The following is a 48,392-nucleotide window of genomic DNA, read 5'->3' as shown; positions in this document are numbered from 1 at the left end:
ACTTAATGTTTTTATTTAAAATACCCTCTGAAAAGAAAGGAAACGACAGGTGCTGAAAGCGAGCTTTTTGGCCTCTGTCGTTTCCTTTCTCTGTTTTTGTCCGTGGAATGAACAATGGAAGTCAACAAAAAGCAGCTGGCTGACATTTTCGGTGCGAGTATCCGTACCATTCAGAACTGGCAGGAACAGGGAATGCCCGTTCTGCGAGGCGGTGGCAAGGGTAATGAGGTGCTTTATGACTCTGCCGCCGTCATAAAATGGTATGCCGAAAGGGATGCTGAAATTGAGAACGAAAAGCTGCGCCGGGAGGTTGAAGAACTGCGGCAGGCCAGCGAGGCAGATCTCCAGCCAGGAACTATTGAGTACGAACGCCATCGACTTACGCGTGCGCAGGCCGACGCACAGGAACTGAAGAATGCCAGAGACTCCGCTGAAGTGGTGGAAACCGCATTCTGTACTTTCGTGCTGTCGCGGATCGCAGGTGAAATTGCCAGTATTCTCGACGGGCTCCCCCTGTCGGTGCAGCGGCGTTTTCCGGAACTGGAAAACCGACATGTTGATTTCCTGAAACGGGATATCATCAAAGCCATGAACAAAGCAGCCGCGCTGGATGAACTGATACCGGGGTTGCTGAGTGAATATATCGAACAGTCAGGTTAACAGGCTGCGGCATTTTGTCCGCGCCGGGCTTCGCTCACTGTTCAGGCCGGAGCCACAGACCGCCGTTGAATGGGCGGATGCTAATTACTATCTCCCGAAAGAATCCGCATACCAGGAAGGGCGCTGGGAAACACTGCCCTTTCAGCGGGCCATCATGAATGCGATGGGCAGCGACTACATCCGTGAGGTGAATGTGGTGAAGTCTGCCCGTGTCGGTTATTCCAAAATGCTGCTGGGTGTTTATGCCTACTTTATAGAGCATAAGCAGCGCAACACCCTTATCTGGTTGCCGACGGATGGTGATGCCGAGAACTTTATGAAAACCCACGTTGAGCCGACTATTCGTGATATTCCGTCGCTGCTGGCGCTGGCCCCGTGGTATGGCAAAAAGCACCGGGATAACACGCTCACCATGAAGCGTTTCACTAATGGGCGTGGCTTCTGGTGCCTGGGCGGTAAAGCGGCAAAAAACTACCGTGAAAAGTCGGTGGATGTGGCGGGTTATGATGAACTTGCTGCTTTTGATGATGATATTGAACAGGAAGGCTCTCCGACGTTCCTGGGTGACAAGCGTATTGAAGGCTCGGTCTGGCCAAAGTCCATCCGTGGCTCCACGCCAAAAGTGAGAGGCACCTGTCAGATTGAGCGTGCAGCCAGTGAATCCCCGCATTTTATGCGTTTTCATGTTGCCTGCCCGCATTGCGGGGAGGAGCAGTATCTTAAATTTGGCGACAAAGAGACGCCGTTTGGCCTCAAATGGACGCCGGATGACCCCTCCAGCGTGTTTTATCTCTGCGAGCATAATGCCTGCGTCATCCGCCAGCAGGAGCTGGACTTTACTGATGCCCGTTATATCTGCGAAAAGACCGGGATCTGGACCCGTGATGGCATTCTCTGGTTTTCGTCATCCGGTGAAGAGATTGAGCCACCTGACAGTGTGACCTTTCACATCTGGACAGCGTACAGCCCGTTCACCACCTGGGTGCAGATTGTCAAAGACTGGATGAAAACGAAAGGGGATACGGGAAAACGTAAAACCTTCGTAAACACCACGCTCGGTGAGACGTGGGAGGCGAAAATTGGCGAACGTCCGGATGCTGAAGTGATGGCAGAGCGGAAAGAGCATTATTCAGCGCCCGTTCCTGACCGTGTGGCTTACCTGACCGCCGGTATCGACTCCCAGCTGGACCGCTACGAAATGCGCGTATGGGGATGGGGGCCGGGTGAGGAAAGCTGGCTGATTGACCGGCAGATTATTATGGGCCGCCACGACGATGAACAGACGCTGCTGCGTGTGGATGAGGCCATCAATAAAACCTATACCCGCCGGAATGGTGCAGAAATGTCGATATCCCGTATCTGCTGGGATACTGGCGGGATTGACCCGACCATTGTGTATGAACGCTCGAAAAAACATGGGCTGTTCCGGGTGATCCCCATTAAAGGGGCATCCGTCTACGGAAAGCCGGTGGCCAGCATGCCACGTAAGCGAAACAAAAACGGGGTTTACCTTACCGAAATCGGTACGGATACCGCGAAAGAGCAGATTTATAACCGCTTCACACTGACGCCGGAAGGGGATGAACCGCTTCCCGGTGCCGTTCACTTCCCGAATAACCCGGATATTTTTGATCTGACCGAAGCGCAGCAGCTGACTGCTGAAGAGCAGGTCGAAAAATGGGTGGATGGCAGGAAAAAAATACTGTGGGACAGCAAAAAGCGACGCAATGAGGCACTCGACTGCTTCGTTTATGCGCTGGCGGCGCTGCGCATCAGTATTTCCCGCTGGCAGCTGGATCTCAGTGCGCTGCTGGCGAGCCTGCAGGAAGAGGATGGTGCAGCAACCAACAAGAAAACACTGGCAGATTACGCCCGTGCCTTATCCGGAGAGGATGAATGACGCGACAGGAAGAACTTGCCGCTGCCCGTGCGGCACTGCATGACCTGATGACAGGTAAACGGGTGGCAACAGTACAGAAAGACGGACGAAGGGTGGAGTTTACGGCCACTTCCGTGTCTGACCTGAAAAAATATATTGCAGAGCTGGAAGTGCAGACCGGCATGACACAGCGACGCAGGGGACCTGCAGGATTTTATGTATGAAAACGCCCACCATTCCCACCCTTCTGGGGCCGGACGGCATGACATCGCTGCGCGAATATGCCGGTTATCACGGCGGTGGCAGCGGATTTGGAGGGCAGTTGCGGTCGTGGAACCCACCGAGTGAAAGTGTGGATGCAGCCCTGTTGCCCAACTTTACCCGTGGCAATGCCCGCGCAGACGATCTGGTACGCAATAACGGCTATGCCGCCAACGCCATCCAGCTGCATCAGGATCATATCGTCGGGTCTTTTTTCCGGCTCAGTCATCGCCCAAGCTGGCGCTATCTGGGCATCGGGGAGGAAGAAGCCCGTGCCTTTTCCCGCGAGGTTGAAGCGGCATGGAAAGAGTTTGCCGAGGATGACTGCTGCTGCATTGACGTTGAGCGAAAACGCACGTTTACCATGATGATTCGGGAAGGTGTGGCCATGCACGCCTTTAACGGTGAACTGTTCGTTCAGGCCACCTGGGATACCAGTTCGTCGCGGCTTTTCCGGACACAGTTCCGGATGGTCAGCCCGAAGCGCATCAGCAACCCGAACAATACCGGCGACAGCCGGAACTGCCGTGCCGGTGTGCAGATTAATGACAGCGGTGCGGCGCTGGGATATTACGTCAGCGAGGACGGGTATCCTGGCTGGATGCCGCAGAAATGGACATGGATACCCCGTGAGTTACCCGGCGGGCGCGCCTCGTTCATTCACGTTTTTGAACCCGTGGAGGACGGGCAGACTCGCGGTGCAAATGTGTTTTACAGCGTGATGGAGCAGATGAAGATGCTCGACACGCTGCAGAACACGCAGCTGCAGAGCGCCATTGTGAAGGCGATGTATGCCGCCACCATTGAGAGTGAGCTGGATACGCAGTCAGCGATGGATTTTATTCTGGGCGCGAACAGTCAGGAGCAGCGGGAAAGGCTGACCGGCTGGATTGGTGAAATTGCCGCGTATTACGCCGCAGCGCCGGTCCGGCTGGGAGGCGCAAAAGTACCGCACCTGATGCCGGGTGACTCACTGAACCTGCAGACGGCTCAGGATACGGATAACGGCTACTCCGTGTTTGAGCAGTCACTGCTGCGGTATATCGCTGCCGGGCTGGGTGTCTCGTATGAGCAGCTTTCCCGGAATTACGCCCAGATGAGCTACTCCACGGCACGGGCCAGTGCGAACGAGTCGTGGGCGTACTTTATGGGGCGGCGAAAATTCGTCGCATCCCGTCAGGCGAGCCAGATGTTTCTGTGCTGGCTGGAAGAGGCCATCGTTCGCCGCGTGGTGACGTTACCTTCAAAAGCGCGCTTCAGTTTTCAGGAAGCCCGCAGTGCCTGGGGGAACTGCGACTGGATAGGCTCCGGTCGTATGGCCATCGATGGTCTGAAAGAAGTTCAGGAAGCGGTGATGCTGATAGAAGCCGGACTGAGTACCTACGAGAAAGAGTGCGCAAAACGCGGTGACGACTATCAGGAAATTTTTGCCCAGCAGGTCCGTGAAACGATGGAGCGCCGTGCAGCCGGTCTTAAACCGCCCGCCTGGGCGGCTGCAGCATTTGAATCCGGGCTGCGACAATCAACAGAGGAGGAGAAGAGTGACAGCAGAGCTGCGTAATCTCCCGCATATTGCCAGCATGGCCTTTAATGAGCCGCTGATGCTTGAACCCGCCTATGCGCGGGTTTTCTTTTGTGCGCTTGCAGGCCAGCTTGGGATCAGCAGCCTGACGGATGCGGTGTCCGGCGACAGCCTGACTGCCCAGGAGGCACTCGCGACGCTGGCATTATCCGGTGATGATGACGGACCACGACAGGCCCGCAGTTATCAGGTCATGAACGGCATCGCCGTGCTGCCGGTGTCCGGCACGCTGGTCAGCCGGACGCGGGCGCTGCAGCCGTACTCGGGGATGACCGGTTACAACGGCATTATCGCCCGTCTGCAACAGGCTGCCAGCGATCCGATGGTGGACGGCATTCTGCTCGATATGGACACGCCCGGCGGGATGGTGGCGGGGGCATTTGACTGCGCTGACATCATCGCCCGTGTGCGTGACATAAAACCGGTATGGGCGCTTGCCAACGACATGAACTGCAGTGCAGGTCAGTTGCTTGCCAGTGCCGCCTCCCGGCGTCTGGTCACGCAGACCGCCCGGACAGGCTCCATCGGCGTCATGATGGCTCACAGTAATTACGGTGCTGCGCTGGAGAAACAGGGTGTGGAAATCACGCTGATTTACAGCGGCAGCCATAAGGTGGATGGCAACCCCTACAGCCATCTTCCGGATGACGTCCGGGAGACACTGCAGTCCCGGATGGACGCAACCCGCCAGATGTTTGCGCAGAAGGTGTCGGCATATACCGGCCTGTCCGTGCAGGTTGTGCTGGATACCGAGGCTGCAGTGTACAGCGGTCAGGAGGCCATTGATGCCGGACTGGCTGATGAACTTGTTAACAGCACCGATGCGATCACCGTCATGCGTGATGCACTGGATGCACGTAAATCCCGTCTCTCAGGAGGGCGAATGACCAAAGAGACTCAATCAACAACTGTTTCAGCCACTGCTTCGCAGGCTGACGTTACTGACGTGGTGCCAGCGACGGAGGGCGAGAACGCCAGCGCGGCGCAGCCGGACGTGAACGCGCAGATCACCGCAGCGGTTGCGGCAGAAAACAGCCGCATTATGGGGATCCTCAACTGTGAGGAGGCTCACGGACGCGAAGAACAGGCACGCGTGCTGGCAGAAACCCCCGGTATGACCGTGAAAACGGCCCGCCGCATTCTGGCCGCAGCACCACAGAGTGCACAGGCGCGCAGTGACACTGCGCTGGATCGTCTGATGCAGGGGGCACCGGCACCGCTGGCTGCAGGTAACCCGGCATCTGATGCCGTTAACGATTTGCTGAACACACCAGTGTAAGGGATGTTTATGACGAGCAAAGAAACCTTTACCCATTACCAGCCGCAGGGCAACAGTGACCCGGCTCATACCGCAACCGCGCCCGGCGGATTGAGTGCGAAAGCGCCTGCAATGACCCCGCTGATGCTGGACACCTCCAGCCGTAAGCTGGTTGCGTGGGATGGCACCACCGACGGTGCTGCCGTTGGCATTCTTGCGGTTGCTGCTGACCAGACCAGCACCACGCTGACGTTCTACAAGTCCGGCACGTTCCGTTATGAGGATGTGCTCTGGCCGGAGGCTGCCAGCGACGAGACGAAAAAACGGACCGCGTTTGCCGGAACGGCAATCAGCATCGTTTAACTTTACCCTTCATCACTAAAGGCCGCCTGTGCGGCTTTTTTTACGGGATTTTTTTATGTCGATGTACACAACCGCCCAACTGCTGGCGGCAAATGAGCAGAAATTTAAGTTTGATCCGCTGTTTCTGCGTCTCTTTTTCCGTGAGAGCTATCCCTTCACCACGGAGAAAGTCTATCTCTCACAAATTCCGGGACTGGTAAACATGGCGCTGTACGTTTCGCCGATTGTTTCCGGTGAGGTTATCCGTTCCCGTGGCGGCTCCACCTCTGAATTTACGCCGGGATATGTCAAGCCGAAGCATGAAGTGAATCCGCAGATGACCCTGCGTCGCCTGCCGGATGAAGATCCGCAGAATCTGGCGGACCCGGCTTACCGCCGCCGTCGCATCATCATGCAGAACATGCGTGACGAAGAGCTGGCCATTGCTCAGGTCGAAGAGATGCAGGCAGTTTCTGCCGTGCTTAAGGGCAAATACACCATGACCGGTGAAGCCTTCGATCCGGTTGAGGTGGATATGGGCCGCAGTGAGGAGAATAACATCACGCAGTCCGGCGGCACGGAGTGGAGCAAGCGTGACAAGTCCACGTATGACCCGACCGACGATATCGAAGCCTACGCGCTGAACGCCAGCGGTGTGGTGAATATCATCGTGTTCGATCCGAAAGGCTGGGCGCTGTTCCGTTCCTTCAAAGCCGTCAAGGAGAAGCTGGATACCCGTCGTGGCTCTAATTCCGAGCTGGAGACAGCGGTGAAAGACCTGGGCAAAGCGGTGTCCTATAAGGGGATGTATGGCGATGTGGCCATCGTCGTGTATTCCGGACAGTACGTGGAAAACGGCGTCAAAAAGAACTTCCTGCCGGACAACACGATGGTGCTGGGGAACACTCAGGCACGCGGTCTGCGCACCTATGGCTGCATTCAGGATGCGGACGCACAGCGCGAAGGCATTAACGCCTCTGCCCGTTACCCGAAAAACTGGGTGACCACCGGCGATCCGGCGCGTGAGTTCACCATGATTCAGTCAGCACCGCTGATGCTGCTGGCTGACCCTGATGAGTTCGTGTCCGTACAACTGGCGTAATCATGGCCCTTCGGGGCCATTGTTTCTCTGTGGAGGAGTCCATGACGAAAGATGAACTGATTGCCCGTCTCCGCTCGCTGGGTGAACAACTGAACCGTGATGTCAGCCTGACGGGGACGAAAGAAGAACTGGCGCTCCGTGTGGCAGAGCTGAAAGAGGAGCTTGATGACACGGATGAAACTGCCGGTCAGGACACCCCTCTCAGCCGGGAAAATGTGCTGACCGGACATGAAAATGAGGTGGGATCAGCGCAGCCGGATACCGTGATTCTGGATACGTCTGAACTGGTCACGGTCGTGGCACTGGTGAAGCTGCATACTGATGCACTTCACGCCACGCGGGATGAACCTGTGGCATTTGTGCTGCCGGGAACGGCGTTTCGTGTCTCTGCCGGTGTGGCAGCCGAAATGACAGAGCGCGGCCTGGCCAGAATGCAATAACGGGAGGCGCTGTGGCTGATTTCGATAACCTGTTCGATGCTGCCATTGCCCGCGCCGATGAAACGATACGCGGGTACATGGGAACGTCAGCCACCATTACATCCGGTGAGCAGTCAGGTGCGGTGATACGTGGTGTTTTTGATGACCCTGAAAATATCAGCTATGCCGGACAGGGCGTGCGCGTTGAAGGCTCCAGCCCGTCCCTGTTTGTCCGGACTGATGAGGTGCGGCAGCTGCGGCGTGGAGACACGCTGACCATCGGTGAGGAAAATTTCTGGGTAGATCGGGTTTCGCCGGATGATGGCGGAAGTTGTCATCTCTGGCTTGGACGGGGCGTACCGCCTGCCGTTAACCGTCGCCGCTGAAAGGGGGATGTATGGCCATAAAAGGTCTTGAGCAGGCCGTTGAAAACCTCAGCCGTATCAGCAAAACGGCGGTGCCTGGTGCCGCCGCAATGGCCATTAACCGCGTTGCTTCATCCGCGATATCGCAGTCGGCGTCACAGGTTGCCCGTGAGACAAAGGTACGCCGGAAACTGGTAAAGGAAAGGGCCAGGCTGAAAAGGGCCACGGTCAAAAATCCGCAGGCCAGAATCAAAGTTAACCGGGGGGATTTGCCCGTAATCAAGCTGGGTAATGCGCGGGTTGTCCTTTCGCGCCGCAGGCGTCGTAAAAAGGGGCAGCGTTCATCCCTGAAAGGTGGCGGCAGCGTGCTTGTGGTGGGTAACCGTCGTATTCCCGGCGCGTTTATTCAGCAACTGAAAAATGGCCGGTGGCATGTCATGCAGCGTGTGGCTGGGAAAAACCGTTACCCCATTGATGTGGTGAAAATCCCGATGGCGGTGCCGCTGACCACGGCGTTTAAACAAAATATTGAGCGGATACGGCGTGAACGTCTTCCGAAAGAGCTGGGCTATGCGCTGCAGCATCAACTGAGGATGGTAATAAAGCGATGAAACATACTGAACTCCGTGCAGCCGTACTGGATGCACTGGAGAAGCATGACACCGGGGCGACGTTTTTTGATGGTCGCCCCGCTGTTTTTGATGAGGCGGATTTTCCGGCAGTTGCCGTTTATCTCACCGGCGCTGAATACACGGGCGAAGAGCTGGACAGCGATACCTGGCAGGCGGAGCTGCATATCGAAGTTTTCCTGCCTGCTCAGGTGCCGGATTCAGAGCTGGATGCGTGGATGGAGTCCCGGATTTATCCGGTGATGAGCGATATCCCGGCACTGTCAGATTTGATCACCAGTATGGTGGCCAGCGGCTATGACTACCGGCGCGACGATGATGCGGGCTTGTGGAGTTCAGCCGATCTGACTTATGTCATTACCTATGAAATGTGAGGACGCTATGCCTGTACCAAATCCTACAATGCCGGTGAAAGGTGCCGGGACCACCCTGTGGGTTTATAAGGGGAGCGGTGACCCTTACGCGAATCCGCTTTCAGACGTTGACTGGTCGCGTCTGGCAAAAGTTAAAGACCTGACGCCCGGCGAACTGACCGCTGAGTCCTATGACGACAGCTATCTCGATGATGAAGATGCAGACTGGACTGCGACCGGGCAGGGGCAGAAATCTGCCGGAGATACCAGCTTCACGCTGGCGTGGATGCCCGGAGAGCAGGGGCAGCAGGCGCTGCTGGCGTGGTTTAATGAAGGCGATACCCGTGCCTATAAAATCCGCTTCCCGAACGGCACGGTCGATGTGTTCCGTGGCTGGGTCAGCAGTATCGGTAAGGCGGTGACGGCGAAGGAAGTGATCACCCGCACGGTGAAAGTCACCAATGTGGGACGTCCGTCGATGGCAGAAGATCGCAGCACGGTAACAGCGGCAACCGGCATGACCGTGACGCCTGCCAGCACCTCGGTGGTGAAAGGGCAGAGCACCACGCTGACCGTGGCCTTCCAGCCGGAGGGCGTAACCGACAAGAGCTTTCGTGCGGTGTCTGCGGATAAAACAAAAGCCACCGTGTCGGTCAGTGGTATGACCATCACCGTGAACGGCGTTGCTGCAGGCAAGGTCAACATTCCGGTTGTATCCGGTAATGGTGAGTTTGCTGCGGTTGCAGAAATTACCGTCACCGCCAGTTAATCCGGAGAGTCAGCGATGTTCCTGAAAACCGAATCATTTGAACATAACGGTGTGACCGTCACGCTTTCTGAACTGTCAGCCCTGCAGCGCATTGAGCATCTCGCCCTGATGAAACGGCAGGCAGAACAGGCGGAGTCAGACAGCAACCGGAAGTTTACTGTGGAAGACGCCATCAGAACCGGCGCGTTTCTGGTGGCGATGTCCCTGTGGCATAACCATCCGCAGAAGACGCAGATGCCGTCCATGAATGAAGCCGTTAAACAGATTGAGCAGGAAGTGCTTACCACCTGGCCCACGGAGGCAATTTCTCATGCTGAAAACGTGGTGTACCGGCTGTCTGGTATGTATGAGTTTGTGGTGAATAATGCCCCTGAACAGACAGAGGACGCCGGGCCCGCAGAGCCTGTTTCTGCGGGAAAGTGTTCGACGGTGAGCTGAGTTTTGCCCTGAAACTGGCGCGTGAGATGGGGCGACCCGACTGGCGTGCCATGCTTGCCGGGATGTCATCCACGGAGTATGCCGACTGGCACCGCTTTTACAGTACCCATTATTTTCATGATGTTCTGCTGGATATGCACTTTTCCGGGCTGACGTACACCGTGCTCAGCCTGTTTTTCAGCGATCCGGATATGCATCCGCTGGATTTCAGTCTGCTGAACCGGCGCGAGGCTGACGAAGAGCCTGAAGATGATGTGCTGATGCAGAAAGCGGCAGGGCTTGCCGGAGGTGTCCGCTTTGGCCCGGACGGGAATGAAGTTATCCCCGCTTCCCCGGATGTGGCGGACATGACGGAGGATGACGTAATGCTGATGACAGTATCAGAAGGGATCGCAGGAGGAGTCCGGTATGGCTGAACCGGTAGGCGATCTGGTCGTTGATTTGAGTCTGGATGCGGCCAGATTTGACGAGCAGATGGCCAGAGTCAGGCGTCATTTTTCTGGTACGGAAAGTGATGCGAAAAAAACAGCGGCAGTCGTTGAACAGTCGCTGAGCCGACAGGCGCTGGCTGCACAGAAAGCGGGGATTTCCGTCGGGCAGTATAAAGCCGCCATGCGTATGCTGCCTGCACAGTTCACCGACGTGGCCACGCAGCTTGCAGGCGGGCAAAGTCCGTGGCTGATCCTGCTGCAACAGGGGGGGCAGGTGAAGGACTCCTTCGGCGGGATGATCCCCATGTTCAGGGGGCTTGCCGGTGCGATCACCCTGCCGATGGTGGGGGCCACCTCGCTGGCGGTGGCGACCGGTGCGCTGGCGTATGCCTGGTATCAGGGCAACTCAACCCTGTCCGATTTCAACAAAACGCTGGTCCTTTCCGGCAATCAGGCGGGACTGACGGCAGATCGTATGCTGGTCCTGTCCAGAGCCGGGCAGGCGGCAGGGCTGACGTTTAACCAGACCAGCGAGTCACTCAGCGCACTGGTTAAGGCGGGGGTAAGCGGTGAGGCTCAGATTGCGTCCATCAGCCAGAGTGTGGCGCGTTTCTCCTCTGCATCCGGCGTGGAGGTGGACAAGGTCGCTGAAGCCTTCGGGAAGCTGACCACAGACCCGACGTCGGGGCTGACGGCGATGGCTCGCCAGTTCCATAACGTGTCGGCGGAGCAGATTGCGTATGTTGCTCAGTTGCAGCGTTCCGGCGATGAAGCCGGGGCATTGCAGGCGGCGAACGAGGCCGCAACGAAAGGGTTTGATGACCAGACCCGCCGCCTGAAAGAGAACATGGGCACGCTGGAGACCTGGGCAGACAGGACTGCGCGGGCATTCAAATCCATGTGGGATGCGGTGCTGGATATTGGTCGTCCTGATACCGCGCAGGAGATGCTGATTAAGGCAGAGGCTGCGTATAAGAAAGCAGACGACATCTGGAATCTGCGCAAGGATGATTATTTTGTTAACGATGAAGCGCGGGCGCGTTACTGGGATGATCGTGAAAAGGCCCGTCTTGCGCTTGAAGCCGCCCGAAAGAAGGCTGAGCAGCAGACTCAACAGGACAAAAATGCGCAGCAGCAGAGCGATACCGAAGCGTCACGGCTGAAATATACCGAAGAGGCGCAGAAGGCTTACGAACGGCTGCAGACGCCGCTGGAGAAATATACCGCCCGTCAGGAAGAACTGAACAAGGCACTGAAAGACGGGAAAATCCTGCAGGCGGATTACAACACGCTGATGGCGGCGGCGAAAAAGGATTATGAAGCGACGCTGAAAAAGCCGAAACAGTCCAGCGTGAAGGTGTCTGCGGGCGATCGTCAGGAAGACAGTGCTCATGCTGCCCTGCTGACGCTTCAGGCAGAACTCCGGACGCTGGAGAAGCATGCCGGAGCAAATGAGAAAATCAGCCAGCAGCGCCGGGATTTGTGGAAGGCGGAGAGTCAGTTCGCGGTACTGGAGGAGGCGGCGCAACGTCGCCAGCTGTCTGCACAGGAGAAATCCCTGCTGGCGCATAAAGATGAGACGCTGGAGTACAAACGCCAGCTGGCTGCACTTGGCGACAAGGTTACGTATCAGGAGCGCCTGAACGCGCTGGCGCAGCAGGCGGATAAATTCGCACAGCAGCAACGGGCAAAACGGGCCGCCATTGATGCGAAAAGCCGGGGGCTGACTGACCGGCAGGCAGAACGGGAAGCCACGGAACAGCGCCTGAAGGAACAGTATGGCGATAATCCGCTGGCGCTGAATAACGTCATGTCAGAGCAGAAAAAGACCTGGGCGGCTGAAGACCAGCTTCGCGGGAACTGGATGGCAGGCCTGAAGTCCGGCTGGAGTGAGTGGGAAGAGAGCGCCACGGACAGTATGTCGCAGGTAAAAAGTGCAGCCACGCAGACCTTTGATGGTATTGCACAGAATATGGCGGCGATGCTGACCGGCAGTGAGCAGAACTGGCGCAGCTTCACCCGTTCCGTGCTGTCCATGATGACAGAAATTCTGCTTAAGCAGGCAATGGTGGGGATTGTCGGGAGTATCGGCAGCGCCATTGGCGGGGCTGTTGGTGGCGGCGCATCCGCGTCAGGCGGTACAGCCATTCAGGCCGCTGCGGCGAAATTCCATTTTGCAACCGGAGGATTTACGGGAACCGGCGGCAAATATGAGCCAGCGGGGATTGTTCACCGTGGTGAGTTTGTCTTCACGAAGGAGGCAACCAGCCGGATTGGCGTGGGGAATCTTTACCGGCTGATGCGCGGCTATGCCACCGGCGGTTATGTCGGTACACCGGGCAGCATGGCAGACAGCCGGTCGCAGGCGTCCGGGACGTTTGAGCAGAATAACCATGTGGTGATTAACAACGACGGCACGAACGGGCAGATAGGTCCGGCTGCTCTGAAGGCGGTGTATGACATGGCCCGCAAGGGTGCCCGTGATGAAATTCAGACACAGATGCGTGATGGTGGCCTGTTCTCCGGAGGTGGACGATGAAGACCTTCCGCTGGAAAGTGAAACCCGGTATGGATGTGGCTTCGGTCCCTTCTGTAAGAAAGGTGCGCTTTGGTGATGGCTATTCTCAGCGAGCGCCTGCCGGGCTGAATGCCAACCTGAAAACGTACAGCGTGACGCTTTCTGTCCCCCGTGAGGAGGCCACGGTACTGGAGTCGTTTCTGGAAGAGCACGGGGGCTGGAAATCCTTTCTGTGGACGCCGCCTTATGAGTGGCGGCAGATAAAGGTGACCTGCGCAAAATGGTCGTCGCGGGTCAGTATGCTGCGTGTTGAGTTCAGCGCAGAGTTTGAACAGGTGGTGAACTGATGCAGGATATCCGGCAGGAAACACTGAATGAATGCACCCGTGCGGAGCAGTCGGCCAGCGTGGTGCTCTGGGAAATCGACCTGACAGAGGTCGGTGGAGAACGTTATTTTTTCTGTAATGAGCAGAACGAAAAAGGTGAGCCGGTCACCTGGCAGGGGCGACAGTATCAGCCGTATCCCATTCAGGGGAGCGGTTTTGAACTGAATGGCAAAGGCACCAGTACGCGCCCCACGCTGACGGTTTCTAACCTGTACGGTATGGTCACCGGGATGGCGGAAGATATGCAGAGTCTGGTCGGCGGAACGGTGGTCCGGCGTAAGGTTTACGCCCGTTTTCTGGATGCGGTGAACTTCGTCAACGGAAACAGTTACGCCGATCCGGAGCAGGAGGTGATCAGCCGCTGGCGCATTGAGCAGTGCAGCGAACTGAGCGCGGTGAGTGCCTCCTTTGTACTGTCCACGCCGACGGAAACGGATGGCGCTGTTTTTCCGGGACGTATCATGCTGGCCAACACCTGCACCTGGACCTATCGCGGTGACGAGTGCGGTTATAGCGGTCCGGCTGTCGCGGATGAATATGACCAGCCAACGTCCGATATCACGAAGGATAAATGCAGCAAATGCCTGAGCGGTTGTAAGTTCCGCAATAACGTCGGCAACTTTGGCGGCTTCCTTTCCATTAACAAACTTTCGCAGTAAATCCCATGACACAGACAGAATCAGCGATTCTGGCGCACGCCCGGCGATGTGCGCCAGCGGAGTCGTGCGGCTTCGTGGTAAGCACGCCGGAGGGGGAAAGATATTTCCCCTGCGTGAATATCTCCGGTGAGCCGGAGGCGTATTTCCGTATGTCGCCGGAAGACTGGCTGCAGGCAGAAATGCAGGGTGAGATTGTGGCGCTGGTCCACAGCCACCCCGGTGGTCTGCCCTGGCTGAGTGAGGCCGACCGGCGGCTGCAGGTGCAGAGTGATTTGCCGTGGTGGCTGGTCTGCCGGGGGACGATTCATAAGTTCCGCTGTGTGCCGCATCTCACCGGGCGGCGCTTTGAGCACGGTGTGACGGACTGTTACACACTGTTCCGGGATGCTTATCATCTGGCGGGGATTGAGATGCCGGACTTTCATCGTGAGGATGACTGGTGGCGTAACGGCCAGAATCTCTATCTGGATAATCTGGAGGCGACGGGGCTGTATCAGGTGCCGTTGTCAGCGGCACAGCCGGGCGATGTGCTGCTGTGCTGTTTTGGTTCATCAGTGCCGAATCACGCCGCAATTTACTGCGGCGACGGCGAGCTGCTGCACCATATTCCTGAACAACTGAGCAAACGAGAGAGGTACACCGACAAATGGCAGCGACGCACACACTCCCTCTGGCGTCACCGGGCATGGCGCGCATCTGCCTTTACGGGGATTTACAACGATTTGGTCGCCGCATCGACCTTCGTGTGAAAACGGGGGCTGAAGCCATCCGGGCACTGGCCACACAGCTCCCGGCGTTTCGTCAGAAACTGAGCGACGGCTGGTATCAGGTACGGATTGCCGGGCGGGACGTCAGCACGTCCGGGTTAACGGCGCAGTTACATGAGACTCTGCCTGATGGCGCTGTAATTCATATTGTTCCCAGAGTCGCCGGGGCCAAGTCAGGTGGCGTATTCCAGATTGTCCTGGGGGCTGCCGCCATTGCCGGATCATTCTTTACCGCCGGAGCCACCCTTGCAGCATGGGGGGCAGCCATTGGGGCCGGTGGTATGACCGGCATCCTGTTTTCTCTCGGTGCCAGTATGGTGCTCGGTGGTGTGGCGCAGATGCTGGCACCGAAAGCCAGAACTCCCCGTATACAGACAACGGATAACGGTAAGCAGAACACCTATTTCTCCTCACTGGATAACATGGTTGCCCAGGGCAATGTTCTGCCTGTTCTGTACGGGGAAATGCGCGTGGGGTCACGCGTGGTTTCTCAGGAGATCAGCACGGCAGACGAAGGGGACGGTGGTCAGGTTGTGGTGATTGGTCGCTGATGCAAAATGTTTTATGTGAAACCGCCTGCGGGCGGTTTTGTCATTTATGGAGCGTGAGGAATGGGTAAAGGAAGCAGTAAGGGGCATACCCCGCGCGAAGCGAAGGACAACCTGAAGTCCACGCAGTTGCTGAGTGTGATCGATGCCATCAGCGAAGGGCCGATTGAAGGTCCGGTGGATGGCTTAAAAAGCGTGCTGCTGAACAGTACGCCGGTGCTGGACACTGAGGGGAATACCAACATATCCGGTGTCACGGTGGTGTTCCGGGCTGGTGAGCAGGAGCAGACTCCGCCGGAGGGATTTGAATCCTCCGGCTCCGAGACGGTGCTGGGTACGGAAGTGAAATATGACACGCCGATCACCCGCACCATTACGTCTGCAAACATCGACCGTCTGCGCTTTACCTTCGGTGTACAGGCACTGGTGGAAACCACCTCAAAGGGTGACAGGAATCCGTCGGAAGTCCGCCTGCTGGTTCAGATACAACGTAACGGTGGCTGGGTGACGGAAAAAGACATCACCATTAAGGGCAAAACCACCTCGCAGTATCTGGCCTCGGTGGTGATGGGTAACCTGCCGCCGCGCCCGTTTAATATCCGGATGCGCAGGATGACGCCGGACAGCACCACAGACCAGCTGCAGAACAAAACGCTCTGGTCGTCATACACTGAAATCATCGATGTGAAACAGTGCTACCCGAACACGGCACTGGTCGGCGTGCAGGTGGACTCGGAGCAGTTCGGCAGCCAGCAGGTGAGCCGTAATTATCATCTGCGCGGGCGTATTCTGCAGGTGCCGTCGAACTATAACCCGCAGACGCGGCAATACAGCGGTATCTGGGACGGAACGTTTAAACCGGCATACAGCAACAACATGGCCTGGTGTCTGTGGGATATGCTGACCCATCCGCGCTACGGCATGGGGAAACGTCTTGGTGCGGCGGATGTGGATAAATGGGCGCTGTATGTCATCGGCCAGTACTGCGACCAGTCAGTGCCGGACGGCTTTGGCGGCACGGAGCCGCGCATCACCTGTAATGCGTACCTGACCACACAGCGTAAGGCGTGGGATGTGCTCAGCGATTTCTGCTCGGCGATGCGCTGTATGCCGGTATGGAACGGGCAGACGCTGACGTTCGTGCAGGACCGACCGTCGGATAAGACGTGGACCTATAACCGCAGTAATGTGGTGATGCCGGATGATGGCGCGCCGTTCCGCTACAGCTTCAGCGCCCTGAAGGACCGCCATAATGCCGTTGAGGTGAACTGGATTGACCCGAACAACGGCTGGGAGACGGCGACAGAGCTTGTTGAAGATACGCAGGCCATTGCCCGTTACGGTCGTAATGTTACGAAGATGGATGCCTTTGGCTGTACCAGCCGGGGGCAGGCACACCGCGCCGGGCTGTGGCTGATTAAAACAGAACTGCTGGAAACGCAGACCGTGGATTTCAGCGTCGGCGCAGAAGGGCTTCGCCATGTACCGGGCGATGTTATTGAAATCTGCGATGATGACTATGCCGGTATCAGCACCGGTGGTCGTGTGCTGGCGGTGAACAGCCAGACCCGGACGCTGACGCTCGACCGTGAAATCACGCTGCCATCCTCCGGTACCGCGCTGATAAGCCTGGTTGACGGAAGTGGCAATCCGGTCAGCGTGGAGGTTCAGTCCGTCACCGACGGCGTGAAGGTAAAAGTGAGCCGTGTTCCTGACGGTGTTGCTGAATACAGCGTATGGGAGCTGAAGCTGCCGACGCTGCGCCAGCGACTGTTCCGCTGCGTGAGTATCCGTGAGAACGACGACGGCACGTATGCCATCACCGCCGTGCAGCATGTGCCGGAAAAAGAGGCCATCGTGGATAACGGGGCGCACTTTGACGGCGAACAGAGTGGCACGGTGAATGGTGTCACGCCGCCAGCGGTGCAGCACCTGACCGCAGAAGTCACTGCAGACAGCGGGGAATATCAGGTGCTGGCGCGATGGGACACACCGAAGGTGGTGAAGGGCGTGAGTTTCCTGCTCCGTCTGACCGTAACAGCGGACGACGGCAGTGAGCGGCTGGTCAGCACGGCCCGGACGACGGAAACCACATACCGCTTCACGCAACTGGCGCTGGGGAACTACAGGCTGACAGTCCGGGCGGTAAATGCGTGGGGGCAGCAGGGCGATCCGGCGTCGGTATCGTTCCGGATTGCCGCACCGGCAGCACCGTCGAGGATTGAGCTGACGCCGGGCTATTTTCAGATAACCGCCACGCCGCATCTTGCCGTTTATGACCCGACGGTACAGTTTGAGTTCTGGTTCTCGGAAAAGCAGATTGCGGATATCAGACAGGTTGAAACCAGCACGCGTTATCTTGGTACGGCGCTGTACTGGATAGCCGCCAGTATCAATATCAAACCGGGCCATGATTATTACTTTTATATCCGCAGTGTGAACACCGTTGGCAAATCGGCATTCGTGGAGGCCGTCGGTCGGGCGAGCGATGATGCGGAAGGTTACCTGGATTTTTTCAAAGGCAAGATAACCGAATCCCATCTCGGCAAGGAGCTGCTGGAAAAAGTCGAGCTGACGGAGGATAACGCCAGCAGACTGGAGGAGTTTTCGAAAGAGTGGAAGGATGCCAGTGATAAGTGGAATGCCATGTGGGCTGTCAAAATTGAGCAGACCAAAGACGGCAAACATTATGTCGCGGGTATTGGCCTCAGCATGGAGGACACGGAGGAAGGCAAACTGAGCCAGTTTCTGGTTGCCGCCAATCGTATCGCATTTATTGACCCGGCAAACGGGAATGAAACGCCGATGTTTGTGGCGCAGGGCAACCAGATATTCATGAACGACGTGTTCCTGAAGCGCCTGACGGCCCCCACCATTACCAGCGGCGGCAATCCTCCGGCCTTTTCCCTGACACCGGACGGAAAGCTGACCGCTAAAAATGCGGATATCAGTGGCAGTGTGAATGCGAACTCCGGGACGCTCAGTAATGTGACGATAGCTGAAAACTGTACGATAAACGGTACGCTGAGGGCGGAAAAAATCGTCGGGGACATTGTAAAGGCGGCGAGCGCGGCTTTTCCGCGCCAGCGTGAAAGCAGTGTGGACTGGCCGTCAGGTACCCGTACTGTCACCGTGACCGATGACCATCCTTTTGATCGCCAGATAGTGGTGCTTCCGCTGACGTTTCGCGGAAGTAAGCGTACTGTCAGCGGCAGGACAACGTATTCGATGTGTTATCTGAAAGTACTGATGAACGGTGCGGTGATTTATGATGGCGCGGCGAACGAGGCGGTACAGGTGTTCTCCCGTATTGTTGACATGCCAGCGGGTCGGGGAAACGTGATCCTGACGTTCACGCTTACGTCCACACGGCATTCGGCAGATATTCCGCCGTATACGTTTGCCAGCGATGTGCAGGTTATGGTGATTAAGAAACAGGCGCTGGGCATCAGCGTGGTCTGAGTGTGTTACAGAGGTTCGTCCGGGAACGGGCGTTTTATTATAAAACAGTGAGAGGTGAACGATGCGTAATGTGTGTATTGCCGTTGCTGTCTTTGCCGCACTTGCGGTGACAGTCACTCCGGCCCGTGCGGAAGGTGGACATGGTACGTTTACGGTGGGCTATTTTCAAGTGAAACCGGGTACATTGCCGTCGTTGTCGGGCGGGGATACCGGTGTGAGTCATCTGAAAGGGATTAACGTGAAGTACCGTTATGAGCTGACGGACAGTGTGGGGGTGATGGCTTCCCTGGGGTTCGCCGCGTCGAAAAAGAGCAGCACAGTGATGACCGGGGAGGATACGTTTCACTATGAGAGCCTGCGTGGACGTTATGTGAGCGTGATGGCCGGACCGGTTTTACAAATCAGTAAGCAGGTCAGTGCGTACGCCATGGCCGGAGTGGCTCACAGTCGGTGGTCCGGCAGTACAATGGATTACCGTAAGACGGAAATCACTCCCGGGTATATGAAAGAGACGACCACTGCCAGGGACGAAAGTGCAATGCGGCATACCTCAGTGGCGTGGAGTGCAGGTATACAGATTAATCCGGCAGCGTCCGTCGTTGTTGATATTGCTTATGAAGGCTCCGGCAGTGGCGACTGGCGTACTGACGGATTCATCGTTGGGGTCGGTTATAAATTCTGATTAGCCAGGTAACACAGTGTTATGACAGCCCGCCGGAACCGGTGGGCTTTTTTGTGGGGTGAATATGGCAGTAAAGATTTCAGGAGTCCTGAAAGACGGCACAGGAAAACCGGTACAGAACTGCACCATTCAGCTGAAAGCCAGACGTAACAGCACCACGGTGGTGGTGAACACGGTGGGCTCAGAGAATCCGGATGAAGCCGGGCGTTACAGCATGGATGTGGAGTACGGTCAGTACAGTGTCATCCTGCAGGTTGACGGTTTTCCACCATCGCACGCCGGGACCATCACCGTGTATGAAGATTCACAACCGGGGACGCTGAATGATTTTCTCTGTGCCATGACGGAGGATGATGCCCGGCCGGAGGTGCTGCGTCGTCTTGAACTGATGGTGGAAGAGGTGGCGCGTAACGCGTCCGTGGTGGCACAGAGTACGGCAGACGCGAAGAAATCAGCCGGCGATGCCAGTGCATCAGCTGCTCAGGTCGCGGCCCTTGTGACTGATGCAACTGACTCAGCACGCGCCGCCAGCACGTCCGCCGGACAGGCTGCATCGTCAGCTCAGGAAGCGTCCTCCGGCGCAGAAGCGGCATCAGCAAAGGCCACTGAAGCGGAAAAAAGTGCCGCAGCCGCAGAGTCCTCAAAAAACGCGGCGGCCACCAGTGCCGGTGCGGCGAAAACGTCAGAAACGAATGCTGCAGCGTCACAACAATCAGCCGCCACGTCTGCCTCCACCGCGGCCACGAAAGCGTCAGAGGCCGCCACTTCAGCACGAGATGCGGTGGCCTCAAAAGAGGCAGCAAAATCATCAGAAACGAACGCATCATCAAGTGCCGGTCGTGCAGCTTCCTCGGCAACGGCGGCAGAAAATTCTGCCAGGGCGGCAAAAACGTCCGAGACGAATGCCAGGTCATCTGAAACAGCAGCGGAACGGAGCGCCTCTGCCGCGGCAGACGCAAAAACAGCGGCGGCGGGGAGTGCGTCAACGGCATCCACGAAGGCGACAGAGGCTGCGGGAAGTGCGGTATCAGCATCGCAGAGCAAAAGTGCGGCAGAAGCGGCGGCAATACGTGCAAAAAATTCGGCAAAACGTGCAGAAGATATAGCTTCAGCTGTCGCGCTTGAGGATGCGGACACAACGAGAAAGGGGATAGTGCAGCTCAGCAGTGCAACCAACAGCACGTCTGAAACGCTTGCTGCAACGCCAAAGGCGGTTAAGGTGGTAATGGATGAAACGAACAGAAAAGCCCACTGGACAGTCCGGCACTGACCGGAACGCCAACAGCACCAACCGCGCTCAGGGGAACAAACAATACCCAGATTGCGAACACCGCTTTTGTACTGGCCGCGATTGCAGATGTTATCGACGCGTCACCTGACGCACTGAATACGCTGAATGAACTGGCCGCAGCGCTCGGGAATGATCCAGATTTTGCTACCACCATGACTAACGCGCTTGCGGGTAAACAACCGAAGAATGCGACACTGACGGCGCTGGCAGGGCTTTCCACGGCGAAAAATAAATTACCGTATTTTGCGGAAAATGATGCCGCCAGCCTGACTGAACTGACTCAGGTTGGCAGGGATATTCTGGCAAAAAATTCCGTTGCAGATGTTCTTGAATACCTTGGGGCCGGTGAGAATTCGGCCTTTCCGGCAGGTGCGCCGATCCCGTGGCCATCAGATATCGTTCCGTCTGGCTACGTCCTGATGCAGGGGCAGGCGTTTGACAAATCAGCCTACCCAAAACTTGCTGTCGCGTATCCATCGGGTGTGCTTCCTGATATGCGAGGCTGGACAATCAAGGGGAAACCCGCCAGCGGTCGTGCTGTATTGTCTCAGGAACAGGATGGAATTAAGTCGCACACCCACAGTGCCAGTGCATCCGGTACGGATTTGGGGACGAAAACCACATCGTCGTTTGATTACGGGACGAAAACAACAGGCAGTTTCGATTACGGCACCAAATCGACGAATAACACGGGGGCTCATGCTCACAGTCTGAGCGGTTCAACAGGGGCCGCGGGTGCTCATGCCCACACAAGTGGTTTAAGGATGAACAGTTCTGGCTGGAGTCAGTATGGAACAGCAACCATTACAGGAAGTTTATCCACAGTTAAAGGAACCAGCACACAGGGTATTGCTTATTTATCGAAAACGGACAGTCAGGGCAGCCACAGTCACTCATTGTCCGGTACAGCCGTGAGTGCCGGTGCACATGCGCATACAGTTGGTATTGGTGCGCACCAGCATCCGGTTGTTATCGGTGCTCATGCCCATTCTTTCAGTATTGGTTCACACGGACACACCATCACCGTTAACGCTGCGGGTAACGCGGAAAACACCGTCAAAAACATTGCATTTAACTATATTGTGAGGCTTGCATAATGGCATTCAGAATGAGTGAACAACCACGGACCATAAAAATTTATAATCTGCTGGCCGGAACTAATGAATTTATTGGTGAAGGTGACGCATATATTCCGCCTCATACCGGTCTGCCTGCAAACAGTACCGATATTGCACCGCCAGATATTCCGGCTGGCTTTGTGGCTGTTTTCAACAGTGATGAGGCATCGTGGCATCTCGTTGAAGACCATCGGGGTAAAACCGTCTATGACGTGGCTTCCGGCGACGCGTTATTTATTTCTGAACTCGGTCCGTTACCGGAAAATTTTACCTGGTTATCGCCGGGAGGGGAATATCAGAAGTGGAACGGCACAGCCTGGGTGAAGGATACGGAAGCAGAAAAACTGTTCCGGATCCGGGAGGCGGAAGAAACAAAAAAAAGCCTGATGCAGGTAGCCAGTGAGCATATTGCGCCGCTTCAGGATGCTGCAGATCTGGAAATTGCAACGAAGGAAGAAACCTCGTTGCTGGAAGCCTGGAAGAAGTATCGGGTGTTGCTGAACCGTGTTGATACATCAACTGCACCTGATATTGAGTGGCCTGCTGTCCCTGTTATGGAGTAATCGTTTTGTGATATGCCGCAGAAACGTTGTATGAAATAACGTTCTGCGGTTAGTTAGTATATTGTAAAGCTGAGTATTGGTTTATTTGGCGATTATTATCTTCAGGAGAATAATGGAAGTTCTATGACTCAATTGTTCATAGTGTTTACATCACCGCCAATTGCTTTTAAGACTGAACGCATGAAATATGGTTTTTCGTCATGTTTTGAGTCTGCTGTTGATATTTCTAAAGTCGGTTTTTTTTCTTCGTTTTCTCTAACTATTTTCCATGAAATACATTTTTGATTATTATTTGAATCAATTCCAATTACCTGAAGTCTTTCATCTATAATTGGCATTGTATGTATTGGTTTATTGGAGTAGATGCTTGCTTTTCTGAGCCATAGCTCTGATATCCAAATGAAGCCATAGGCATTTGTTATTTTGGCTCTGTCAGCTGCATAACGCCAAAAAATATATTTATCTGCTTGATCTTCAAATGTTGTATTGATTAAATCAATTGGATGGAATTGTTTATCATAAAAAATTAATGTTTGAATGTGATAACCGTCCTTTAAAAAAGTCGTTTCTGCAAGCTTGGCTGTATAGTCAACTAACTCTTCTGTCGAAGTGATATTTTTAGGCTTATCTACCAGTTTTAGACGCTCTTTAATATCTTCAGGAATTATTTTATTGTCATATTGTATCATGCTAAATGACAATTTGCTTATGGAGTAATCTTTTAATTTTAAATAAGTTATTCTCCTGGCTTCATCAAATAAAGAGTCGAATGATGTTGGCGAAATCACATCGTCACCCATTGGATTGTTTATTTGTATGCCAAGAGAGTTACAGCAGTTATACATTCTGCCATAGATTATAGCTAAGGCATGTAATAATTCGTAATCTTTTAGCGTATTAGCGACCCATCGTCTTTCTGATTTAATAATAGATGATTCAGTTAAATATGAAGGTAATTTCTTTTGTGCAAGTCTGACTAACTTTTTTATACCAATGTTTAACATACTTTCATTTGTAATAAACTCAATGTCATTTTCTTCAATGTAAGATGAAATAAGAGTAGCCTTTGCCTCGCTATACATTTCTAAATCGCCTTGTTTTTCTATCGTATTGCGAGAATTTTTAGCCCAAGCCATTAATGGATCATTTTTCCATTTTTCAATAACATTATTGTTATACCAAATGTCATATCCTATAATCTGGTTTTTGTTTTTTTGAATAATAAATGTTACTGTTCTTGCGGTTTGGAGGAATTGATTCAAATTCAAGCGAAATAATTCAGGGTCAAAATATGTATCAATGCAGCATTTGAGCAAGTGCGATAAATCTTTAAGTCTTCTTTCCCATGGTTTTTTAGTCATAAAACTCTCCATTTTGATAGGTTGCATGCTAGATGCTGATATATTTTAGAGGTGATAAAATTAACTGCTTAACTGTCAATGTAATACAAGTTGTTTGATCTTTGCAATGATTCTTATCAGAAACCATATAGTAAATTAGTTACACAGGAAATTTTTAATATTATTATTATCATTCATTATGTATTAAAATTAGAGTTGTGGCTTGGCTCTGCTAACACGTTGCTCATAGGAGATATGGTAGAGCCGCAGACACGTCGTATGCAGGAACGTGCTGCGGCTGGCTGGTGAACTTCCGATAGTGCGGGTGTTGAATGATTTCCAGTTGCTACCGATTTTACATATTTTTTGCATGAGAGAATTTGTACCACCTCCCACCGACCATCTATGACTGTACGCCACTGTCCCTAGGACTGCTATGTGCCGGAGCGGACATTACAAACGTCCTTCTCGGTGCATGCCACTGTTGCCAATGACCTGCCTAGGAATTGGTTAGCAAGTTACTACCGGATTTTGTAAAAACAGCCCTCCTCATATAAAAAGTATTCGTTCACTTCCGATAAGCGTCGTAATTTTCTATCTTTCATCATATTCTAGATCCCTCTGAAAAAATCTTCCGAGTTTGCTAGGCACTGATACATAACTCTTTTCCAATAATTGGGGAAGTCATTCAAATCTATAATAGGTTTCAGATTTGCTTCAATAAATTCTGACTGTAGCTGCTGAAACGTTGCGGTTGAACTATATTTCCTTATAACTTTTACGAAAGAGTTTCTTTGAGTAATCACTTCACTCAAGTGCTTCCCTGCCTCCAAACGATACCTGTTAGCAATATTTAATAGCTTGAAATGATGAAGAGCTCTGTGTTTGTCTTCCTGCCTCCAGTTCGCCGGGCATTCAACATAAAAACTGATAGCACCCGGAGTTCCGGAAACGAAATTTGCATATACCCATTGCTCACGAAAAAAAATGTCCTTGTCGATATAGGGATGAATCGCTTGGTGTACCTCATCTACTGCGAAAACTTGACCTTTCTCTCCCATATTGCAGTCGCGGCACGATGGAACTAAATTAATAGGCATCACCGAAAATTCAGGATAATGTGCAATAGGAAGAAAATGATCTATATTTTTTGTCTGTCCTATATCACCACAAAATGGACATTTTTCACCTGATGAAACAAGCATGTCATCGTAATATGTTCTAGCGGGTTTGTTTTTATCTCGGAGATTATTTTCATAAAGCTTTTCTAATTTAACCTTTGTCAGGTTACCAACTACTAAGGTTGTAGGCTCAAGAGGGTGTGTCCTGTCGTAGGTAAATAACTGACCTGTCGAGCTTAATATTCTATATTGTTGTTCTTTCTGCAAAAAAGTGGGGAAGTGAGTAATGAAATTATTTCTAACATTTATCTGCATCATACCTTCCGAGCATTTATTAAGCATTTCGCTATAAGTTCTCGCTGGAAGAGGTAGTTTTTTCATTGTACTTTACCTTCATCTCTGTTCATTATCATCGCTTTTAAAACGGTTCGACCTTCTAATCCTATCTGACCATTATAATTTTTTAGAATGGTTTCATAAGAAAGCTCTGAATCAACGGACTGCGATAATAAGTGGTGGTATCCAGAATTTGTCACTTCAAGTAAAAACACCTCACGAGTTAAAACACCTAAGTTCTCACCGAATGTCTCAATATCCGGACGGATAATATTTATTGCTTCTCTTGACCGTAGGACTTTCCACATGCAGGATTTTGGAACCTCTTGCAGTACTACTGGGGAATGAGTTGCAATTATTGCTACACCATTGCGTGCATCGAGTAAGTCGCTTAATGTTCGTAAAAAAGCAGAGAGCAAAGGTGGATGCAGATGAACCTCTGGTTCATCGAATAAAACTAATGACTTTTCGCCAACGACATCTACTAATCTTGTGATAGTAAATAAAACAATTGCATGTCCAGAGCTCATTCGAAGCAGATATTTCTGGATATTGTCATAAAACAATTTAGTGAATTTATCATCGTCCACTTGAATCTGTGGTTCATTACGTCTTAACTCTTCATATTTAGAAATGAGGCTGATGAGTTCCATATTTGAAAAGTTTTCATCACTACTTAGTTTTTTGATAGCTTCAAGCCAGAGTTGTCTTTTTCTATCTACTCTCATACAACCAATAAATGCTGAAATGAATTCTAAGCGGAGATCGCCTAGTGATTTTAAACTATTGCTGGCAGCATTCTTGAGTCCAATATAAAAGTATTGTGTACCTTTTGCTGGGTCAGGTTGTTCTTTAGGAGGAGTAAAAGGATCAAATGCACTAAACGAAACTGAAACAAGCGATCGAAAATATCCCTTTGGGATTCTTGACTCGATAAGTCTATTATTTTCAGAGAAAAAATATTCATTGTTTTCTGGGTTGGTGATTGCACCAATCATTCCATTCAAAATTGTTGTTTTACCACACCCATTCCGCCCGATAAAAGCATGAATGTTCGTGCTGGGCATAGAATTAACCGTCACCTCAAAAGGTATAGTTAAATCACTGAATCCGGGAGCACTTTTTCTATTAAATGAAAAGTGGAAATCTGACAATTCTGGCAAACCATTTAACACACGTGCGAACTGTCCATGAATTTCTGAAAGAGTTACCCCTCTAAGTAATGAGGTGTTAAGGACGCTTTCATTTTCAATGTCGGCTAATCGATTTGGCCATACTACTAAATCCTGAATAGCTTTAAGAAGGTTATGTTTAAAACCATCGCTTAATTTGCTGAGATTAACATAGTAGTCAATGCTTTCACCTAAGGAAAAAAACATTTCAGGGAGTTGACTGAATTTTTTATCTATTAATGAATAAGTGCTTACTTCTTCTTTTTGACCTACAAAACCAATTTTAACATTTCCGATATCGCATTTTTCACCATGCTCATCAAAGACAGTAAGATAAAACATTGTAACAAAGGAATAGTCATTCCAACCATCTGCTCGTAGGAATGCCTTATTTTTTTCTACTGCAGGAATATACCCGCCTCTTTCAATAACACTAAACTCCAACATATAGTAACCCTTAATTTTATTAAAATAACCGCAATTTATTTGGCGGCAACACAGGATCTCTCTTTTAAGTTACTCTCTATTACATACGTTTTCCATCTAAAAATTAGTAGTATTGAACTTAACGGGGCATCGTATTGTAGTTTTCCATATTTAGCTTTCTGCTTCCTTTTGGATAACCCACTGTTATTCATGTTGCATGGTGCACTGTTTATACCAACGATATAGTCTATTAATGCATATATAGTATCGCCGAACGATTAGCTCTTCAGGCTTCTGAAGAAGCGTTTCAAGTACTAATAAGCCGATAGATAGCCACGGACTTCGTAGCCATTTTTCATAAGTGTTAACTTCCGCTCCTCGCTCATAACAGACATTCACTACAGTTATGGCGGAAAGGTATGCATGCTGGGTGTGGGGAAGTCGTGAAAGAAAAGAAGTCAGCTGCGTCGTTTGACATCACTGCTATCTTCTTACTGGTTATGCAGGTCGTAGTGGGTGGCACACAAAGCTTTGCACTGGATTGCGAGGCTTTGTGCTTCTCTGGAGTGCGACAGGTTTGATGACAAAAAATTAGCGCAAGAAGACAAAAATCACCTTGCGCTAATGCTCTGTTACAGGTCACTAATACCATCTAAGTAGTTGATTCATAGTGACTGCATATGTTGTGTTTTACAGTATTATGTAGTCTGTTTTTTATGCAAAATCTAATTTAATATATTGATATTTATATCATTTTACGTTTCTCGTTCAGCTTTTTTATACTAAGTTGGCATTATAAAAAAGCATTGCTTATCAATTTGTTGCAACGAACAGGTCACTATCAGTCAAAATAAAATCATTATTTGATTTCAATTTTGTCCCACTCCCTGCCTCTGTCATCACGATACTGTGATGCCATGGTGTCCGACTTATGCCCGAGAAGATGTTGAGCAAACTTATCGCTTATCTGCTTCTCATAGAGTCTTGCAGACAAACTGCGCAACTCGTGAAAGGTAGGCGGATCCCCTTCGAAGGAAAGACCTGATGCTTTTCGTGCGCGCATAAAATACCTTGATACTGTGCCGGATGAAAGCGGTTCGCGACGAGTAGATGCAATTATGGTTTCTCCGCCAAGAATCTCTTTGCATTTATCAAGTGTTTCCTTCATTGATATTCCGAGAGCATCAATATGCAATGCTGTTGGGATGGCAATTTTTACGCCTGTTTTGCTTTGCTCGACATAAAGATATCCATCTACGATATCAGACCACTTCATTTCGCATAAATCACCAACTCGTTGCCCGGTAACAACAGCCAGTTCCATTGCAAGTCTGAGCCAACATGGTGATGATTCTGCTGCTTGATAAATTTTCAGGTATTCGTCAGCCGTAAGTCTTGATCTCCTTACCTCTGATTTTGCTGCGCGAGTGGCAGCGACATGGTTTGTTGTTATATGGCCTTCAGCTATTGCCTCTCGGAATGCATCGCTCAGTGTTGATCTGATTAACTTGGCTGACGCCGCCTTGCCCTCGTCTATGTATCCATTGAGCATTGCCGCAATTTCTTTTGTGGTGATGTCTTCAAGTGGAGCATCAGGCAGACCCCTCCTTATTGCTTTAATTTTGCTCATGTAATTTATGAGTGTCTTCTGCTTGATTCCTCTGCTGGCCAGGATTTTTTCGTAGCGATCAAGCCATGAATGTAACGTAACGGAATTATCACTGTTGATTCTCGCTGTCAGAGGCTTGTGTTTGTGTCCTGAAAATAACTCAATGTTGGCCTGTATAGCTTCAGTGATTGCGATTCGCCTGTCTCTGCCTAATCCAAACTCTTTACCCGTCCTTGGGTCCCTGTAGCAGTAATATCCATTGTTTCTTATATAAAGGTTAGGGGGTAAATCCCGGCGCTCATGACTTCGCCTTCTTCCCATTTCTGATCCTCTTCAAAAGGCCACCTGTTACTGGTCGATTTAAGTCAACCTTTACCGCTGATTCGTGGAACAGATACTCTCTTCCATCCTTAACCGGAGGTGGGAATATCCTGCATTCCCGAACCCATCGACGAACTGTTTCAAGGCTTCTTGGACGTCGCTGGCGTGCGTTCCACTCCTGAAGTGTCAAGTACATCGCAAAGTCTCCGCAATTACACGCAAGAAAAAACCGCCATCAGGCGGCTTGGTGTTCTTTCAGTTCTTCAATTCGAATATTGGTTACGTCTGCATGTGCTATCTGCGCCCATATCATCCAGTGGTCGTAGCAGTCGTTGATGTTCTCCGCTTCGATAACTCTGTTGAATGGCTCTCCATTCCATTCTCCTGTGACTCGGAAGTGCATTTATCATCTCCATAAAACAAAACCCGCCGTAGCGAGTTCAGATAAAATAAATCCCCGCGAGTGCGAGGATTGTTATGTAATATTGGGTTTAATCATCTATATGTTTTGTACAGAGAGGGCAAGTATCGTTTCCACCGTACTCGTGATAATAATTTTGCACGGTATCAGTCATTTCTCGCACATTGCAGAATGGGGATTTGTCTTCATTAGACTTATAAACCTTCATGGAATATTTGTATGCCGACTCTATATCTATACCTTCATCTACATAAACACCTTCGTGATGTCTGCATGGAGACAAGACACCGGATCTGCACAACATTGATAACGCCCAATCTTTTTGCTCAGACTCTAACTCATTGATACTCATTTATAAACTCCTTGCAATGTATGTCGTTTCAGCTAAACGGTATCAGCAATGTTTATGTAAAGAAACAGTAAGATAATACTCAACCCGATGTTTGAGTACGGTCATCATCTGACACTACAGACTCTGGCATCGCTGTGAAGACGACGCGAAATTCAGCATTTTCACAAGCGTTATCTTTTACAAAACCGATCTCACTCTCCTTTGATGCGAATGCCAGCGTCAGACATCATATGCAGATACTCACCTGCATCCTGAACCCATTGACCTCCAACCCCGTAATAGCGATGCGTAATGATGTCGATAGTTACTAACGGGTCTTGTTCGATTAACTGCCGCAGAAACTCTTCCAGGTCACCAGTGCAGTGCTTGATAACAGGAGTCTTCCCAGGATGGCGAACAACAAGAAACTGGTTTCCGTCTTCACGGACTTCGTTGCTTTCCAGTTTAGCAATACGCTTACTCCCATCCGAGATAACACCTTCGTAATACTCACGCTGCTCGTTGAGTTTTGATTTTGCTGTTTCAAGCTCAACACGCAGTTTCCCTACTGTTAGCGCAATATCCTCGTTCTCCTGGTCGCGGCGTTTGATGTATTGCTGGTTTCTTTCCCGTTCATCCAGCAGTTCCAGCACAATCGATGGTGTTACCAATTCATGGAAAAGGTCTGCGTCAAATCCCCAGTCGTCATGCATTGCCTGCTCTGCCGCTTCACGCAGTGCCTGAGAGTTAATTTCGCTCACTTCGAACCTCTCTGTTTACTGATAAGTTCCAGATCCTCCTGGCAACTTGCACAAGTCCGACAACCCTGAACGACCAGGCGTCTTCGTTCATCTATCGGATCGCCACACTCACAACAATGAGTGGCAGATATAGCCTGGTGGTTCAGGCGGCGCATTTTTATTGCTGTGTTGCGCTGTAATTCTTCTATTTCTGATGCTGAATCAATGATGTCTGCCATCTTTCATTAATCCCTGAACTGTTGGTTAATACGCTTGAGGGTGAATGCGAATAATAAAAAAGGAGCCTGTAGCTCCCTGATGATTTTGCTTTTCATGTTCATCGTTCCTTAAAGACGCCGTTTAACATGCCGATTGCCAGGCTTAAATGAGTCGGTGTGAATCCCATCAGCGTTACCGTTTCGCGGTGCTTCTTCAGTACGCTACGGCAAATGTCATCGACGTTTTTATCCGGAAACTGCTGTCTGGCTTTTTTTGATTTCAGAATTAGCCTGACGGGCAATGCTGCGAAGGGCGTTTTCCTGCTGAGGTGTCATTGAACAAGTCCCATGTCGGCAAGCATAAGCACACAGAATATGAAGCCCGCTGCCAGAAAAATGCATTCCGTGGTTGTCATACCTGGTTTCTCTCATCTGCTTCTGCTTTCGCCACCATCATTTCCAGCTTTTGTGAAAGGGATGCGGCTAACGTATGAAATTCTTCGTCTGTTTCTACTGGTATTGGCACAAACCTGATTCCAATTTGAGCAAGGCTATGTGCCATCTCGATACTCGTTCTTAACTCAACAGAAGATGCTTTGTGCATACAGCCCCTCGTTTATTATTTATCTCCTCAGCCAGCCGCTGTGCTTTCAGTGGATTTCGGATAACAGAAAGGCCGGGAAATACCCAGCCTCGCTTTGTAACGGAGTAGACGAAAGTGATTGCGCCTACCCGGATATTATCGTGAGGATGCGTCATCGCCATTGCTCCCCAAATACAAAACCAATTTCAGCCAGTGCCTCGTCCATTTTTTCGATGAACTCCGGCACGATCTCGTCAAAACTCGCCATGTACTTTTCATCCCGCTCAATCACGACATAATGCAGGCCTTCACGCTTCATACGCGGGTCATAGTTGGCAAAGTACCAGGCATTTTTTCGCGTCACCCACATGCTGTACTGCACCTGGGCCATGTAAGCTGACTTTATGGCCTCGAAACCACCGAGCCGGAACTTCATGAAATCCCGGGAGGTAAACGGGCATTTCAGTTCAAGGCCGTTGCCGTCACTGCATAAACCATCGGGAGAGCAGGCGGTACGCATACTTTCGTCGCGATAGATGATCGGGGATTCAGTAACATTCACGCCGGAAGTGAATTCAAACAGGGTTCTGGCGTCGTTCTCGTACTGTTTTCCCCAGGCCAGTGCTTTAGCGTTAACTTCCGGAGCCACACCGGTGCAAACCTCAGCAAGCAGGGTGTGGAAGTAGGACATTTTCATGTCAGGCCACTTCTTTCCGGAGCGGGGTTTTGCTATCACGTTGTGAACTTCTGAAGCGGTGATGACGCCGAGCCGTAATTTGTGCCACGCATCATCCCCCTGTTCGACAGCTCTCACATCGATCCCGGTACGCTGCAGGATAATGTCCGGTGTCATGCTGCCACCTTCTGCTCTGCGGCTTTCTGTTTCAGGAATCCAAGAGCTTTTACTGCTTCGGCCTGTGTCAGTTCTGACGATGCACGAATGTCGCGGCGAAATATCTGGGAACAGAGCGGCAATAAGTCGTCATCCCATGTTTTATCCAGGGCGATCAGCAGAGTGTTAATCTCCTGCATGGTTTCATCGTTAACCGGAGTGATGTCGCGTTCCGGCTGACGTTCTGCAGTGTATGCAGTATTTTCGACAATGCGCTCGGCTTCATCCTTGTCATAGATACCAGCAAATCCGAAGGCCAGACGGGCACACTGAATCATGGCTTTATGACGTAACATCCGTTTGGGATGCGACTGCCACGGCCCCGTGATTTCTCTGCCTTCGCGAGTTTTGAATGGTTCGCGGCGGCATTCATCCATCCATTCGGTAACGCAGATCGGATGATTACGGTCCTTGCGGTAAATCCGGCATGTACAGGATTCATTGTCCTGCTCAAAGTCCATGCCATCAAACTGCTGGTTTTCATTGATGATGCGGGACCAGCCATCAACGCCCACCACCGGAACGATGCCATTCTGCTTATCAGGAAAGGCGTAAATTTCTTTCGTCCACGGATTAAGGCCGTACTGGTTGGCAACGATCAGTAATGCGATGAACTGCGCATCGCTGGCATCACCTTTAAATGCCGTCTGGCGAAGAGTGGTGATCAGTTCCTGTGGGTCGACAGAATCCATGCCGACACGTTCAGCCAGCTTCCCAGCCAGCGTTGCGAGTGCAGTACTCATTCGTTTTATACCTCTGAATCAATATCAACCTGGTGGTGAGCAATGGTTTCAACCATGTACCGGATGTGTTCTGCCATGCGCTCCTGAAACTCAACATCGTCATCAAACGCACGGGTAATGGATTTTTTGCTGGCCCCGTGGCGTTGCAAATGATCGATGCATAGCGATTCAAACAGGTGCTGGGGCAGGCCTTTTTCCATGTCGTCTGCCAGTTCTGCCTCTTTCTCTTCACGGGCGAGCTGCTGGTAGTGACGCGCCCAGCTCTGAGCCTCAAGACGATCCTGAATGTAATAAGCGTTCATGGCTGAACTCCTGAAATAGCTGTGAAAATATCGCCCGCGAAATGCCGGGCTGATTAGGAAAACAGGAAAGGGGGTTAGTGAATGCTTTTGCTTGATCTCAGTTTCAGTATTAATATCCATTTTTTATAAGCGTCGACGGCTTCACGAAACATCTTTTCATCGCCAATAAAAGTGGCGATAGTGAATTTAGTCTGGATAGCCATAAGTGTTTGATCCATTCTTTGGGACTCCTGGCTGATTAAGTATGTCGATAAGGCGTTTCCATCCGTCACGTAATTTACGGGTGATTCGTTCAAGTAAAGATTCGGAAGGGCAGCCAGCAACAGGCCACCCTGCAATGGCATATTGCATGGTGTGCTCCTTATTTATACATAACGAAAAACGCCTCGAGTGAAGCGTTATTGGTATGCGGTAAAACCGCACTCAGGCGGCCTTGATAGTCATATCATCTGAATCAAATATTCCTGATGTATCGATATCGGTAATTCTTATTCCTTCGCTACCATCCATTGGAGGCCATCCTTCCTGACCATTTCCATCATTCCAGTCGAACTCACACACAACACCATATGCATTTAAGTCGCTTGAAATTGCTATAAGCAGAGCATGTTGCGCCAGCATGATTAATACAGCATTTAATACAGAGCCGTGTTTATTGAGTCGGTATTCAGAGTCTGACCAGAAATTATTAATCTGGTGAAGTTTTTCCTCTGTCATTACGTCATGGTCGATTTCAATTTCTATTGATGCTTTCCAGTCGTAATCAATGATGTATTTTTTGATGTTTGACATCTGTTCATATCCTCACAGATAAAAAATCGCCCTCACACTGGAGGGCAAAGAAGATTTCCAATAATCAGAACAAGTCGGCTCCTGTTTAGTTACGAGCGACATTGCTCCGTGTATTCACTCGTTGGAATGAATACACAGTGCAGTGTTTATTCTGTTATTTATGCCAAAAATAAAGGCCACTATCAGGCAGCTTTGTTGTTCTGTTTACCAAGTTCTCTGGCAATCATTGCCGTCGTTCGTATTGCCCATTTATCGACATATTTCCCATCTTCCATTACAGGAAACATTTCTTCAGGCTTAACCATGCATTCCGATTGCAGCTTGCATCCATTGCATCGCTTGAATTGTCCACACCATTGATTTTTATCAATAGTCGTAGTCATACGGATAGTCCTGGTATTGTTCCATCACATCCTGAGGATGCTCTTCGAACTCTTCAAATTCTTCTTCCATATATCACCTTAAATAGTGGATTGCGGTAGTAAAGATTGTGCCTGTCTTTTAACCACATCAGGCTCGGTGGTTCTCGTGTACCCCTACAGCGAGAAATCGGATAAACTATTACAACCCCTACAGTTTGATGAGTATAGAAATGGATCCACTCGTTATTCTCGGACGAGTGTTCAGTAATGAACCTCTGGAGAGAACCATGTATATGATCGTTATCTGGGTTGGACTTCTGCTTTTAAGCCCAGATAACTGGCCTGAATATGTTAATGAGAGAATCGGTATTCCTCATGTGTGGCATGTTTTCGTCTTTGCTCTTGCATTTTCGCTAGCAATTAATGTGCATCGATTATCAGCTATTGCCAGCGCCAGATATAAGCGATTTAAGCTAAGAAAACGCATTAAGATGCAAAACGATAAAGTGCGATCAGTAATTCAAAACCTTACAGAAGAGCAATCTATGGTTTTGTGCGCAGCCCTTAATGAAGGCAGGAAGTATGTGGTTACATCAAAACAATTCCCATACATTAGTGAGTTGATTGAGCTTGGTGTGTTGAACAAAACTTTTTCCCGATGGAATGGAAAGCATATATTATTCCCTATTGAGGATATTTACTGGACTGAATTAGTTGCCAGCTATGATCCATATAATATTGAGATAAAGCCAAGGCCAATATCTAAGTAACTAGATAAGAGGAATCGATTTTCCCTTAATTTTCTGGCGTCCACTGCATGTTATGCCGCGTTCGCCAGGCTTGCTGTACCATGTGCGCTGATTCTTGCGCTCAATACGTTGCAGGTTGCTTTCAATCTGTTTGTGGTATTCAGCCAGCACTGTAAGGTCTATCGGATTTAGTGCGCTTTCTACTCGTGATTTCGGTTTGCGATTCAGCGAGAGAATAGGGCGGTTAACTGGTTTTGCGCTTACCCCAACCAACAGGGGATTTGCTGCTTTCCATTGAGCCTGTTTCTCTGCGCGACGTTCGCGGCGGCGTGTTTGTGCATCCATCTGGATTCTCCTGTCAGTTAGCTTTGGTGGTGTGTGGCAGTTGTAGTCCTGAACGAAAACCCCCCGCGATTGGCACATTGGCAGCTAATCCGGAATCGCACTTACGGCCAATGCTTCGTTTCGTATCACACACCCCAAAGCCTTCTGCTTTGAATGCTGCCCTTCTTCAGGGCTTAATTTTTAAGAGCGTCACCTTCATGGTGGTCAGTGCGTCCTGCTGATGTGCTCAGTATCACCGCCAGTGGTATTTATGTCAACACCGCCAGAGATAATTTATCACCGCAGATGGTTATCTGTATGTTTTTTATATGAATTTATTTTTTGCAGGGGGGCATTGTTTGGTAGGTGAGAGATCTGAATTGCTATGTTTAGTGAGTTGTATCTATTTATTTTTCAATAAATACAATTGGTTATGTGTTTTGGGGGCGATCGTGAGGCAAAGAAAACCCGGCGCTGAGGCCGGGTTATTCTTGTTCTCTGGTCAAATTATATAGTTGGAAAACAAGGATGCATATATGAATGAACGATGCAGAGGCAATGCCGATGGCGATAGTGGGTATCATGTAGCCGCTTATGCTGGAAAGAAGCAATAACCCGCAGAAAAACAAAGCTCCAAGCTCAACAAAACTAAGGGCATAGACAATAACTACCGATGTCATATACCCATACTCTCTAATCTTGGCCAGTCGGCGCGTTCTGCTTCCGATTAGAAACGTCAAGGCAGCAATCAGGATTGCAATCATGGTTCCTGCATATGATGACAATGTCGCCCCAAGACCATCTCTATGAGCTGAAAAAGAAACACCAGGAATGTAGTGGCGGAAAAGGAGATAGCAAATGCTTACGATAACGTAAGGAATTATTACTATGTAAACACCAGGCATGATTCTGTTCCGCATAATTACTCCTGATAATTAATCCTTAACTTTGCCCACCTGCCTTTTAAAACATTCCAGTATATCACTTTTCATTCTTGCGTAGCAATATGCCATCTCTTCAGCTATCTCAGCATTGGTGACCTTGTTCAGAGGCGCTGAGAGATGGCCTTTTTCTGATAGATAATGTTCTGTTAAAATATCTCCGGCCTCATCTTTTGCCCGCAGGCTAATGTCTGAAAATTGAGGTGACGGGTTAAAAATAATATCCTTGGCAACCTTTTTTATATCCCTTTTAAATTTTGGCTTAATGACTATATCCAATGAGTCAAAAAGCTCCCCTTCAATATCTGTTGCCCCTAAGACCTTTAATATATCGCCAAATACAGGTAGCTTGGCTTCTACCTTCACCGTTGTTCGGCCGATGAAATGCATATGCATAACATCGTCTTTGGTGGTTCCCCTCATCAGTGGCTCTATCTGAACGCGCTCTCCACTGCTTAATGACATTCCTTTCCCGATTAAAAAATCTGTCAGATCGGATGTGGTCGGCCCGAAAACAGTTCTGGCAAAACCAATGGTGTCGCCTTCAACAAACAAAAAAGATGGGAATCCCAATGATTCGTCATCTGCGAGGCTGTTCTTAATATCTTCAACTGAAGCTTTAGAGCGATTTATCTTCTGAACCAGACTCTTGTCATTTGTTTTGGTAAAGAGAAAAGTTTTTCCATCGATTTTATGAATATACAAATAATTGGAGCCAACCTGCAGGTGATGATTATCAGCCAGCAGAGAATTAAGGAAAACAGACAGGTTTATTGAGCGCTTATCTTTCCCTTTATTTTTGCTGCGGTAAGTCGCATAAAAACCATTCTTCATAATTCAATCCATTTACTATGTTATGTTCTGAGGGGAGTGAAAATTCCCCTAATTCGATGAAGATTCTTGCTCAATTGTTATCAGCTATGCGCCGACCAGAACACCTTGCCGATCAGCCAAACGTCTCTTCAGGCCACTGACTAGCGATAACTTTCCCCACAACGGAACAACTCTCATTGCATGGGATCATTGGGTACTGTGGGTTTAGTGGTTGTAAAAACACCTGACCGCTATCCCTGATCAGTTTCTTGAAGGTAAACTCATCACCCCCAAGTCTGGCTATGCAGAAATCACCTGGCTCAACAGCCTGCTCAGGGTCAACGAGAATTAACATTCCGTCAGGAAAGCTTGGCTTGGAGCCTGTTGGTGCGGTCATGGAATTACCTTCAACCTCAAGCCAGAATGCAGAATCACTGGCTTTTTTGGTTGTGCTTACCCATCTCTCCGCATCACCTTTGGTAAAGGTTCTAAGCTTAGGTGAGAACATCCCTGCCTGAACATGAGAAAAAACAGGGTACTCATACTCACTTCTAAGTGACGGCTGCATACTAACCGCTTCATACATCTCGTAGATTTCTCTGGCGATTGAAGGGCTAAATTCTTCAACGCTAACTTTGAGAATTTTTGTAAGCAATGCGGCGTTATAAGCATTTAATGCATTGATGCCATTAAATAAAGCACCAACGCCTGACTGCCCCATCCCCATCTTGTCTGCGACAGATTCCTGGGATAAGCCAAGTTCATTTTTCTTTTTTTCATAAATTGCTTTAAGGCGACGTGCGTCCTCAAGCTGCTCTTGTGTTAATGGTTTCTTTTTTGTGCTCATACGTTAAATCTATCACCGCAAGGGATAAATATCTAACACCGTGCGTGTTGACTATTTTACCTCTGGCGGTGATAATGGTTGCATGTACTAAGGAGGTTGTATGGAACAACGCATAACCCTGAAAGATTATGCAATGCGCTTTGGGCAAACCAAGACAGCTAAAGATCTCGGCGTATATCAAAGCGCGATCAACAAGGCCATTCATGCAGGCCGAAAGATTTTTTTAACTATAAACGCTGATGGAAGCGTTTATGCGGAAGAGGTAAAGCCCTTCCCGAGTAACAAAAAAACAACAGCATAAATAACCCCGCTCTTACACATTCCAGCCCTGAAAAAGGGCATCAAATTAAACCACACCTATGGTGTATGCATTTATTTGCATACATTCAATCAATTGTTATCTAAGGAAATACTTACATATGGTTCGTGCAAACAAACGCAACGAGGCTCTACGAATCGAGAGTGCGTTGCTTAACAAAATCGCAATGCTTGGAACTGAGAAGACAGCGGAAGCTGTGGGCGTTGATAAGTCGCAGATCAGCAGGTGGAAGAGGGACTGGATTCCAAAGTTCTCAATGCTGCTTGCTGTTCTTGAATGGGGGGTCGTTGACGACGACATGGCTCGATTGGCGCGACAAGTTGCTGCGATTCTCACCAATAAAAAACGCCCGGCGGCAACCGAGCGTTCTGAACAAATCCAGATGGAGTTCTGAGGTCATTACTGGATCTATCAACAGGAGTCATTATGACAAATACAGCAAAAATACTCAACTTCGGCAGAGGTAACTTTGCCGGACAGGAGCGTAATGTGGCAGATCTCGATGATGGTTACGCCAGACTATCAAATATGCTGCTTGAGGCTTATTCGGGCGCAGATCTGACCAAGCGACAGTTTAAAGTGCTGCTTGCCATTCTGCGTAAAACCTATGGGTGGAATAAACCAATGGACAGAATCACCGATTCTCAACTTAGCGAGATTACAAAGTTACCTGTCAAACGGTGCAATGAAGCCAAGTTAGAACTCGTCAGAATGAATATTATCAAGCAGCAAGGCGGCATGTTTGGACCAAATAAAAACATCTCAGAATGGTGCATCCCTCAAAACGAGGGAAAATCCCCTAAAACGAGGGATAAAACATCCCTCAAATTGGGGGATTGCTATCCCTCAAAACAGGGGGACACAAAAGACACTATTACAAAAGAAAAAAGAAAAGATTATTCGTCAGAGAATTCTGGCGAATCCTCTGACCAGCCAGAAAACGACCTTTCTGTGGTGAAACCGGATGCTGCAATTCAGAGCGGCAGCAAGTGGGGGACAGCAGAAGACCTGACCGCCGCAGAGTGGATGTTTGACATGGTGAAGACTATCGCACCATCAGCCAGAAAACCGAATTTTGCTGGGTGGGCTAACGATATCCGCCTGATGCGTGAACGTGACGGACGTAACCACCGCGACATGTGTGTGCTGTTCCGCTGGGCATGCCAGGACAACTTCTGGTCCGGTAACGTGCTGAGCCCGGCCAAACTCCGCGATAAGTGGACCCAACTCGAAATCAACCGTAACAAGCAACAGGCAGGCGTGACAGCCAGCAAACCAAAACTCGACCTGACAAACACAGACTGGATTTACGGGGTGGATCTATGAAAAACATCGCCGCACAGATGGTTAACTTTGACCGTGAGCAGATGCGTCGGATCGCCAACAACATGCCGGAACAGTACGACGAAAAGCCGCAGGTACAGCAGGTAGCGCAGATCATCAACGGTGTGTTCAGCCAGTTACTGGCAACTTTCCCGGCGAGCCTGGCTAACCGTGACCAGAACGAAGTGAACGAAATCCGTCGCCAGTGGGTTCTGGCTTTTCGGGAAAACGGGATCACCACGATGGAACAGGTTAACGCAGGAATGCGCGTAGCCCGTCGGCAGAATCGACCATTTCTGCCATCACCCGGGCAGTTTGTTGCATGGTGCCGGGAAGAAGCATCCGTTACCGCCGGACTGCCAAACGTCAGCGAGCTGGTTGATATGGTTTACGAGTATTGCCGGAAGCGAGGCCTGTATCCGGATGCGGAGTCTTATCCGTGGAAATCAAACGCGCACTACTGGCTGGTTACCAACCTGTATCAGAACATGCGGGCCAATGCGCTTACTGATGCGGAATTACGCCGTAAGGCCGCAGATGAGCTTGTCCATATGACTGCGAGAATTAACCGTGGTGAGGCGATCCCTGAACCAGTAAAACAACTTCCTGTCATGGGCGGTAGACCTCTAAATCGTGCACAGGCTCTGGCGAAGATCGCAGAAATCAAAGCTAAGTTCGGACTGAAAGGAGCAAGTGTATGACGGGCAAAGAGGCAATTATTCATTACCTGGGGACGCATAATAGCTTCTGTGCGCCGGACGTTGCCGCGCTAACAGGCGCAACAGTAACCAGCATAAATCAGGCCGCGGCTAAAATGGCACGGGCAGGTCTTCTGGTTATCGAAGGTAAGGTCTGGCGAACGGTGTATTACCGGTTTGCTACCAGGGAAGAACGGGAAGGAAAGATGAGCACGAACCTGGTTTTTAAGGAGTGTCGCCAGAGTGCCGCGATGAAACGGGTATTGGCGGTATATGGAGTTAAAAGATGACCATCTACATTACTGAGCTAATAACAGGCCTGCTGGTAATCGCAGGCCTTTTTATTTGGGGGAGAGGGAAGTCATGAAAAAACTAACCTTTGAAATTCGATCTCCAGCACATCAGCAAAACGCTATTCACGCAGTACAGCAAATCCTTCCAGACCCAACCAAACCAATCGTAGTAACCATTCAGGAACGCAACCGCAGCTTAGACCAAAACAGGAAGCTATGGGCCTGCTTAGGTGACGTCTCTCGTCAGGTTGAATGGCATGGTCGCTGGCTGGATGCAGAAAGCTGGAAGTGTGTGTTTACCGCAGCATTAAAGCAGCAGGATGTTGTTCCTAACCTTGCCGGGAATGGCTTTGTGGTAATAGGCCAGTCAACCAGCAGGATGCGTGTAGGCGAATTTGCGGAGCTATTAGAGCTTATACAGGCATTCGGTACAGAGCGTGGCGTTAAGTGGTCAGACGAAGCGAGACTGGCTCTGGAGTGGAAAGCGAGATGGGGAGACAGGGCTGCATGATAAATGTCGTTAGTTTCTCCGGTGGCAGGACGTCAGCATATTTGCTCTGGCTAATGGAGCAAAAGCGACGGGCAGGTAAAGACGTGCATTACGTTTTCATGGATACAGGTTGTGAACATCCAATGACATATCGGTTTGTCAGGGAAGTTGTGAAGTTCTGGGATATACCGCTCACCGTATTGCAGGTTGATATCAACCCGGAGCTTGGACAGCCAAATGGTTATACGGTATGGGAACCAAAGGATATTCAGACGCGAATGCCTGTTCTGAAGCCATTTATCGATATGGTAAAGAAATATGGCACTCCATACGTCGGCGGCGCGTTCTGCACTGACAGATTAAAACTCGTTCCCTTCACCAAATACTGTGATGACCATTTCGGGCGAGGGAATTACACCACGTGGATTGGCATCAGAGCTGATGAACCGAAGCGGCTAAAGCCAAAGCCTGGAATCAGATATCTTGCTGAACTGTCAGACTTTGAGAAGGAAGATATCCTCGCATGGTGGAAGCAACAACCATTCGATTTGCAAATACCGGAACATCTCGGTAACTGCATATTCTGCATTAAAAAATCAACGCAAAAAATCGGACTTGCCTGCAAAGATGAGGAGGGATTGCAGCGTGTTTTTAATGAGGTCATCACGGGATCCCATGTGCGTGACGGACATCGGGAAACGCCAAAGGAGATTATGTACCGAGGAAGAATGTCGCTGGACGGTATCGCGAAAATGTATTCAGAAAATGATTATCAAGCCCTGTATCAGGACATGGTACGAGCTAAAAGATTCGATACCGGCTCTTGTTCTGAGTCATGCGAAATATTTGGAGGGCAGCTTGATTTCGACTTCGGGAGGGAAGCTGCATGATGCGATGTTATCGGTGCGGTGAATGCAAAGAAGATAACCGCTTCCGACCAAATCAACCTTACTGGAATCGATGGTGTCTCCGGTGTGAAAGAACACCAACAGGGGTGTTACCACTACCGCAGGAAAAGGAGGACGTGTGGCGAGACAGCGACGAAGTATCACCGACATAATCTGCGAAAACTGCAAATACCTTCCAACGAAACGCACCAGAAATAAACCCAAGCCAATCCCAAAAGAATCTGACGTAAAAACCTTCAACTACACGGCTCACCTGTGGGATATCCGGTGGCTAAGACGTCGTGCGAGGAAAACAAGGTGATTGACCAAAATCGAAGTTACGAACAAGAAAGCGTCGAGCGAGCTTTAACGTGCGCTAACTGCGGTCAGAAGCTGCATGTGCTGGAAGTTCACGTGTGTGAGCACTGCTGCGCAGAACTGATGAGCGATCCGAATAGCTCGATGCACGAGGAAGAAGATGATGGCTAAACCAGCGCGAAGACGATGTAAAAACGATGAATGCCGGGAATGGTTTCACCCTGCATTCGCTAATCAGTGGTGGTGCTCTCCAGAGTGTGGAACCAAGATAGCACTCGAACGACGAAGTAAAGAACGCGAAAAAGCGGAAAAAGCAGCAGAGAAGAAACGACGACGAGAGGAGCAGAAACAGAAAGATAAACTTAAGATTCGAAAACTCGCCTTAAAGCCCCGCAGTTACTGGATTAAACAAGCCCAACAAGCCGTAAACGCCTTCATCAGAGAAAGAGACCGCGACTTACCATGTATCTCGTGCGGAACGCTCACGTCTGCTCAGTGGGATGCCGGACATTACCGGACAACTGCTGCGGCACCTCAACTCCGATTTAATGAACGCAATATTCACAAGCAATGCGTGGTGTGCAACCAGCACAAAAGCGGAAATCTCGTTCCGTATCGCGTCGAACTGATTAGCCGCATCGGGCAGGAAGCAGTAGACGAAATCGAATCAAACCATAACCGCCATCGCTGGACTATCGAAGAGTGCAAGGCGATCAAGGCAGAGTACCAACAGAAACTCAAAGACCTGCGAAATAGCAGAAGTGAGGCCGCATGACGTTCTCAGTAAAAACCATTCCAGACATGCTCGTTGAAACATACGGAAATCAGACAGAAGTAGCACGCAGACTGAAATGTAGTCGCGGTACGGTCAGAAAATACGTTGATGATAAAGACGGGAAAATGCACGCCATCGTCAACGACGTTCTCATGGTTCATCGCGGATGGAGTGAAAGAGATGCGCTATTACGAAAAAATTGATGGCAGCAAATACCGAAATATTTGGGTAGTTGGCGATCTGCACGGATGCTACACGAACCTGATGAACAAACTGGATACGATTGGATTCGACAACAAAAAAGACCTGCTTATCTCGGTGGGCGATTTGGTTGATCGTGGTGCAGAGAACGTTGAATGCCTGGAATTAATCACATTCCCCTGGTTCAGAGCTGTACGTGGAAACCATGAGCAAATGATGATTGATGGCTTATCAGAGCGTGGAAACGTTAATCACTGGCTGCTTAATGGCGGTGGCTGGTTCTTTAATCTCGATTACGACAAAGAAATTCTGGCTAAAGCTCTTGCCCATAAAGCAGATGAACTTCCGTTAATCATCGAACTGGTGAGCAAAGATAAAAAATATGTTATCTGCCACGCCGATTATCCCTTTGACGAATACGAGTTTGGAAAGCCAGTTGATCATCAGCAGGTAATCTGGAACCGCGAACGAATCAGCAACTCACAAAACGGGATCGTGAAAGAAATCAAAGGCGCGGACACGTTCATCTTTGGTCATACGCCAGCAGTGAAACCACTCAAGTTTGCCAACCAAATGTATATCGATACCGGCGCAGTGTTCTGCGGAAACCTAACATTGATTCAGGTACAGGGAGAAGGCGCATGAGACTCGAAAGCGTAGCTAAATTTCATTCGCCAAAAAGCCCGATGATGAGCGACTCACCACGGGCCACGGCTTCTGACTCTCTTTCCGGTACTGATGTGATGGCTGCTATGGGGATGGCGCAATCACAAGCCGGATTCGGTATGGCTGCATTCTGCGGTAAGCACGAACTCAGCCAGAACGACAAACAAAAGGCTATCAACTATCTGATGCAATTTGCACACAAGGTATCGGGGAAATACCGTGGTGTGGCAAAGCTTGAAGGAAATACTAAGGCAAAGGTACTGCAAGTGCTCGCAACATTCGCTTATGCGGATTATTGCCGTAGTGCCGCGACGCCGGGGGCAAGATGCAGAGATTGCCATGGTACAGGCCGTGCGGTTGATATTGCCAAAACAGAGCTGTGGGGGAGAGTTGTCGAGAAAGAGTGCGGAAGATGCAAAGGCGTCGGCTATTCAAGGATGCCAGCAAGCGCAGCATATCGCGCTGTGACGATGCTAATCCCAAACCTTACCCAACCCACCTGGTCACGCACTGTTAAGCCGCTGTATGACGCTCTGGTGGTGCAATGCCACAAAGAAGAGTCAATCGCAGACAACATTTTGAATGCGGTCACACGTTAGCAGCATGATTGCCACGGATGGCAACATATTAACGGCATGATATTGACTTATTGAATAAAATTGGGTAAATTTGACTCAACGATGGGTTAATTCGCTCGTTGTGGTAGTGAGATGAAAAGAGGCGGCGCTTACTACCGATTCCGCCTAGTTGGTCACTTCGACGTATCGTCTGGAACTCCAACCATCGCAGGCAGAGAGGTCTGCAAAATGCAATCCCGAAACAGTTCGCAGGTAATAGTTAGAGCCTGCATAACGGTTTCGGGATTTTTTATATCTGCACAACAGGTAAGAGCATTGAGTCGATAATCGTGAAGAGTCGGCGAGCCTGGTTAGCCAGTGCTCTTTCCGTTGTGCTGAATTAAGCGAATACCGGAAGCAGAACCGGATCACCAAATGCGTACAGGCGTCATCGCCGCCCAGCAACAGCACAACCCAAACTGAGCCGTAGCCACTGTCTGTCCTGAATTCATTAGTAATAGTTACGCTGCGGCCTTTTACACATGACCTTCGTGAAAGCGGGTGGCAGGAGGTCGCGCTAACAACCTCCTGCCGTTTTGCCCGTGCATATCGGTCACGAACAAATCTGATTACTAAACACAGTAGCCTGGATTTGTTCTATCAGTAATCGACCTTATTCCTAATTAAATAGAGCAAATCCCCTTATTGGGGGTAAGACATGAAGATGCCAGAAAAACATGACCTGTTGGCCGCCATTCTCGCGGCAAAGGAACAAGGCATCGGGGCAATCCTTGCGTTTGCAATGGCGTACCTTCGCGGCAGATATAATGGCGGTGCGTTTACAAAAACAGTAATCGACGCAACGATGTGCGCCATTATCGCCTAGTTCATTCGTGACCTTCTCGACTTCGCCGGACTAAGTAGCAATCTCGCTTATATAACGAGCGTGTTTATCGGCTACATCGGTACTGACTCGATTGGTTCGCTTATCAAACGCTTCGCTGCTAAAAAAGCCGGAGTAGAAGATGGTAGAAATCAATAATCAACGTAAGGCGTTCCTCGATATGCTGGCGTGGTCGGAGGGAACTGATAACGGACGTCAGAAAACCAGAAATCATGGTTATGACGTCATTGTAGGCGGAGAGCTATTTACTGATTACTCCGATCACCCTCGCAAACTTGTCACGCTAAACCCAAAACTCAAATCAACAGGCGCCGGACGCTACCAGCTTCTTTCCCGTTGGTGGGATGCCTACCGCAAGCAGCTTGGCCTGAAAGACTTCTCTCCGAAAAGTCAGGACGCTGTGGCATTGCAGCAGATTAAGGAGCGTGGCGCTTTACCTATGATTGATCGTGGTGATATCCGTCAGGCAATCGACCGTTGCAGCAATATCTGGGCTTCACTGCCGGGCGCTGGTTATGGTCAGTTCGAGCATAAGGCTGACAGCCTGATTGCAAAATTCAAAGAAGCGGGCGGAACGGTCAGAGAGATTGATGTATGAGCAGAGTCACCGCGATTATCTCCGCTCTGGTTATCTGCATCATCGTCTGCCTGTCATGGGCTGTTAATCATTACCGTGATAACGCCATTACCTACAAAGCCCAGCGCGACAAAAATGCCAGAGAACTGAAGCTGGCGAACGCGGCAATTACTGACATGCAGATGCGTCAGCGTGATGTTGCTGCGCTCGATGCAAAATACACGAAGGAGTTAGCTGATGCTAAAGCTGAAAATGATGCTCTGCGTGATGATGTTGCCGCTGGTCGTCGTCGGTTGCACATCAAAGCAGTCTGTCAGTCAGTGCGTGAAGCCACCACCGCCTCCGGCGTGGATAATGCAGCCTCCCCCCGACTGGCAGACACCGCTGAACGGGATTATTTCACCCTCAGAGAGAGGCTGATCACTATGCAAAAACAACTGGAAGGAACCCAGAAGTATATTAATGAGCAGTGCAGATAGAGTTGCCCATATCGATGGGCAACTCATGCAATTATTGTGAGCAATACACACGCGCTTCCAGCGGAGTATAAATGCCTAAAGTAATAAAACCGAGCAATCCATTTACGAATGTTTGCTGGGTTTCTGTTTTAACAACATTTTCTGCGCCGCCACAAATTTTGGCTGCATCGACAGTTTTCTTCTGCCCAATTCCAGAAACGAAGAAATGATGGGTGATGGTTTCCTTTGGTGCTACTGCTGCCGGTTTGTTTTGAACAGTAAACGTCTGTTGAGCACATCCTGTAATAAGCAGGGCCAGCGCAGTAGCGAGTAGCATTTTTTTCATGGTGTTATTCCCGATGCTTTTTGAAGTTCGCAGAATCGTATGTGTAGAAAATTAAACAAACCCTAAACAATGAGTTGAAATTTCATATTGTTAATATTTATTAATGTATGTCAGGTGCGATGAATCGTCATTGTATTCCCGGATTAACTATGTCCACAGCCCTGACGGGGAACTTCTCTGCGGGAGTGTCCGGGAATAATTAAAACGATGCACACAGGGTTTAGCGCGTACACGTATTGCATTATGCCAACGCCCCGGTGCTGACACGGAAGAAACCGGACGTTATGATTTAGCGTGGAAAGATTTGTGTAGTGTTCTGAATGCTCTCAGTAAATAGTAATGAATTATCAAAGGTATAGTAATATCTTTTATGTTCATGGATATTTGTAACCCATCGGAAAACTCCTGCTTTAGCAAGATTTTCCCTGTATTGCTGAAATGTGATTTCTCTTGATTTCAACCTATCATAGGACGTTTCTATAAGATGCGTGTTTCTTGAGAATTTAACATTTACAACCTTTTTAAGTCCTTTTATTAACACGGTGTTATCGTTTTCTAACACGATGTGAATATTATCTGTGGCTAGATAGTAAATATAATGTGAGACGTTGTGACGTTTTAGTTCAGAATAAAACAATTCACAGTCTAAATCTTTTCGCACTTGATCGAATATTTCTTTAAAAATGGCAACCTGAGCCATTGGTAAAACCTTCCATGTGATACGAGGGCGCGTAGTTTGCATTATCGTTTTTATCGTTTCAATCTGGTCTGACCTCCTTGTGTTTTGTTGATGATTTATGTCAAATATTAGGAATGTTTTCACTTAATAGTATTGGTTGCGTAACAAAGTGCGGTCCTGCTGGCATTCTGGAGGGAAATACAACCGACAGATGTATGTAAGGCCAACGTGCTCAAATCTTCATACAGAAAGATTTGAAGTAATATTTTAACCGCTAGATGAAGAGCAAGCGCATGGAGCGACAAAATGAATAAAGAACAATCTGCTGATGATCCCTCCGTGGATCTGATTCGTGTAAAAAATATGCTTAATAGCACCATTTCTATGAGTTACCCTGATGTTGTAATTGCATGTATAGAACATAAGGTGTCTCTGGAAGCATTCAGAGCAATTGAGGCAGCGTTGGTGAAGCACGATAATAATATGAAGGATTATTCCCTGGTGGTTGACTGATCACCATAACTGCTAATCATTCAAACTATTTAGTCTGTGACAGAGCCAACACGCAGTCTGTCACTGTCAGGAAAGTGGTAAAACTGCAACTCAATTACTGCAATGCCCTCGTAATTAAGTGAATTTACAATATCGTCCTGTTCGGAGGGAAGAACGCGGGATGTTCATTCTTCATCACTTTTAATTGATGTATATGCTCTCTTTTCTGACGTTAGTCTCCGACGGCAGGCTTCAATGACCCAGGCTGAGAAATTCCCGGACCCTTTTTGCTCAAGAGCGATGTTAATTTGTTCAATCATTTGGTTAGGAAAGCGGATGTTGCGGGTTGTTGTTCTGCGGGTTCTGTTCTTCGTTGACATGAGGTTGCCCCGTATTCAGTGTCGCTGATTTGTATTGTCTGAAGTTGTTTTTACGTTAAGTTGATGCAGATCAATTAATACGATACCTGCGTCATAATTGATTATTTGACGTGGTTTGATGGCCTCCACGCACGTTGTGATATGTAGATGATAATCATTATCAC

67 protein-coding genes and 2 pseudogenes are annotated in these 48,392 nt (G+C 49.8%); 44 read left to right on the top strand and 25 right to left on the bottom strand.

The genetic code is table 11. The annotated features are described in order from the left end of the window. Positions 1–114: 114 nt before the first annotated feature. The 25 genes and pseudogenes from J1D76_RS26225 to J1D76_RS26105 all read left to right on the top strand — a co-directional run bounded on the left by J1D76_RS26225 (position 115) and on the right by J1D76_RS26105 (position 22,482). Entirely contained in the window at positions 115–660 is a 546-nt protein-coding gene (locus tag J1D76_RS26225; protein WP_000453580.1) for a DNA-packaging protein, read from the top strand. Next, complete coding sequence (locus J1D76_RS26220) at positions 635–2,560, top strand: phage terminase large subunit family protein (RefSeq protein WP_001027292.1); 1,926 nt, start codon at positions 635–637, stop codon at positions 2,558–2,560. The genes J1D76_RS26225 and J1D76_RS26220 overlap by 26 nt, the downstream gene beginning before the upstream one ends. Continuing rightward, positions 2,557–2,763 carry a phage head-tail joining protein gene (locus J1D76_RS26215; RefSeq protein WP_000198149.1) on the top strand — a complete coding sequence of 69 codons (207 nt, stop codon included), beginning with the start codon at positions 2,557–2,559 and terminating at the stop codon, positions 2,761–2,763. The genes J1D76_RS26220 and J1D76_RS26215 overlap by 4 nt, the downstream gene beginning before the upstream one ends. Continuing rightward, positions 2,760–4,361 (top strand): phage portal protein, encoded by a 1,602-nt coding sequence (locus J1D76_RS26210; RefSeq protein ID WP_001359455.1) that lies wholly within the window; start codon positions 2,760–2,762, stop codon positions 4,359–4,361. The genes J1D76_RS26215 and J1D76_RS26210 overlap by 4 nt, the downstream gene beginning before the upstream one ends. After that, complete coding sequence (locus J1D76_RS26205; protein WP_000123343.1) at positions 4,342–5,661, top strand: S49 family peptidase; 1,320 nt, start codon at positions 4,342–4,344, stop codon at positions 5,659–5,661. The genes J1D76_RS26210 and J1D76_RS26205 overlap by 20 nt, the downstream gene beginning before the upstream one ends. Before the next feature lie 9 nt (positions 5,662–5,670). Beyond that, entirely contained in the window at positions 5,671–6,003 is a 333-nt protein-coding gene (locus J1D76_RS26200; RefSeq protein ID WP_001297109.1) for a head decoration protein, read from the top strand. A gap of 55 nt (positions 6,004–6,058) precedes the next feature. Continuing rightward, positions 6,059–7,084 carry a major capsid protein gene (locus J1D76_RS26195; RefSeq protein WP_000063280.1) on the top strand — a complete coding sequence of 342 codons (1,026 nt, stop codon included), beginning with the start codon at positions 6,059–6,061 and terminating at the stop codon, positions 7,082–7,084. 41 nt (positions 7,085–7,125) lie between these two features. Further along, entirely contained in the window at positions 7,126–7,524 is a 399-nt protein-coding gene (locus J1D76_RS26190) for a DNA-packaging protein FI (protein ID WP_000158919.1), read from the top strand. Positions 7,525–7,535: 11 nt separating this feature from the next. Next, complete coding sequence (locus J1D76_RS26185; RefSeq protein ID WP_000752979.1) at positions 7,536–7,889, top strand: head-tail joining protein; 354 nt, start codon at positions 7,536–7,538, stop codon at positions 7,887–7,889. A gap of 11 nt (positions 7,890–7,900) precedes the next feature. Further along, positions 7,901–8,479, top strand: coding sequence for a phage tail protein (locus tag J1D76_RS26180; protein WP_000975070.1), 579 nt, complete (start codon positions 7,901–7,903; stop codon positions 8,477–8,479). Then, positions 8,476–8,871, top strand: a complete 396-nt coding sequence (locus J1D76_RS26175; protein ID WP_000683105.1) for a phage minor tail U family protein — start codon at positions 8,476–8,478, stop codon at positions 8,869–8,871. The genes J1D76_RS26180 and J1D76_RS26175 overlap by 4 nt, the downstream gene beginning before the upstream one ends. A 7-nt stretch (positions 8,872–8,878) precedes the next feature. Then, positions 8,879–9,619, top strand: a complete 741-nt coding sequence (locus tag J1D76_RS26170; RefSeq protein ID WP_001349920.1) for a phage tail protein — start codon at positions 8,879–8,881, stop codon at positions 9,617–9,619. Positions 9,620–9,634: 15 nt separating this feature from the next. Next, positions 9,635–10,057, top strand: coding sequence for a phage tail assembly chaperone G (gene gpG, locus J1D76_RS26165; RefSeq protein WP_000479153.1), 423 nt, complete (start codon positions 9,635–9,637; stop codon positions 10,055–10,057). Continuing rightward, a complete protein-coding gene (locus J1D76_RS26160; protein WP_000459457.1) occupies positions 10,039–10,473 on the top strand; it encodes a phage tail assembly protein T in 435 nt (144 codons plus the stop codon). Before gpG ends, J1D76_RS26160 begins: the two co-directional genes overlap by 19 nt. Further along, positions 10,466–13,027 carry a phage tail tape measure protein gene (locus J1D76_RS26155; RefSeq protein WP_000840207.1) on the top strand — a complete coding sequence of 854 codons (2,562 nt, stop codon included), beginning with the start codon at positions 10,466–10,468 and terminating at the stop codon, positions 13,025–13,027. Before J1D76_RS26160 ends, J1D76_RS26155 begins: the two co-directional genes overlap by 8 nt. Further along, positions 13,024–13,353 carry a phage tail protein gene (locus J1D76_RS26150; protein WP_000847379.1) on the top strand — a complete coding sequence of 110 codons (330 nt, stop codon included), beginning with the start codon at positions 13,024–13,026 and terminating at the stop codon, positions 13,351–13,353. The genes J1D76_RS26155 and J1D76_RS26150 overlap by 4 nt, the downstream gene beginning before the upstream one ends. Next, a complete protein-coding gene (locus J1D76_RS26145; protein WP_001152639.1) occupies positions 13,353–14,051 on the top strand; it encodes a phage minor tail protein L in 699 nt (232 codons plus the stop codon). Before J1D76_RS26150 ends, J1D76_RS26145 begins: the two co-directional genes overlap by 1 nt. A gap of 5 nt (positions 14,052–14,056) precedes the next feature. Further along, positions 14,057–14,800 carry a C40 family peptidase gene (locus J1D76_RS26140; protein ID WP_000194780.1) on the top strand — a complete coding sequence of 248 codons (744 nt, stop codon included), beginning with the start codon at positions 14,057–14,059 and terminating at the stop codon, positions 14,798–14,800. Further along, complete coding sequence (locus J1D76_RS26135) at positions 14,797–15,369, top strand: tail assembly protein (protein ID WP_001407644.1); 573 nt, start codon at positions 14,797–14,799, stop codon at positions 15,367–15,369. The genes J1D76_RS26140 and J1D76_RS26135 overlap by 4 nt, the downstream gene beginning before the upstream one ends. Before the next feature lie 60 nt (positions 15,370–15,429). Then, positions 15,430–18,828, top strand: coding sequence for a phage attachment tail tip protein J (gpJ, locus tag J1D76_RS26130; RefSeq protein WP_000515495.1), 3,399 nt, complete (start codon positions 15,430–15,432; stop codon positions 18,826–18,828). A gap of 61 nt (positions 18,829–18,889) precedes the next feature. Next, complete coding sequence (lom, locus tag J1D76_RS26125; protein WP_001246632.1) at positions 18,890–19,510, top strand: outer membrane beta-barrel protein Lom; 621 nt, start codon at positions 18,890–18,892, stop codon at positions 19,508–19,510. 64 nt (positions 19,511–19,574) lie between these two features. Beyond that, entirely contained in the window at positions 19,575–20,780 is a 1,206-nt protein-coding gene (locus tag J1D76_RS26120) for a prophage tail fiber N-terminal domain-containing protein (RefSeq protein WP_015979255.1), read from the top strand. 377 nt (positions 20,781–21,157) lie between these two features. Next, positions 21,158–21,578, top strand: a pseudogene (locus J1D76_RS26115) (phage tail protein); the annotation flags it as partial. Next, complete coding sequence (locus tag J1D76_RS26110; protein WP_240330204.1) at positions 21,566–21,898, top strand: hypothetical protein; 333 nt, start codon at positions 21,566–21,568, stop codon at positions 21,896–21,898. The pseudogene J1D76_RS26115 and the gene J1D76_RS26110, both read left to right, overlap by 13 nt. Then, positions 21,898–22,482, top strand: coding sequence for a tail fiber assembly protein (locus tag J1D76_RS26105; RefSeq protein WP_015979258.1), 585 nt, complete (start codon positions 21,898–21,900; stop codon positions 22,480–22,482). Before J1D76_RS26110 ends, J1D76_RS26105 begins: the two co-directional genes overlap by 1 nt. 128 nt (positions 22,483–22,610) lie before the next feature. On the opposite strand, the gene J1D76_RS26100 is transcribed toward J1D76_RS26105, so the two are convergent. The 18 genes from J1D76_RS26100 to J1D76_RS26015 all read right to left on the bottom strand — a co-directional run bounded on the left by J1D76_RS26100 (position 22,611) and on the right by J1D76_RS26015 (position 34,212). Beyond that, positions 22,611–23,843, bottom strand: a complete 1,233-nt coding sequence (locus J1D76_RS26100) for a hypothetical protein (RefSeq protein WP_000162952.1) — start codon at positions 23,841–23,843, stop codon at positions 22,611–22,613. A gap of 590 nt (positions 23,844–24,433) precedes the next feature. Next, entirely contained in the window at positions 24,434–25,324 is an 891-nt protein-coding gene (locus tag J1D76_RS26095; protein WP_000735931.1) for an HNH endonuclease, read from the bottom strand. Further along, the gene (locus J1D76_RS26090; RefSeq protein ID WP_015979259.1) at positions 25,321–26,898 is read right to left on the bottom strand and encodes an AAA family ATPase; all 1,578 of its coding nucleotides are present in this window, start codon (positions 26,896–26,898) and stop codon (positions 25,321–25,323) included. Before J1D76_RS26090 ends, J1D76_RS26095 begins: the two co-directional genes overlap by 4 nt. An 838-nt stretch (positions 26,899–27,736) precedes the next feature. Further along, a complete protein-coding gene (locus J1D76_RS26085; RefSeq protein WP_000533640.1) occupies positions 27,737–28,807 on the bottom strand; it encodes a tyrosine-type recombinase/integrase in 1,071 nt (356 codons plus the stop codon). Next, positions 28,785–29,003 (bottom strand): excisionase, encoded by a 219-nt coding sequence (locus tag J1D76_RS26080; protein ID WP_002414258.1) that lies wholly within the window; start codon positions 29,001–29,003, stop codon positions 28,785–28,787. The genes J1D76_RS26085 and J1D76_RS26080 overlap by 23 nt, the downstream gene beginning before the upstream one ends. 39 nt (positions 29,004–29,042) lie before the next feature. Next, positions 29,043–29,210 carry a hypothetical protein gene (locus tag J1D76_RS26075; RefSeq protein ID WP_000545733.1) on the bottom strand — a complete coding sequence of 56 codons (168 nt, stop codon included), beginning with the start codon at positions 29,208–29,210 and terminating at the stop codon, positions 29,043–29,045. An 88-nt stretch (positions 29,211–29,298) separates the two neighbouring features. Then, positions 29,299–29,580 carry a hypothetical protein gene (locus J1D76_RS26070; RefSeq protein WP_000026224.1) on the bottom strand — a complete coding sequence of 94 codons (282 nt, stop codon included), beginning with the start codon at positions 29,578–29,580 and terminating at the stop codon, positions 29,299–29,301. Positions 29,581–29,771: 191 nt separating this feature from the next. After that, positions 29,772–30,320: an ead/Ea22-like family protein gene (locus J1D76_RS26065; protein WP_001289873.1), complete on the bottom strand. Its 549-nt coding sequence runs from the start codon at positions 30,318–30,320 to the stop codon at positions 29,772–29,774. Next, positions 30,317–30,538, bottom strand: a complete 222-nt coding sequence (locus tag J1D76_RS26060) for a TraR/DksA family transcriptional regulator (protein WP_000763367.1) — start codon at positions 30,536–30,538, stop codon at positions 30,317–30,319. Before J1D76_RS26060 ends, J1D76_RS26065 begins: the two co-directional genes overlap by 4 nt. 391 nt (positions 30,539–30,929) lie before the next feature. Then, positions 30,930–31,121, bottom strand: a complete 192-nt coding sequence (locus tag J1D76_RS26055; protein WP_015979260.1) for a DUF1382 family protein — start codon at positions 31,119–31,121, stop codon at positions 30,930–30,932. Further along, entirely contained in the window at positions 31,094–31,282 is a 189-nt protein-coding gene (locus J1D76_RS26050) for a DUF1317 domain-containing protein (RefSeq protein WP_001251812.1), read from the bottom strand. Before J1D76_RS26050 ends, J1D76_RS26055 begins: the two co-directional genes overlap by 28 nt. Continuing rightward, complete coding sequence (locus J1D76_RS26045) at positions 31,273–31,953, bottom strand: lambda exonuclease family protein (RefSeq protein WP_000186853.1); 681 nt, start codon at positions 31,951–31,953, stop codon at positions 31,273–31,275. The genes J1D76_RS26050 and J1D76_RS26045 overlap by 10 nt, the downstream gene beginning before the upstream one ends. Next, positions 31,950–32,735, bottom strand: a complete 786-nt coding sequence (gene bet / locus J1D76_RS26040) for a phage recombination protein Bet (RefSeq protein ID WP_000100844.1) — start codon at positions 32,733–32,735, stop codon at positions 31,950–31,952. Before bet ends, J1D76_RS26045 begins: the two co-directional genes overlap by 4 nt. Positions 32,736–32,740: 5 nt before the next feature. Further along, complete coding sequence (locus tag J1D76_RS26035) at positions 32,741–33,037, bottom strand: host-nuclease inhibitor Gam family protein (protein WP_000995451.1); 297 nt, start codon at positions 33,035–33,037, stop codon at positions 32,741–32,743. A gap of 74 nt (positions 33,038–33,111) precedes the next feature. Next, positions 33,112–33,240, bottom strand: coding sequence for a host cell division inhibitory peptide Kil (kil, locus tag J1D76_RS26030; protein WP_001007579.1), 129 nt, complete (start codon positions 33,238–33,240; stop codon positions 33,112–33,114). Continuing rightward, positions 33,224–33,388: a protease FtsH-inhibitory lysogeny factor CIII gene (locus tag J1D76_RS26025; protein WP_001198861.1), complete on the bottom strand. Its 165-nt coding sequence runs from the start codon at positions 33,386–33,388 to the stop codon at positions 33,224–33,226. The genes kil and J1D76_RS26025 overlap by 17 nt, the downstream gene beginning before the upstream one ends. A gap of 72 nt (positions 33,389–33,460) precedes the next feature. Beyond that, the gene (locus tag J1D76_RS26020) at positions 33,461–33,829 is read right to left on the bottom strand and encodes a DUF2528 family protein (protein WP_000065374.1); all 369 of its coding nucleotides are present in this window, start codon (positions 33,827–33,829) and stop codon (positions 33,461–33,463) included. Between the two features lie 182 nt (positions 33,830–34,011). Beyond that, positions 34,012–34,212, bottom strand: coding sequence for an antirestriction Ral family protein (locus J1D76_RS26015; protein ID WP_000213975.1), 201 nt, complete (start codon positions 34,210–34,212; stop codon positions 34,012–34,014). Positions 34,213–34,478: 266 nt separating this feature from the next. Between J1D76_RS26015 and J1D76_RS26010 the strand changes: the two genes are divergently transcribed. Then, positions 34,479–34,961: a superinfection exclusion B family protein gene (locus tag J1D76_RS26010; RefSeq protein WP_000281856.1), complete on the top strand. Its 483-nt coding sequence runs from the start codon at positions 34,479–34,481 to the stop codon at positions 34,959–34,961. On the opposite strand, the gene J1D76_RS26005 is transcribed toward J1D76_RS26010, so the two are convergent. The 4 genes from J1D76_RS26005 to J1D76_RS25990 form a co-directional block, all read right to left on the bottom strand. Beyond that, the gene (locus J1D76_RS26005; protein WP_001564525.1) at positions 34,962–35,285 is read right to left on the bottom strand and encodes an antitermination protein N; all 324 of its coding nucleotides are present in this window, start codon (positions 35,283–35,285) and stop codon (positions 34,962–34,964) included. It abuts the gene before it with no gap. 464 nt (positions 35,286–35,749) lie between these two features. Further along, positions 35,750–36,184, bottom strand: coding sequence for a protein rexB (locus J1D76_RS26000; protein ID WP_001245922.1), 435 nt, complete (start codon positions 36,182–36,184; stop codon positions 35,750–35,752). 15 nt (positions 36,185–36,199) lie between these two features. Then, entirely contained in the window at positions 36,200–37,039 is an 840-nt protein-coding gene (locus J1D76_RS25995) for a protein rexA (protein ID WP_000788349.1), read from the bottom strand. Positions 37,040–37,151: 112 nt separating this feature from the next. Beyond that, positions 37,152–37,865 (bottom strand): LexA family protein, encoded by a 714-nt coding sequence (locus tag J1D76_RS25990; protein ID WP_000104864.1) that lies wholly within the window; start codon positions 37,863–37,865, stop codon positions 37,152–37,154. A gap of 100 nt (positions 37,866–37,965) precedes the next feature. On the opposite strand from J1D76_RS25990, the gene J1D76_RS25985 reads away from it, so the two are divergent. The 17 genes and pseudogenes from J1D76_RS25985 (at position 37,966) to rzpD (ending at position 46,352) form a co-directional block, all read left to right on the top strand. Then, the gene (locus J1D76_RS25985) at positions 37,966–38,166 is read left to right on the top strand and encodes a Cro/CI family transcriptional regulator (RefSeq protein ID WP_000437875.1); all 201 of its coding nucleotides are present in this window, start codon (positions 37,966–37,968) and stop codon (positions 38,164–38,166) included. 118 nt (positions 38,167–38,284) lie between these two features. Then, positions 38,285–38,578, top strand: coding sequence for a lambda phage CII family protein (locus J1D76_RS25980; protein ID WP_000251069.1), 294 nt, complete (start codon positions 38,285–38,287; stop codon positions 38,576–38,578). A gap of 32 nt (positions 38,579–38,610) precedes the next feature. Next, positions 38,611–39,510 (top strand): replication protein, encoded by a 900-nt coding sequence (locus tag J1D76_RS25975; protein ID WP_000185505.1) that lies wholly within the window; start codon positions 38,611–38,613, stop codon positions 39,508–39,510. After that, a complete protein-coding gene (locus J1D76_RS25970) occupies positions 39,507–40,208 on the top strand; it encodes a replication protein P (RefSeq protein ID WP_000788910.1) in 702 nt (233 codons plus the stop codon). The genes J1D76_RS25975 and J1D76_RS25970 overlap by 4 nt, the downstream gene beginning before the upstream one ends. Next, entirely contained in the window at positions 40,205–40,495 is a 291-nt protein-coding gene (locus J1D76_RS25965) for a protein ren (RefSeq protein WP_000145933.1), read from the top strand. Before J1D76_RS25970 ends, J1D76_RS25965 begins: the two co-directional genes overlap by 4 nt. Before the next feature lie 73 nt (positions 40,496–40,568). Further along, on the top strand, positions 40,569–41,009 hold the full coding sequence (locus J1D76_RS25960) for a recombination protein NinB (protein ID WP_000736903.1): 441 nt from the start codon (positions 40,569–40,571) through the stop codon (positions 41,007–41,009). Beyond that, complete coding sequence (locus J1D76_RS25955) at positions 41,006–41,878, top strand: phosphoadenosine phosphosulfate reductase family protein (protein WP_000611491.1); 873 nt, start codon at positions 41,006–41,008, stop codon at positions 41,876–41,878. Before J1D76_RS25960 ends, J1D76_RS25955 begins: the two co-directional genes overlap by 4 nt. Next, a complete protein-coding gene (gene ninD / locus J1D76_RS25950; protein WP_000984218.1) occupies positions 41,875–42,048 on the top strand; it encodes a protein NinD in 174 nt (57 codons plus the stop codon). The genes J1D76_RS25955 and ninD overlap by 4 nt, the downstream gene beginning before the upstream one ends. After that, a complete protein-coding gene (locus tag J1D76_RS25945; protein ID WP_000113775.1) occupies positions 42,015–42,197 on the top strand; it encodes a NinE family protein in 183 nt (60 codons plus the stop codon). Before ninD ends, J1D76_RS25945 begins: the two co-directional genes overlap by 34 nt. Continuing rightward, the gene (locus J1D76_RS25940; RefSeq protein ID WP_306424353.1) at positions 42,152–42,364 is read left to right on the top strand and encodes a protein NinF; all 213 of its coding nucleotides are present in this window, start codon (positions 42,152–42,154) and stop codon (positions 42,362–42,364) included. Before J1D76_RS25945 ends, J1D76_RS25940 begins: the two co-directional genes overlap by 46 nt. Then, complete coding sequence (locus tag J1D76_RS25935) at positions 42,357–42,968, top strand: recombination protein NinG (RefSeq protein ID WP_001108044.1); 612 nt, start codon at positions 42,357–42,359, stop codon at positions 42,966–42,968. Before J1D76_RS25940 ends, J1D76_RS25935 begins: the two co-directional genes overlap by 8 nt. Beyond that, positions 42,965–43,171 carry a phage NinH family protein gene (locus J1D76_RS25930; protein ID WP_002901791.1) on the top strand — a complete coding sequence of 69 codons (207 nt, stop codon included), beginning with the start codon at positions 42,965–42,967 and terminating at the stop codon, positions 43,169–43,171. The genes J1D76_RS25935 and J1D76_RS25930 overlap by 4 nt, the downstream gene beginning before the upstream one ends. Next, the gene (locus tag J1D76_RS25925) at positions 43,149–43,814 is read left to right on the top strand and encodes a serine/threonine protein phosphatase (protein ID WP_001271136.1); all 666 of its coding nucleotides are present in this window, start codon (positions 43,149–43,151) and stop codon (positions 43,812–43,814) included. Before J1D76_RS25930 ends, J1D76_RS25925 begins: the two co-directional genes overlap by 23 nt. Continuing rightward, entirely contained in the window at positions 43,811–44,434 is a 624-nt protein-coding gene (locus J1D76_RS25920) for an antitermination protein (protein ID WP_001235459.1), read from the top strand. Before J1D76_RS25925 ends, J1D76_RS25920 begins: the two co-directional genes overlap by 4 nt. Positions 44,435–45,110: 676 nt before the next feature. Beyond that, positions 45,111–45,434, top strand: a pseudogene (locus J1D76_RS25915) (phage holin, lambda family). Further along, a complete protein-coding gene (locus J1D76_RS25910; protein ID WP_000229403.1) occupies positions 45,418–45,894 on the top strand; it encodes a glycoside hydrolase family protein in 477 nt (158 codons plus the stop codon). Before J1D76_RS25915 ends, J1D76_RS25910 begins: the two are co-directional and overlap by 17 nt. Continuing rightward, the gene (gene rzpD / locus J1D76_RS25905; protein WP_000092275.1) at positions 45,891–46,352 is read left to right on the top strand and encodes a prophage endopeptidase RzpD; all 462 of its coding nucleotides are present in this window, start codon (positions 45,891–45,893) and stop codon (positions 46,350–46,352) included. Before J1D76_RS25910 ends, rzpD begins: the two co-directional genes overlap by 4 nt. A 31-nt stretch (positions 46,353–46,383) precedes the next feature. Here rzpD and bor read toward each other — a convergent pair whose 3' ends face one another. Both bor and J1D76_RS25895 read right to left on the bottom strand, forming a co-directional pair. Continuing rightward, a complete protein-coding gene (gene bor / locus J1D76_RS25900; RefSeq protein ID WP_000738492.1) occupies positions 46,384–46,677 on the bottom strand; it encodes a serum resistance lipoprotein Bor in 294 nt (97 codons plus the stop codon). A gap of 289 nt (positions 46,678–46,966) precedes the next feature. Then, positions 46,967–47,377 (bottom strand): DUF1398 domain-containing protein, encoded by a 411-nt coding sequence (locus J1D76_RS25895; protein WP_012775990.1) that lies wholly within the window; start codon positions 47,375–47,377, stop codon positions 46,967–46,969. Positions 47,378–47,662: 285 nt separating this feature from the next. On the opposite strand from J1D76_RS25895, the gene ybcW reads away from it, so the two are divergent. Then, the gene (gene ybcW / locus J1D76_RS25890) at positions 47,663–47,869 is read left to right on the top strand and encodes a protein YbcW (RefSeq protein WP_001031427.1); all 207 of its coding nucleotides are present in this window, start codon (positions 47,663–47,665) and stop codon (positions 47,867–47,869) included. A gap of 164 nt (positions 47,870–48,033) precedes the next feature. On the opposite strand, the gene J1D76_RS25885 is transcribed toward ybcW, so the two are convergent. After that, positions 48,034–48,228 (bottom strand): YlcI/YnfO family protein, encoded by a 195-nt coding sequence (locus tag J1D76_RS25885; RefSeq protein ID WP_001421937.1) that lies wholly within the window; start codon positions 48,226–48,228, stop codon positions 48,034–48,036. Positions 48,229–48,392 lie beyond the last annotated feature (164 nt).

Source organism: Pseudomonas sp. NFX15 (genome assembly GCF_049132105.1).
GTDB lineage: Bacteria > Pseudomonadota > Gammaproteobacteria > Pseudomonadales > Pseudomonadaceae > Aquipseudomonas.
Note: the sequence above shows the minus strand (reverse complement) of the source record. Positions and strands in the feature narration are given on the sequence as shown.

Excerpts from the sequence above, each read along its gene's own strand:
- J1D76_RS25885 (WP_001421937.1), bottom strand. The coding sequence starts at position 48,228 with ATGTCAACGAAGAACAGAACCCGCAGAACAACAACCCGCAACATCCGC.
- J1D76_RS26020 (WP_000065374.1), bottom strand. The coding sequence starts at position 33,829 with ATGTCAAACATCAAAAAATACATCATTGATTACGACTGGAAAGCATCA.
- bet (WP_000100844.1), bottom strand. The coding sequence starts at position 32,735 with ATGAGTACTGCACTCGCAACGCTGGCTGGGAAGCTGGCTGAACGTGTC.
- J1D76_RS26045 (WP_000186853.1), bottom strand. The coding sequence starts at position 31,953 with ATGACACCGGACATTATCCTGCAGCGTACCGGGATCGATGTGAGAGCT.
- J1D76_RS25920 (WP_001235459.1), top strand. The coding sequence starts at position 43,811 with ATGAGACTCGAAAGCGTAGCTAAATTTCATTCGCCAAAAAGCCCGATG.
- J1D76_RS25970 (WP_000788910.1), top strand. The coding sequence starts at position 39,507 with ATGAAAAACATCGCCGCACAGATGGTTAACTTTGACCGTGAGCAGATG.
- J1D76_RS25895 (WP_012775990.1), bottom strand. The coding sequence starts at position 47,377 with ATGGCTCAGGTTGCCATTTTTAAAGAAATATTCGATCAAGTGCGAAAA.
- J1D76_RS26210 (WP_001359455.1), top strand. The coding sequence starts at position 2,760 with ATGAAAACGCCCACCATTCCCACCCTTCTGGGGCCGGACGGCATGACA.
- J1D76_RS25955 (WP_000611491.1), top strand. The coding sequence starts at position 41,006 with ATGATAAATGTCGTTAGTTTCTCCGGTGGCAGGACGTCAGCATATTTG.
- J1D76_RS26025 (WP_001198861.1), bottom strand. The coding sequence starts at position 33,388 with ATGCAATATGCCATTGCAGGGTGGCCTGTTGCTGGCTGCCCTTCCGAA.
- J1D76_RS26085 (WP_000533640.1), bottom strand. The coding sequence starts at position 28,807 with ATGGGAAGAAGGCGAAGTCATGAGCGCCGGGATTTACCCCCTAACCTT.
- J1D76_RS25995 (WP_000788349.1), bottom strand. The coding sequence starts at position 37,039 with ATGAAGAATGGTTTTTATGCGACTTACCGCAGCAAAAATAAAGGGAAA.
- J1D76_RS26170 (WP_001349920.1), top strand. The coding sequence starts at position 8,879 with ATGCCTGTACCAAATCCTACAATGCCGGTGAAAGGTGCCGGGACCACC.
- J1D76_RS26075 (WP_000545733.1), bottom strand. The coding sequence starts at position 29,210 with ATGCACTTCCGAGTCACAGGAGAATGGAATGGAGAGCCATTCAACAGA.
- J1D76_RS26015 (WP_000213975.1), bottom strand. The coding sequence starts at position 34,212 with ATGACTACGACTATTGATAAAAATCAATGGTGTGGACAATTCAAGCGA.
- kil (WP_001007579.1), bottom strand. The coding sequence starts at position 33,240 with ATGGCTATCCAGACTAAATTCACTATCGCCACTTTTATTGGCGATGAA.
- lom (WP_001246632.1), top strand. The coding sequence starts at position 18,890 with ATGCGTAATGTGTGTATTGCCGTTGCTGTCTTTGCCGCACTTGCGGTG.
- ninD (WP_000984218.1), top strand. The coding sequence starts at position 41,875 with ATGATGCGATGTTATCGGTGCGGTGAATGCAAAGAAGATAACCGCTTC.
- J1D76_RS26050 (WP_001251812.1), bottom strand. The coding sequence starts at position 31,282 with ATGGCGATGACGCATCCTCACGATAATATCCGGGTAGGCGCAATCACT.
- gpJ (WP_000515495.1), top strand. The coding sequence starts at position 15,430 with ATGGGTAAAGGAAGCAGTAAGGGGCATACCCCGCGCGAAGCGAAGGAC.
- J1D76_RS26035 (WP_000995451.1), bottom strand. The coding sequence starts at position 33,037 with ATGAACGCTTATTACATTCAGGATCGTCTTGAGGCTCAGAGCTGGGCG.
- J1D76_RS25985 (WP_000437875.1), top strand. The coding sequence starts at position 37,966 with ATGGAACAACGCATAACCCTGAAAGATTATGCAATGCGCTTTGGGCAA.
- J1D76_RS26195 (WP_000063280.1), top strand. The coding sequence starts at position 6,059 with ATGTCGATGTACACAACCGCCCAACTGCTGGCGGCAAATGAGCAGAAA.
- J1D76_RS26120 (WP_015979255.1), top strand. The coding sequence starts at position 19,575 with ATGGCAGTAAAGATTTCAGGAGTCCTGAAAGACGGCACAGGAAAACCG.
- J1D76_RS26060 (WP_000763367.1), bottom strand. The coding sequence starts at position 30,538 with ATGGCAGACATCATTGATTCAGCATCAGAAATAGAAGAATTACAGCGC.
- J1D76_RS26005 (WP_001564525.1), bottom strand. The coding sequence starts at position 35,285 with ATGGATGCACAAACACGCCGCCGCGAACGTCGCGCAGAGAAACAGGCT.
- J1D76_RS26110 (WP_240330204.1), top strand. The coding sequence starts at position 21,566 with ATGAACAGTTCTGGCTGGAGTCAGTATGGAACAGCAACCATTACAGGA.
- J1D76_RS26150 (WP_000847379.1), top strand. The coding sequence starts at position 13,024 with ATGAAGACCTTCCGCTGGAAAGTGAAACCCGGTATGGATGTGGCTTCG.
- J1D76_RS26155 (WP_000840207.1), top strand. The coding sequence starts at position 10,466 with ATGGCTGAACCGGTAGGCGATCTGGTCGTTGATTTGAGTCTGGATGCG.
- J1D76_RS26175 (WP_000683105.1), top strand. The coding sequence starts at position 8,476 with ATGAAACATACTGAACTCCGTGCAGCCGTACTGGATGCACTGGAGAAG.
- bor (WP_000738492.1), bottom strand. The coding sequence starts at position 46,677 with ATGAAAAAAATGCTACTCGCTACTGCGCTGGCCCTGCTTATTACAGGA.
- J1D76_RS25935 (WP_001108044.1), top strand. The coding sequence starts at position 42,357 with ATGGCTAAACCAGCGCGAAGACGATGTAAAAACGATGAATGCCGGGAA.
- J1D76_RS25910 (WP_000229403.1), top strand. The coding sequence starts at position 45,418 with ATGGTAGAAATCAATAATCAACGTAAGGCGTTCCTCGATATGCTGGCG.
- J1D76_RS26225 (WP_000453580.1), top strand. The coding sequence starts at position 115 with ATGGAAGTCAACAAAAAGCAGCTGGCTGACATTTTCGGTGCGAGTATC.
- J1D76_RS26180 (WP_000975070.1), top strand. The coding sequence starts at position 7,901 with ATGGCCATAAAAGGTCTTGAGCAGGCCGTTGAAAACCTCAGCCGTATC.
- J1D76_RS26145 (WP_001152639.1), top strand. The coding sequence starts at position 13,353 with ATGCAGGATATCCGGCAGGAAACACTGAATGAATGCACCCGTGCGGAG.
- J1D76_RS26105 (WP_015979258.1), top strand. The coding sequence starts at position 21,898 with ATGGCATTCAGAATGAGTGAACAACCACGGACCATAAAAATTTATAAT.
- J1D76_RS26000 (WP_001245922.1), bottom strand. The coding sequence starts at position 36,184 with ATGCGGAACAGAATCATGCCTGGTGTTTACATAGTAATAATTCCTTAC.
- J1D76_RS25975 (WP_000185505.1), top strand. The coding sequence starts at position 38,611 with ATGACAAATACAGCAAAAATACTCAACTTCGGCAGAGGTAACTTTGCC.
- rzpD (WP_000092275.1), top strand. The coding sequence starts at position 45,891 with ATGAGCAGAGTCACCGCGATTATCTCCGCTCTGGTTATCTGCATCATC.
- J1D76_RS25990 (WP_000104864.1), bottom strand. The coding sequence starts at position 37,865 with ATGAGCACAAAAAAGAAACCATTAACACAAGAGCAGCTTGAGGACGCA.
- J1D76_RS26100 (WP_000162952.1), bottom strand. The coding sequence starts at position 23,843 with ATGACTAAAAAACCATGGGAAAGAAGACTTAAAGATTTATCGCACTTG.
- ybcW (WP_001031427.1), top strand. The coding sequence starts at position 47,663 with ATGAATAAAGAACAATCTGCTGATGATCCCTCCGTGGATCTGATTCGT.
- J1D76_RS26215 (WP_000198149.1), top strand. The coding sequence starts at position 2,557 with ATGACGCGACAGGAAGAACTTGCCGCTGCCCGTGCGGCACTGCATGAC.
- gpG (WP_000479153.1), top strand. The coding sequence starts at position 9,635 with ATGTTCCTGAAAACCGAATCATTTGAACATAACGGTGTGACCGTCACG.
- J1D76_RS25965 (WP_000145933.1), top strand. The coding sequence starts at position 40,205 with ATGACGGGCAAAGAGGCAATTATTCATTACCTGGGGACGCATAATAGC.
- J1D76_RS25925 (WP_001271136.1), top strand. The coding sequence starts at position 43,149 with ATGCGCTATTACGAAAAAATTGATGGCAGCAAATACCGAAATATTTGG.
- J1D76_RS26140 (WP_000194780.1), top strand. The coding sequence starts at position 14,057 with ATGACACAGACAGAATCAGCGATTCTGGCGCACGCCCGGCGATGTGCG.
- J1D76_RS26090 (WP_015979259.1), bottom strand. The coding sequence starts at position 26,898 with ATGTTGGAGTTTAGTGTTATTGAAAGAGGCGGGTATATTCCTGCAGTA.
- J1D76_RS25960 (WP_000736903.1), top strand. The coding sequence starts at position 40,569 with ATGAAAAAACTAACCTTTGAAATTCGATCTCCAGCACATCAGCAAAAC.
- J1D76_RS26010 (WP_000281856.1), top strand. The coding sequence starts at position 34,479 with ATGTATATGATCGTTATCTGGGTTGGACTTCTGCTTTTAAGCCCAGAT.
- J1D76_RS26190 (WP_000158919.1), top strand. The coding sequence starts at position 7,126 with ATGACGAAAGATGAACTGATTGCCCGTCTCCGCTCGCTGGGTGAACAA.
- J1D76_RS25980 (WP_000251069.1), top strand. The coding sequence starts at position 38,285 with ATGGTTCGTGCAAACAAACGCAACGAGGCTCTACGAATCGAGAGTGCG.
- J1D76_RS26095 (WP_000735931.1), bottom strand. The coding sequence starts at position 25,324 with ATGAAAAAACTACCTCTTCCAGCGAGAACTTATAGCGAAATGCTTAAT.
- J1D76_RS26070 (WP_000026224.1), bottom strand. The coding sequence starts at position 29,580 with ATGAGTATCAATGAGTTAGAGTCTGAGCAAAAAGATTGGGCGTTATCA.
- J1D76_RS26055 (WP_015979260.1), bottom strand. The coding sequence starts at position 31,121 with ATGCACAAAGCATCTTCTGTTGAGTTAAGAACGAGTATCGAGATGGCA.
- J1D76_RS25930 (WP_002901791.1), top strand. The coding sequence starts at position 42,965 with ATGACGTTCTCAGTAAAAACCATTCCAGACATGCTCGTTGAAACATAC.
- J1D76_RS26200 (WP_001297109.1), top strand. The coding sequence starts at position 5,671 with ATGACGAGCAAAGAAACCTTTACCCATTACCAGCCGCAGGGCAACAGT.
- J1D76_RS26080 (WP_002414258.1), bottom strand. The coding sequence starts at position 29,003 with ATGTACTTGACACTTCAGGAGTGGAACGCACGCCAGCGACGTCCAAGA.